Here is a 43,411-nt window from a genome sequence, read left to right as displayed (position 1 = left end):
CTCGATCAGGCCAGACGCGCCTTGCTCCTGGTCTGGGCCACTTCTCGCGGGTTGTTTCTGGGCCTGGTGCTGGCGACCCTGATCGCGGGTGTACTCCCGGCATTGGCTGCCTGGCTTGGCCAGCGCATTGTCGATGCCGTGGTTTTCGCCATGCAATTGCATGCACAAGAGGGCAGTGCGCCGTTGTGGCCGGTGGTGCGTTACGTGCTGTTCGAAGCCGGTGTGCTCGCGTTGCTGTCCGGGACTCAACGAGCGCTGTCGGTTCAGCAATCGCTGTTGCGAGTGCAGTTGGGGCAGAAGGTCAACACGATGATTCTGGAGAAGGCCCAGACGTTGTCGCTGGTGCAATTCGAGAATTCCGAGTTCTACGACAAGCTGGTGCGAGTGCGGCGCGAAGCGTCGACCCGGCCACTGGCGCTGGTGATGAAGTCGCTGGGGCTGATCCAGAACCTGATCGTGCTGATCAGTTTCGGTGTGTTGCTGGTGCATTTTTCGCCGTGGGCGCTGGTGCTGTTGGTGGTCGGCGCACTACCGGTATTTTTTGCCGAAGCGCATTTTTCCGGGGATGCGTTCAGGCTGTTCACCCGTCGTGCACCGGAGAGTCGGCAGCAGAATTACATCGAGACGCTGCTGTCCCACGAGGGCTACATCAAAGAGGTCAAACTGTTCGGCTTCGCGCCGCTGCTGCTGAAGCGTTATCGCGACACGTTCGCGCGTCTTTACGCTGAAGACCGTCGGCTGACCTTGCGCCGCGATGGCTGGGGCTTTGTGCTGGGATTGCTGGGCACGGGGGCGTTTTATCTGGCCTATGCGTGGGTGGTGGTCGACACCGTCCACGGCAGCATCACCCTCGGCCAGATGACCATGTACCTGGTGCTGTTCAAGCAGGGGCAGACGGCTGTGAGCAGCAGCTTGAGCGCCATCAGTGGTCTTTACGAAGACGGGCTATATCTGTCGAGCCTCTACGAATACCTGGCCGAGCCCGTGGCGGCCGACACGGGCAGCCTGAAAGTGGGGGCGCTGCCCGGCGATGGTCTGCGGTTCGAGAACGTCGGGTTCCGCTATCCGGGTGCGAGTCGCGCGGCGCTGGAAGGTATCGATCTGCATCTCGTGCCGGGACACAGCGTGGCGCTGGTGGGGGAGAACGGTTCGGGCAAGACCACCCTGATCAAGTTGCTGACCCGTCTGTACCGTCCCGATCAGGGCCGCATCCTGCTGGACGGCAGCGATTTGCAGACGTGGGAAGAAGATGCGCTGCGCCGGCGCATCGGCGTGATTTTCCAGGACTATATTCGCTACCAGTTCTCCGTGGGCGAGAACATCGGCGTCGGTGACACCCTGGCGTTCAACGATGAACAGCGTTGGCAGGCGGCCGCCGCCGAGGGCATGGCCGGGCCTTTCATCGAGCGTCTGGATCGCGGCTATGCAACGCAGTTGGGTCGCTGGTTCGCCGGCGGGCAGGAACTGTCCGGCGGTCAATGGCAGAAGATCGCCTTGTCCCGCGCTTACATGCGCCGTGATGCCGATATCCTGATTCTGGATGAGCCGACCTCAGCCCTCGACCCGGCGGCGGAAGCGGCGGTGTTCGAGCATTTCAGCGAGCAGACCGAAGGCCGCATGACGCTGCTGATTTCCCACCGTTTTTCCAGCGTGCGCAATGCCGACCACATCATCGTGCTGGATCAGGGCGCGATCCTTGAGCGCGGTGATCACGCCAGTCTGGTGGCCGCGGGCGGGCGTTATGCACAATTGTTCAACTTGCAGGCGCAAGGTTATCGCTAATTGTCAGGAGTCCTGAGAACCGCGAGACAGCGCCTGCCCGGCCATTTGTGGCGGTTTTACTTTCATCAGACCTTCAAGTGCCTGCCGATACTGGGTGCCGCCAAGGCTCATGCTGTTGTTGTGCGTGCCACCCGGCACCAACAACAGGTGCTTGGGTTCGCTGGCGGCGTTGAACAATTGCTGGCTGAATCGCGAGGGCATGAATGTATCGGCCAGGCCATGCACCACCAGCAACGGCATGTCGATGTCGACGATCTTGTCGATGGAATCGAATTTCTGCGACAGCAGCCAGCGTACCGGCAGCCATTTCACCGGCAGGTTGCTTTCGGCCACTTGCGCCACGGCATCACCCAGTGACGTGAACGTGGATTCGATCACCAGGCCGCGCACGGGGACGGGAACATGGTCCTTTTTCGCCTGTGCGGCCAAGTCTGCTGCGAGGTCGATGGCTACCGCACCTCCGAGGGAATGGCCATAGATCAGGCGCTTGCTGGCGTCCGGTTGCATCGTTGTGAAGCGTTCCCAGGCGGCTCGCGCGTCTTCATACACGCTGGCTTCCGACGGCAGATCGCCTTTGCTCTGGCCAAACCCGCGGTAGTCGATGGCCAATACGGAATAGCCCATGGCACGCAATTGTTCGATGCGAAACGCCTGGCCGGTGAGGTTCCAGCGCACACCGTGCAGATAGAGAATCGACGGCGCATCCCGGCGTACGGCCGGCCACCACCAGGCGTGCAGGTTCTGCCCGCCTTTGAAGTTGACGGGCTTGATGTCGAACTCTTGAACGTCCTTCGGCAAACCGCGATACCAGCCCGCCGTGCCCGGTTCGATACGGAACAGCAGCTCGCGCTCGGTGTGCTCAAGTACGCCGCAACTCACCGGCAGGCCGATAATCAGCGCGACCATGCACAGCAAGGGCAGCCAGCGTCGGCGCAGGCGTGTGAGCAGGGAGGAGGGCATCGGGTGATCCACCGGTAAAAACTGAAGTTCGGTTTTTAACAGAAGCGAGTTGGCGCCGGGAAACAATTCGACAGTCGTTCACCAAATCCCCCTGTATGAGCAAGCTTGCTCCTACAGGGGGCGGTGTTGCTCCAATTGCAGATCAATCCACCCGCAACACAATTTTTCCAATGTGCTCGCCACCCTCCATCCGCGCATGAGCCTGTGCCGCCTCGGCCAATGGATACACCTTGTCGATCATCGGCAGACAGCGCCCGGCGGCGAGCACAGGCCAGACATACTCGCGTAGCTGCTCGGCGATCGAGGCTTTTTCTTCCACGGTCCGTGGGCGCAGCAACGAGCCTGTCACGATGGCGCGTTTACTCATGATTGCCATCAGATCGACGTCCTTGGCGTGGGCGCCGCCAAGAAAGCCCAACATCACCAGTCGACCTTCCATGCCCAGCGCCGCGATGTTCGAATTCAGGTACGAGCCGCCCATGATGTCGAGAATGACATTGACGCCTTTGCCGGCGGTTTTCTCCTGGATGACCTGGGCGAAATCCTGATCGCGATAGTTGATCGCTTCGGCGCCCAACGTGCGGATCGCCGCGCACTTCTCCTCGCTGCCTGCCGTGGCGAAGGCCTTGACGCCGAATTCGCGACACAGCATCAAGGCGGTCGTACCGATGCCGCTGGTGCCGCCGTGAATCAATGCGCGCTGACCTTTGCTGGCGCCGCCCATGTCAAACAGGTTGGCCCACACCGTGAAGAAGGTTTCCGGGACCGCCGCCGCGTGTACCCAATCCATGCCTTGAGGAATCGGCAGCGTCTGGCTGGCCGGCGCGACGCAGTATTGTGCGTAACCGCCGCCGTTAGTCAGCGCGCAGACGTTGTCGCCGACGATAAATTCGCTGACACCTTTACCGACCGCCACCACTTCGCCGGCCACTTCCAGACCCGGGATCGGGCTCATGCCGAGTTTCATCGGGTACTTGCCGGCCCGTTGAATCACGTCGGGGCGATTGACCCCGGCGGCGTGCACGCGAATCAGCACCTCGCCCGGCCCCGGGGTTGGTACGGGTTCCTGACGTGGCTTTAACACCTCCGGGCCGCCGGGTTCGGTGATTTCGATCAGGGTCATGGTTTGGGGCAGATTCATCTGAGTGTCCTGTCTGGGAATGTTCAGTAAGTGGGACCGCGTCAAGCCGTCGGCGACTCAGCTCAATACAGGTTGCAGTCGGTTGCGACGATTGAGCAAGCGCATACCCTGTTCCAACAGCAGGGCGACGACAATGGCCCCCGCCGCGATGATGAATAACAGAGCGTGATGCCCGCCGCTGGAATTGAACAGCGCCGAATAGGCAAACCCGGCAATCGCCTGGAACGTGGCGAACGACACGGTGGCGCGACTCCAGGCAATCTGCTGCTGATGATGGTTCGGGATCAGCTCGTGAACCCGGGCCAGCGCCAGTGGCACGATGCCTGGAGGGAACGAGCCGAGGATCACCGCCAGCAAGGCCAGCGCGGTGAAGGAACTGGAAATCGACAGCAAACCGACCGCCACTGCCTGCACTGCCAGCACCAGACGAATGCTCAACCGTGCGCCCAGTTTGTCGGCCAGAAAACCGTAACTCACCGGCCCGATAATCGCGCCAAGGCCGTACATCACCCAGATGAGCGCGCCAATATGCGCGCCTGCCCCGAGCCCACGGGCGACGTAATCCACCAGAAACACCATGGCGGGTACGAGCCCGGCAGCCATGAACGCGTATTGGGCGAACAACAGGTAAACGTTCGGATCAGTCGGCATCGTCGATGGTACGGCGGACGGTGCAGCGATGGCCGCTGGCGTGGCTGACGGCCAACCGAACCAACTGGCGGCCGTCAGCACCCATGCCAGTGCGCCGAGACCGAACCAGGTGTTCTGCAAGCCCAGGCTCAACAGTGGCGGCACAATGGTTCCCGATCCGGCGATGCCCAAACCGATGCCCAGAAAAATCGCACCACTGGCCAGCCCGCGGCGCGATGCTGGCACGTGCGGCAACACGGTCGCGGCCACCAACACCATGATCGCGCCGCCGGCGACGCCCGACAGCAGGCGCCAGCCGAAGAACCAGCTTACCGATAACGGAAAGCCGCACGCGAAAAACGACAGCGTCACCGCCACCATCATCAGGCGCAGGGCGCTTTTGTTGGAGGTTCGGCGGGCCAGCGGATGGCCAATCAACGCGCCAATCAGGTAACCCACCAGGTTGGCGGCGCCGAGGTACACCACGTCGCTGGCGGAAAACCAGTGCGCCTGAATCAACGAGGGAATCAGCGGCGTGTAGGCGAACCGCGCCAGGCCGATGCTGACCAGGCTGGCGCAGAGGCCGGCGAAAATCGGCAGCCAGATCGCGCTGCGTGAGGGGGGTGAGGTGCTGAGCATGGGAGCCATCCTGTAGGTTTATCTATGGTGCCCAGCTTATCCAGATTCATTGATGCAATAACGCAGCGATTATGCGTTATCGTGATGCGTATATGCAGCAGTGGAGGATCGTATGAACTGGGATGACACCAGGGTGTTTTTGGCCGTATGCCGGGAGTCGACGTTGCGCGGCGCGGCGCGGGTGCTGGGGGTCGATCAGGCCACCGTCGGTCGACGGATCACGGCGCTGGAAAAGTCCCTGAGTGCGACGCTGTTTCTGCGCACCTCGGAGGGTTACGCGCTGACAGCCGTCGGTGAAGCGGCGTTGAAAGCCGCGGAAAAAATGGAGCATTCCGCTCTGGAGTTGCAGCGCCAGATTCAGGGGCTCGATGATCGACTGACCGGTATCGTTCGGGTCAGTACCACGGACTCCATGGCCATCGATTTCCTGATTCCGGCGATTGCCCGCTTGCATGCACAGCACCCCGATGTGCGAGTGCAACTGGACGCCTCGACGCAGATTCTGAGCCTGTCGAAACGCGAAGCCGACATCGCCGTGCGCAACACCCGGCCGGATAACCCTGACCTGATCGCCCGACGCATCGCGCGTTGGCCGGTGGGCCTGTTCGCGTCCCGTGACTATGTGGAGGCCCATGGCGTACCGGCGCCGGGTTCAGCGTTCGAGGGGCATGATCTGGTGGTGTATCAGCCGTATTTGCAGGGCAACAAGGACATTACGCTGGTCTCGGAACCGCTGGGGCGCGGGCGCATCGTCTCGAGCCTGAGTTCGGGGCTGCTGGTGCGCCGGGCGATTGCGGCGGGGATCGGGCTGGGGGAGATTCCGGTGTACATGGGCGAGCGCGACGGGCTGGTCAGGCTGTGGCCGGAGCGCACGCGACCGGTGCCGTATGACGTGTGGCTGGTGACACACGCGGACTTGCGACATACCGCGAGGGTGCGGGTAGTAATCGATGAGATTGTTGCGGGGTTTGCGGGGACTGGCGAGTAACGGCTCAAAGATCACCGCCTCGCTTCGCTCGACAGCACCTGCAAGGATTTGCGTGGGCCTGTAGACACTGTCGAGCGAAGCGAGGTGGCGATTTCTTCACACAAGATTACGGCATTTCCGGCAGTTCCTGAGGCCTCAGGTCAAACACCAGCACTTCGGCCTCCGCGCCATTGTTCAAGGTCAGCAACTGTTCATCGCGAACCCGCACGCCATCGCCTTCCTGCAATTGCAGGCCGTTGAGTTCGACGCTGCCGCGTGCCACATGCACGTAGGCATAACGATTGGCGGCCAGTTCCAGCGTGGCGCTTTCCTTGCCGTCGATCAGGCCGGCATACACCCGTACATCCTGACGCACCTTCAGCGAACCGTTTTTCCCCTCGGGGGAGATGATCAGTTGCAGACGCCCGCGTTTTTTCTGCGGGCTGAAATGCTCTTGCTGATAGCGCGGTTTGGCGCCGCTGACATCCGGCACGATCCAGATTTGCAGGAAGTGCACGCCACGGGTCGCCGAGTGGTTGTACTCGCTGTGTGCCACGCCGCTACCGGCACTCATCAGTTGCACGTCACCGGGGCGAATCACCGAACCGGTGCCCAGGGTGTCCTTGTGTTCCAGGGCACCTTCGAGCACGTAGGAGAAAATCTCCATGTCGCGGTGCGGGTGTTGGCCAAAGCCTTTACCGGCCGCGACGCGGTCATCGTTGATCACCAGCAGGTCGGAAAAACCCTGCTCTTTGGGGTTGCGGTAGTTGGCGAAGGAAAAGGTATGGAACGACTTCAACCAACCGTGATTGGCCGCGCCGCGATCGGAAGCTTTGCGAAGGGTCAGCATGATGAAATCTCCTGTGGGGACGTTGATTCGTCCGAGTGAGGAGAAGGTTAATGTTTATCCTTTTGTGCAATAAGTAGATGGAAATTGAAATACTGTCCCTTTCAGGTTGACAATAATAGGCAGGCTGTTAGCGCCGCATTTGGCCATAATGCAAAGCACAGACTTCATGCCGTGCACATAAACTTGTAGGAGCCGGCAAGCCGGCTTCTACAGGGTTATGTGTATGGCCAGTATTCTTTTTTGATTTCAGTGATTTTGAACCCATGAAAACCGTGGCAATGGTGCTGTTCCCTGACTTTCTCCTGCTCGACATGGCCGGGCCCATGGAGGTGTTTTCCATCGCCAATCGTTATCTCGACCCGGCCGAGCGTTACGAGTTGTCGACCATCGGCACCGAGCACAGCGCGCTGCGTGCCTCCAACGGTGTCAGCGTGCAGGCCGATGTGCACATCGATCAGGCGGACCAGGCGTATGACCTGTTGCTGGTGCCGGGTGGACCGGGGGCCTACAACGAAAAACACCCGCCGTTGCTCGGCTGGCTCAAAGGTGCGGTGAAACGGGCCGAACGTTATGGCTCGATCTGCACCGGCGCCTTCGTGCTCGGGCATGCCGGCCTGATTGACGGCTACCGTGTCACCACCCACTGGCACTACACCGAACGGCTGATCAAGGGCTTCCCGAAGGCGACAGTGGAGACCGATCAGATTTACGTCCAGGACCGCAACCTCATCACCTCCGGAGGCGTCACCGCCGGCATCGACCTGGCACTCGCGGTGGTTGCCGAAGACCATGGCAAGAAAGTCGCCCAGGACGTGGCCAAAGTGTTGCTGGTGGTGATGAAGCGTCAGGGCGGGCAAGCGCAATTCAGCCCGTTGATGGCGACTGTAGAACCCCACGAAACGCCGGTGACGCGCGTGCAGAATTATGTGCTTGAGCATCTCGACGAGGCCTTCAACATTGAACGCATGGCCGGCCTGGCCACCATGAGTCCACGTCATTTCGCCAGGGTGTTCGCCCGGGAAGTGAACATGACACCGATGGAGTTTCTCCAGAGCGCACGCATCGACTGTGCGAGAAACCTTTTGGAAACCAGTGACTTGCCGCTCAAGACAGTGGCCTTCAAAAGTGGCTTTGGCAGTGTGCGGCACATGCGGTTTCTGTTCAGTGAAAAACTCGGGTTGACCCCGTCCCAGTACCGCGAACAGTTCAGCTAGAGCCTTTTTGTCCGTTGTGCGCACCGTGATGGCCGTGACGCTCCCTCCGTGGCAGTTGTTCTGTTACCGAGGCCTGCGAAGATACCCGTGAACTCTTTGCAATGGAGGTGCGCGAGTCTGGCGCGCAATGGAAATGACAATCCGTTGAGCGGCCCCGGGTTTGCGCACGTGGACGTGTATGAACAGCGTCAGAGATTTGAACAGCGAAGCGGTGCTGCGATTCGGCCCTTACGCGTTCCACCTGCGGCAACGGCTGATCCTCGACGGGGATCAGCCATTGCGCATGGGCGGGCGGGCCCTGGATATTCTGCAGGTGCTGGTCCAGCGCGCGGGCAACGTGGTCAGCAAGGACGAGCTCATCGCCCTCGTCTGGCCGACGTCGGTGGTCGAGGAAATCAACCTGCGCGTGCACATCGCCGCGCTGCGTCGCGCCTTGGGCGACGGGCAGAACGGACAGCGCTACATCGTCAACATTCCCCAGCGCGGTTACAGCTTTATCGCGGCTGTGCAGCGGGTACCGGCGAGTACGCTGGCCTCGATTGAAACCGTTCAGAAAACTCAGCACAACCTGCCCGCACGACTGACGCCGGTGACCGGACGCGACTCAATGGTCGGCAGTCTGGTTCGCCAGTTGCCGGTTCGGCGCCTCATGACCCTGACCGGCCCCGGCGGCATCGGCAAGACCACCGTGGCCTTGCGCGTGGCCGAATTGCTCTTGCAGCATTATCAGGATGGCGTCTGGCTGGTGGATCTGGCGATGATCGATGACCCCGCGCAGGTGGTCGATCATCTGACCCGCAAGCTTGAACTGGACGTCGGAACCAACCTGGAAACATGGGCGCAACGTCATGCGTTGTTGGTGCTCGACAATTGCGAGCACCTGCTCGAACGTTGCCGGACACTGGTCGAGGACTTGCTGATGGCGGCGCCACGCCTGTCGATCCTGGTGACCAGTCGCGAACCGCTCCAGGCGCAGGGGGAAACGGTCCAGCGTTTGCCGCCACTGGCGGTGCCACCGGCGTCGGCGCTGAACAGTGTGGCCGAAGCCATGGGTTATTCGGCGGTGCAGTTGTTCGTCAGCCGAGCCCGTGCTCGTCAGCAAGGGTTTGTGCTGCGCGAACACGACCTCAAGGTTGTGCGCGAAATCTGTCGCCGGCTCGATGGTTTGCCCCTGGCCATCGAACTGGCGGCGGCACAGATTGATGCGTTGGCGCTGGTGGGCGTGCAAGCTCAATTGAATAACTGTTTTCAGCTGCTGACTCAGGGCCGGCGCACCGCCGTGCCCCGGCATCAAACCTTGAAAGCGGCGCTGGACTGGAGCTATGAACAGTTGAGTCCGCTGGAGCAAACCGTGTTGCAGCGCCTGTCGGTGTTCAAGATGGCTTTTACGCTGGACGCCGCGATCGGGGTGATCAGTTGCGCGGCGTTGCTGCCTGCCCGGCTGATTGAAGGGGTGGAAAGTCTGGCGCTCAAATCATTGCTGTCGCTGGAGCAGGGCAGCGGCCTGGCCCGCTACCGTTTCCTCAACACCACCCGCACCTACGCTCTGGAGAAACTCGAGGGCAGTGGTGAATTGCGCACTGTTGAAATGCGTTACGCCCGCTACATCAGCCGGGCGCGCTGGGTATCAAGCGGGCAGGTGACGCTGCAGCTCGTCGAGTAACCGGCGGACTTTCGTCAGGTCCGGCGTGGCAAACCCTTCGGTGAACCGGTTATAGATCGGCGCGAGCAGCGTATGGGCTTGCCGGTGCCGGCCCTGACGTTGCCAAAGCTGTGCCAGCGAAGTGGCGCTGCGCAGTTCCCAGGCGAGGGCGCCCTGATGGTTGGCCACGTTCAACGCCCTGATCAACACGGCCTCGGCCGCCTCGGTGTTCAAAGGGCACTCTTGCGCCAGCAGCGTTTCAGCCCTGGCTCGCAGAATTTCCGCCGTGCTCCAGCCAGCCGTGCCGGTGTCCGCCCGCAGCAGCAAGGCGTCATCGACGAAACCGGTGTCCAGCGTCACCATGATGTCTTTGATCAACCCGACGCCCGGCAGCAGGGACGAGCGCACCTCGGTGTGGTCGATCACCTGTGCATAGTGCATGGCCCAGGTGTAGAACAGCAGCACCGAGTGTTTTTGCGCTTGTTCCAGCAGCAGGTGCAGGAGTTTGCGCGCGGTGCGGGTGTCGCCGTTGTAGTGGGCGATCAGGCAACCGGCCAGCGCCAGGGTGTAGCAGATGGACGTGCCGTGGTTGATCTGAATCGCGATGTCCAGCGCCTGCCGGGCGGTGCGCCATGCTTGTTCCGGCCGGCCCTGCAGCCAGAGGATGCGCGCCAGAATGGTCAGGGCGGCGACGCTCTGGTCGTACTGCACGCCAAAACCGTGGGTGAAGCGGTTGAGGTGTCCACTCTGGGCCATGCGCTGGAGCACCTCTTCGGCATTCACCCGTGCCTGGCCCTGATCCCCGGCAAAGTGCAGCGCCAGTACTCGTAAGCGGTGCGTGCTGAGGGACAACACCGCGTCGCCGTGCAGCCCCAACCGGTCGAACTGATGGCTCTGCTCCAGGGCCATTTGATAGTTGGCGCAACTGAGGTTGACCGCCATGTGCCCGGAAACCGCCCGCAACTGACCGGCCAGGTCGTTGCACTGTCTGGCCAGCGTTCTGGCGCTGACGAAGGCCTCGACCGTTTCCGCCGTGCCGCCCTGGGTGTGGTAGCAGGAGCTTCCGAGGGCCAGTTTGAGGGCCATTTTCAGCCGAGGGCAGGGCTCGGGTGCGGCGTCCAGCAGGGCCAGTGCTTTGCGCACATACACGCCGTGCTCCTTGAGCAGCGACATTTCCTGCCAGAGCGGTGTCGACGTCGCAACCAGGCGGATCGCCAATGCCTGCGGCCCTTGAGCGTTCAAGCCCCAATCGAGGGCCGCGCGAAGATCTTCGAGGCTGCGTGCATAACGCTCGATCCACGTCGCCGTCGCGATCAGCTCCCAGTCCTGCTGGGCCTGATGCATCAAGGCCAGGCAACGCTCGGCGTGGCGTTCGCGGGTGCCCGGCAGGTCTGCGGCCTGGTCGAGTTTTTCCAGGGCATAGCTGCGGGTGGTGTCGAGCAGACGGTAGAACACTTCTTCGTCGCCGACCTCGACATTCAGCAGCGACTTGGCCACCAATTGTGTGATCGAGCCAAACACCTCACAAGGTTCGATATGTTCGCCGACGATCACTGCCGCTGCTGACTCCAGGGTGAAGCCACCCCTGAACACGCCCAGTCGACGCAGGCAGGTTTGCTCGCAGGGGCTCAGCAGTTCGAAGCTCCAATCCAGCGTGGCGCGCAAGGTTTGATGGCGACCCAAGGTGGTCTGACAGCCCTGGGTGAGCAGGCGAAAACTGCCTTGCAGTTGCGTGAGCAATCCGCTCACGCCGAGGCCGCCGACTTGCGCCGCCGCCAATTCAATCGCCAGCGGAATACCGTCCAGGCGCCGGCAGATTTCAATCACCAGCGGCAGCTCGTCATCGCTCAATTCAAAACTGTCGTGGCTGGCCATCGCCCGTTCGACAAACAACTGCAAGGCGGAAAAGCTCAGGGCCTGCGCGCGGTCGAGCACGGCGATGGGCGGCGGGCAGTCCAGTGACTCGAGACGCTGAACAAATTCGCCCTCGGCCCGCAAGCTCTCGCGGCTGGTGGCCAGAATGTGCACGTCGGGCGCGGCACGCAGGATGTTTTCGCTCAACTGGGCAATGGCGTCGAGCAGGTGTTCGCAGTTGTCGATCACCAGCAGCATCTGCCGGTCGCGCAAAAAAGTGGCGAGGTCGTTCATCGGATCGGCGTCGTGCAGCGACAGTTCGAGCAGCGTCGCCAGATGCGCGGCGACCATCAATGGATCGTTGATCGGCGCCAGGTCCAGCAGACGTATGCCATCGCGGTAGCGCCCGATCAGTTGTTCGGCGACTCGCAGGGCCACGGTGGTTTTGCCGATGCCGCCGGAGCCGACCAGCGTGATGAAACGCTGGCGTGACAACTGGAGCACCAGGCTGTCGATGAGGGGCTGGCGACCGATCATGCGTGTGCGACGCACCGGCAGGTTGTGGCCGCTGGGCGTGGGGGCTTCATTCGCTGGAAGTTGCTCGATGTGCTCCAACGAATACGGCGCTACAAAACTGTAGCCGCGTTGGGCCACGGTGACGATGTATCGCTGGCCGGCCTGGCCGTCGCCGAGGGCTTTGCGCAATGCCGCCATGTGCACCCGCAGATTGATGTCTTCGACTACGCTTTTGGGCCAGACCCCGGCGATCAGTTCCTGTTTGCTGACCACATTTCCGGCGTGTTCCAGAAGGATCAACAGAATGTCCATGGCCCGACGACCCAGGCGCAGGGGCTGGTCGGCCTCCATCACCAGGCGTTGTCCGGGATAGATCCGGTAGGGGCCGAAATGGATGGCCTGTACGGGGGAAAGGGTCAACGGGTCACTCCTGCTTGCAGCCGTCTGGAACGCGGTTTCCGAGCATATTCGTCAGGTTTGTTCGTCAGTGCAATGCGTGGCGCGGTGACTTTCGGGTGTTGGCCTGGACTGGCGGTTTCCCGAGAGAGGTCATGAGTTGCGTATTTATTGGGTACGACGCTCTCAAAGACGTTGCCGGGGCATTTGGTGCACCAGGGAAAATTAACAACGTTTAACTCGTCCTGCGTCCGGTCTACGCCCAAAACTCTGACACTGCAACTCCCAAAAGTGTGAGTGTTGAAAAGGGATTTATGTGTCATGAGGACGCCGCAATGAGCAACGTGGTGGTGGTCTATCACAGTGGCTACGGGCACACCCGGGTCATGGCTGAAGCCGTGGCTAAAGGTGTGGAACGGCACCTGGGCAGTACTTGCCAGCTGATTTCGGTTGAGGACGTGGATCAGCACTGGGACCGATTGCACGATGCCGACGCGATCATCTTCGGCGCTCCGACCTACATGGGCAGTGCCTCGGCATCGTTCAAAGGCTTCATGGAAGCCACCGCAGCGTTTTACCTGGCCCAGCCCTGGCGCGACAAACTGGCGGCAGGCTTCACCAATTCCGGTTGTCTGTGTGGCGACAAACTCAACACGTTGCTGCAAATGGCGGTGTTCGCCGCGCAGCACTCAATGATCTGGGTCGGCCTCGACCTGCTGCCGGCACGTTCCGGCACCGGCGTGTTCGACGGGCAACTCAACCGCCTCGGCAGTTCGCTGGGCGCCATGGCGCAGTCGAATGTCGAACAGTCCCCCGAATTCGCACCGCCCGCCGAAGACCGCTGCACCGCCGCGCACCTGGGCGAACGCGTGGCGCGGCTGGCTGAACGCCTGAGCCACTCACCGGTTTGAATCACCCCAACCCTCGCTAAGGAGACATCGCATGAGCACGTTCACTACCCGAGACGGCACCGAGATCTACTACAAAGACTGGGGCACCGGTCAGCCCATCGTTTTCAGCCACGGTTGGCCGCTGAACGCCGACAGTTGGGAATCGCAGATGATCTTCCTCGCCTCCAAAGGCTACCGGGTGATCGCTCACGACCGTCGTGGCCACGGCCGCTCCAGTCAGCCGTGGACCGGCAACGACATGGACACCTACGCCGATGACCTGGCGCAATTGATCGAGTTGCTGGACCTGAAAGACGCCGTGCTGTTCGGTTTCTCCACCGGTGGTGGCGAAGTGGCGCGCTACATCGGTCGTCACGGCACTGGCCGGGTGGCCAAGGCCGGGCTGATTTCCTCGGTGCCGCCCCTGATGCTCAAGACCGAAGCCAATCCCGGTGGCCTGCCGATCGAAGTGTTCGACGGTATTCGTCAGGCGTCCCTGGTCGACCGTTCGCAGCTGTACATCGACCTCGCCAGCGGTCCGTTCTTCGGCTTCAACAAACCTGACGCGAAACCGTCACAAGGCATGATCGACTGGTTCTGGATGCAAGGCATGACCTCCGGCCACAAGAACGCTTATGACTGCATCAAGGCGTTCTCCGAAACCGACTTCACTGAAGACCTGAAGAAGTTCGACATTCCCACGTTGGTAGTGCACGGCGATGCGGACCAGGTGGTGCCGATCGAGGCCGCTGGCATTGCTTCGGCAAAACTGGTGAAAGGTTCTACGCTGAAGGTCTACCCCGGCGCGCCCCATGGTTTGACTGACACCCACAAGGATCAGCTCAACGCTGACCTGCTGGCGTTCCTCAAGGGTTGATGTGCCCTCGGCGCGGGCGCAGATCCGCGCCGTTTTTGCTCCTGATGAGCCGAATTCTTCGAGAACATGACCATGAAAAAGCTGACCAACGCCACCGGGGCACCGGTGGTCGACAACCTCAATATCCAAACCGCCGGCCCTCGTGGGCCGGCGCTTTTACAAGACATCTGGTTGCTGGAAAAACTCGCGCACTTTGACCGCGAACTGATCCCGGAACGGCGCATGCACGCCAAAGGTGCGGGCGCCTATGGCACCTTCACGGTCACCCATGACATCACTCGTTATACAAAAGCCAGCATCTTCAGCTCGGTGGGCAAGGAAACGCCGCTGTTCGTGCGTTTTTCCTCGGTGGCCGGCGAACGCGGTGCGGCGGATGCCGAGCGTGATATCCGTGGCTTCGCGGTGAAGTTCTATACCGATGAAGGCAACTGGGACATTGTCGGCAACAACACGCCGGTGTTTTTCTTCCGCGACCCCCTGCGTTTCTCCGACCTCAACCACGTGGTCAAACGTGACCCACGCACTGGCCTGCGCAACGCCACCAGCAACTGGGATTTCTGGACCCTGCTGCCCGAGGCGCTGCACCAGGTGACCATCGTGATGAGCGATCGCGGGATCCCCACCAGTTTCCGCCACATGCACGGCTTCGGCAGTCACACCTTCAGCCTGATCGACCGCGATAACAAACGGGTGTGGGTGAAGTTTCATTTTGTCTGCCAGCAAGGCATCGAAAACCTCTCGGACGCCGAAGCCGAAGCGGTGGTCGGCAAGGACCGCGAAAGCAATCTGCGCGATCTTTACGAAGTCATCGAGCAGGGCAATTTCCCGCGCTGGAAATTGTGCATTCAGGTGATGGAAGAAGCGCAGGCGCTGAACTATCGGCACAACCCGTTCGACTTGACCAAGGTCTGGCCGCACGGCGAGTTTCCACTGATTGAAGTGGGCATCATGGAGCTCAATCGCAACGCCGAAAACCACTTCGCCGAAATCGAACAGGCAGCGTTTTCGCCGGCCAATGTGGTGCCGGGCGTGAGCTTCTCGCCGGACCGCATGCTCCAGGCGCGGCTGTTTTCCTACGGCGATGCCCAGCGCTATCGCCTTGGTGTGAACTTCAATCACATCCCGGTCAATGCGCCGCGCTGCCCGGCACACAGCTACCACCGCGACGGCGCCATGCGCACCGACGGCAACCTTGGCGGCACCGCCAGTTACTTCCCTAACAGCGTCGGTGAATGGCAGGACTCGCCGGAACTGGCCGAGCCGCCGCTGCCGCTGGAAGGCTTTGCACAGCACTATGATCATCGGTTGGAAGAGGATCATTACGAACAGCCGGGCAACCTGTTCCGCTTGCTCGACCCGGTGCGCAAGCAGTTGCTGTTCGACAACACCGCACGCGCCATGAACGGCGTGCCGCAGGCGATCCGCCAGCGCCATATCGACAACTGCACCAAGGCCGATCCGGCGTACGGGTTTGGCGTGGCCGAAGCGTTGGAGCGGTTGGTGCCGCTAAGGTAAAAAAGGCGGCTGGCTTGCCAGCGATGGCGTCCGAGAAATCGCCATCGCCGGCAAGCCGGGCTCCTGCAGGTTTTGTGTCAATTCACTATTCCGAACACCCCACAACCCTGTGGGAGCGGGCTTGCCAGCGATGGCGCCCGAGAAATCGCCATCGCCGGCAAACCGGGCTCCTACAGGGTTGTGCGTGGAAGAGCGCGCACGGCGCGGCAGCGCCAGGCGAACGGGTTGATGCCTTCGCTGCGGGTGAAGATGTGGCAGAAGTGCGCCTGATCGCAGAAGCCGCATTCGAGGCTGATCTGCGTGAGGCTCAGGTCGGTGCTCCGGATCAGTTGCTTGGCCCGGACGATGCGCTGGTGGCGAATCCAGTCCTGGGGCGAGAGGCCGGTGCTGCACTTGAACGCGCGTGAAAAATGACTTCGCGAGAGCGCGCAGGCGCGGGCCAGTTCGGTCACTTCTATGGTTTCACCAAGATGCTCGAGGATCAGTTGCTTGGCCAGGCTTTCGCGCCACGGGGTCAGGCCACCCGTGATTTTTTTTGGCGTTTCAGTGACGGTCGCGCAGGCGACGTTTTGCTGAGAATGTGCCATGACAAATGTCCGTGTCGGTGAACGTCATTCTTGGGCGCGAGCGCTCTGGCAGGCGAGTTAAACGTTGTTAATTTCCTCTGCGCGCAGTTAAGGACAACCGTGCCAACTCAGCACATTGCTGCAATTTTCAGGACGGGGGGCCGTGCATGATTGATGTCAATTGGCGGATCTGTGCAGGGCCGCTTTTGCGATTCGATCAAGGGTGAAGGCATGAAACATTCTCTGGTTTGCGCGTTGGGCCTCGCGATGGCGCTGGCGTCCGGCAGTTCCTCGGCTCAGGCACCGGCACAAGTTGGCTCGCAAGTGCCCGGCTACTTTCGATTGGCCGTAGGCGATTTTGAGGTGACCGCACTGTTCGATGGTTACAACGACCTGTCGCCCAAACTGCTCAAGGGCCTGACCCAAAGCCAGATTCGCGCGCTGCTGGCCCGTCGTTCGATTGAAACGCCGGGGGTGCAGACTGCGTTCAACGCTTTTCTGATCAACACCGGCAAACAACTGATTCTGGTGGACACCGGCGCCGGCCAGTGCATCGGGGCGACGGCGGGCATGCTCTCGGACAACATGAAAGCCGCCGGGTACGAACCTTCGCAAGTCGACACGATTCTGTTGACCCACCTGCACCTGGACCATGTATGCGGGCTGGTCGACGGCCAGCAGAAACCGGTGTTCGCCAACGCCACGGTCTACGCCGCGAAGGCCGAAGCCGATTACTGGCTCGATCCTCAGGCCCTCGCCAAGGCTCCCGAGGGTGCCAAACCGTATTTCAAAATCGCCCAGGACTCCACGGCGCCGTACGTCGCGGCAGGTCGCTTTAAAACGTTCGACGCCGGTCAGTCGCCTGTACCGGGCGTCGAAGCCACGCTGGAAGCTGGACACACACCGGGCAGCACCACGTACCGTTTTACTTCGCAGGGGCAGAGCATCCTGTTCATGGGCGATCTGGTGCATAACCTCGCGGTGCAGTTCTTGCACCCGGAAGTCTCGATCGGCTTTGACGTCAACAGCCAGCAAGCAATCAAGAGCCGCGCCAAGGTGTTCAGCGATGCAGCCGTCAGCAAAACCTGGGTGACGGCGGCGCACTTGCCGTTTCCGGGCATCGGCCACATCGCCGCAGAGGGTAAGCATTTCCAATGGGTGCCGGTCGAATACGGTCCCTATAAACGTGCGGCGAAAGTGCCGCTGATCGAGTAAAGTCCGACGCATTCACAAGGGGAACCGAGCCTATGAACCGTAACGATCTGCGCCGCGTCGACATGAACCTGTTGGTTATTTTCGAGGCCTTGATGTTCGAGAAGAACCTGACCCGGGTGGCTGAGAAATTGTTCATGGGCCAACCGGCGGTGAGTGCGGCGTTGGGTCGGTTACGGGATCTGTTTGACGATCCGTTGCTGTTGCGTAATGGCCGCGGCATGGAGCCGACCGGGCGGGCGCTGGCGATTCTCAAAGAGCTGCAGCCGGCGATGGATGTGATTTCCGGAGCGGTCAGCCGAGCTAAAGAATTCGATCCGACGACCAGCTGCGATGTGTTTCGCATCGGGCTGTCCGACGATGCCGAGTTCGGCTTGTTTCCACCGTTATTGCGGCAACTGCAAGAGGAGGCGCCGGGGATCGTGGTGGTGGTGCGCCGGGCCAACTATCTGCTGATGCCGGCATTGCTGGCCTCGGGAGAGATCTCTGTGGGGGTGAGTTACACCACGGATCTGCCGGCGAATGCCAAGTGCAAGAAGTTGCGCGACATTCCCTGCAAGGTGCTGCGCGGGGATAAGCGCCCGGGATTGCTGACGCTGGATGAATACTGCGAGCGTCCCCATGCGATGGTGTCGTTTTCCGGCGACTTGAGCGGCAATATCGATCTGGATCTGGCCAAGGTCGGCCGCAGCCGTCGTGTGGTATTGGGTGTGCCGCAGTTCAGCGGTTTGCGCGCGTTGCTCGCCGGCACTGAGATGATTGCGACGGTGCCGGATTATGCGGCATGTGCCCTGGTTGAGGGGTGTGCGTTGCGGGCGGAGGATCCGCCGTTTCCCATCGATGCCGCGCAGCTTTCGATGGCGTGGAGCGGGGTGCATGATAATGATCCGGCCGAGCGGTGGTTGCGGTCGCGAATCAGTGAGTTCATGTCGAGGCCTTTGCCTATCTCGGCTTGAACGTGGCGGCCTTGGGGCCGAACACATTTTATTTGATGTTCTCGATCGCCTTGTAATACCTTGGATGTTTGGGCTGGACGCTCGAAAAAACTGCACGCTGAGAACGAGAAAGCCGCGATATTCGCGGCTTTTTTGTGAGTCAACGTGGCCTGCTCAAACCCCGTTCCTGGTGTTTTGCGGTCCGCGTGGCTGTTGAGTTGCATCCGCCACTTCCGCGGTCTTTTCCTGAGTCTCATGCACCGCCTGGATGATGACCTTGGCCACGTCGGCCGGACGTGACTGCTGCGGCACGTGGCTGGCTTCGACTTCGGTGACCTGCGCTTTCAACTTCTTGGCAAACGCACGCTGCAGATCGGGTTGGATCATGCGGTCTTCGCGGGCGACGACGTACCAGGTCGGTTTGCCCTTCCAGGCAGCGACGCTGGTTTTGTCATCGAATGCCGAGGCGCGAATCGGTCCCTGCGTGGCGGCCATGACGGCGGTCTGCGCGGCGGGAAGATCCTGAGCGAAACCGGTAGCCATGCCTTGGGGGGTCATGTAGAGAAAACCGTTTTTATCAGCGGCGATGTCTTTCACGCCGGGCGGTGCCGGGTAGTCTTTACCCAGATCCTTACTCGCCTGACCCGCATCCGGGGCAAACGCGGCGACGTAGACCAGGGCGCGAACTTTCTGGTCTGTACCGACCTGACTGATGACTGTACCGCCCCAGGAGTGTCCGACCAGCACGACGCCGTTGTCCTGGTTGTTCAACACGCGTTGCGTAGCCGCTACGTCATCGGCGAGGGAAGTCAGCGGGTTTTGCACCACGGTAACCTTGATACCTTCGGCCTGCAGAAGTGGAACAACCTTGCCCCAGTCGGAGCCGTCAGCGAAAGCACCGTGTACGATCACCACCGACGGTTGCGGGGCGGCGGCCTGGCTGCCGACGGCGAACAGTGAAGAGGTCAGGGCGAGTGCGAGGGCGATAGCCTTGGGTTTGAACATGGTTGGAACTCCTGTGGTTGGTGTGACGCAGTTTCAGGAATACGGGGACGGTCCGGTATCGGTCGTTTATCCGAGGCAGGCAAAAAAATCAGCGAAGAAAGGGGAGTGTCATGCGCGAGAGTGACGGCATCGAGCTGGAGAGTGCGATCCTGGCGTTGTCCATGGTCGGGGACCTGAGCATGGGCCAGCCCTTCGATCAGTCGCGCCGTACGGCTCGCCTGGTGCAGTTGCTCGCACAGTCCTGCCACGGTGCCGGCGAACACACCGAAGTCGCACGACAAGTGGCCTTGCTGCGCTGGTCGGGGTGTACGGCCAATGCCGAGGGTTTTACCCGTTTGCTGGGCGATGACGTCGAGGGCCGCAACGCCATGCTGAGCCAGACACTGGGTGCGGCAGGCCTGCGCGCGATGCGCAAATCGGCGCCGTTGGCCGTGGTGCATTGCGAGGTCTCGGGCGATATCGCGCACACGCTTGGCCTGAGCACGCCGGTCGAACACGGGTTGCGACATGTGTTCGAGCAGTTCGACGGTGAAGGCAAACCTTTTGGCTTGCGCCATCCCGAGGTGCCTGAGGTTGTCTATCAAGTACTGCTGGCCGGTGATCTGGAAATCCTCTCCCGGGTTCACGGATTGGATGCAGCACTGGAATGGATCGCGACCAAGGGTGATCGTCGCTATCCGGCGTCGCTGGCTGCAAAACTTGCGCTCAATGCCAAAGACTGGCTGGAATCGTTGCGCGTGCCGCAAGACGATCCTTCGCAACCGCAGGGAAGCAAGGGGCAGGTTGCGCTGACGCTGGTCGGGGATGTGATCGACCTCAAGCTGCCTTGGCTGGCGGGCTACTCACGCCGGTCGGCCGAACTTGTCCGGGAGGCCGCGAGGTTGTGGGGCTTGTCGGAACAGTCGGCTGACCAGGCCGCGAAAGCCGCGTTGATTCATGGCATCGGCCGGGCGGCGGTGCCCAACCGAATCTGGAACACGACGGGCGCTTTGCTGGACGGTGATCTCGAACAGGTTCGGCTGGTGCCTTACTGGACGTCGCGCGCCTGCGGCCAGATCCCAGAACTGTCGGCGCCGGGTCGACTGGCGGCGAATGCTTATGAACGACTGGATGGCAGTGGCTACTTCCGTGGCCTGGAGGGCGATGCCTTGCCCGCCGAGCAGCGTTTGCTGGCGGCCACGCTGGTCTGGCAGGCATTGCGTTGCGACCGGCCGTGGCGTCCGGCCTTCAGTGACAGTGACGCCGAGCGTCTCTTGCTCCACGAAGCCGCGCTGGGGCGTTTCGACCCTCAGGCCTGTCAGGCGGTCATCGCGGCGGCTCGCGGCGAGAGCGCCGTCGCGCCCAGGGGAAACGCCAGCCCGCTGAGCGACCGCGAGACGCAAATCCTGCAGCGCATCAGCATGGGCGGCAGCAACAAAGAGGTGGCGCGCCAGCTCGGCATCAGCCCGAGCACGGTGCGCACCCATGTCGAGAGTGTGTTCCGCAAACTGCAATGCACGACCCGTGCGGCGGCGACGCTGAAGGCGCTAACGCTCGGATTGATATAACCCTCAAATGGGGATGTGGGTGGTCGACAACACCTGGCGCAACCCCATGAATGAACGAATCTGGCGAACCCCCGGCAGGTAAAGCAACTGCTCCGCGTGCAGGCGGTTGAAGCTGTTGCTGTCCTTGGTGCGTATCAACATGAAGTAGTCGAATTCCCCCGTCACCACATGGCACTCCATGCAGCCGGACACTTTCTGTGCCGCGGCCTCGAAAGCGGCGAAGGATTCCGGCGTCGAGCGGTCCAGCACCACGCCGATCAACACCACCATGCCCGCGTCCAGCGCGTCGTTGTCCAGCAGCGCGACAATGCCCTTGATCAGGCCCGCCTGTTTGAGGCGTTCGACGCGCCGCAGACAGGCCGGCGCGCTCAGTTTTACCTTCTCGGCAAGCGCCACATTGGAGATGGAGGCGTCTCGCTGCAGGGTCTTGAGAATGGCGCGATCGGTCCGGTCCAGCGTGAGCGGCTCCGCACCGGGAGTGCCGGGTTTCTTATGGTTATTTGTTGCGCTCATAGTTAATTCTGCACAATAAAAGTATGTTTTAAGTAATAGCTGTTGATTTATGTTTCTTTAACTGATTGAAACTTGCAACACATATTTTTGGCTTTGTTCTTAATATTGAACTCATCGAAGCCCCTCTGAAAGAACCTGAAATGCAGCCTGTTGGCCTTTCGGTCTGGCGCTTGGATATCCAATAATCAAGGAGCAAAGCCATGAACCTGAATCGTTTTAAACGTTATCCGTTGACCTTCGGCCCTTCACCCATCACGCCCTTGAAACGCCTCAGCGAACATCTGGGCGGCAAGGTCGAGCTGTATGCCAAACGTGAAGACTGCAACAGTGGTCTGGCCTTCGGTGGCAACAAGACGCGCAAGCTCGAATACCTGATTCCCGAAGCCATCGAACAGGGCTGCGACACCCTGGTGTCCATCGGCGGGATCCAGTCGAACCAGACCCGCCAGGTCGCTGCCGTCGCCGCCCACCTCGGCATGAAGTGTGTGCTGGTTCAAGAAAACTGGGTGAACTACTCCGATGCCGTGTATGACCGCGTCGGCAATATCGAGATGTCTCGCATCATGGGCGCAGACGTGCGACTCGACGCCGCCGGGTTCGACATCGGCATCCGGCCGAGCTGGGAGAAGGCCATGAATGATGTGGTGGAGCGGGGCGGCAAACCGTTTCCGATCCCGGCGGGGTGTTCCGAGCATCCGTATGGAGGCCTCGGTTTCGTCGGTTTCGCCGAGGAAGTCCGCCAGCAGGAAAAAGAGCTCGGCTTCAAGTTTGATTACATCGTGGTCTGCTCGGTGACCGGCAGCACCCAGGCGGGCATGGTGGTCGGGTTTGCCGCCGACGGTCGTTCGAAAAACGTCATCGGTATCGACGCTTCGGCCAAACCGGAAAAAACCAAGGCGCAGATCCTGCGTATCGCCCGGCACACCGCTGAACTGGTGGAGCTGGGGCGCGAAATCACCGAGGAGGACGTGGTGCTCGACACACGGTTCGCCTATCCGGAATACGGGTTGCCCAACGACGGCACGCTGGAGGCCATTCGTCTATGCGGCAGCCTTGAAGGCGTGCTGACCGACCCGGTGTACGAAGGCAAATCCATGCACGGGATGATCGAGATGGTTCGCCGTGGCGAGTTCCCCGACGGCTCGAAAGTGCTTTACGCACACCTCGGCGGGGTGCCTGCGTTGAATGCCTACAGCTTCCTGTTCCGTAACGGCTGATCCAGAGCCGAACACCTGTAGGAGCCGGCTTGCTGGCGATAGCGTCAGTGCCTTCAGCAGCGATGTTGCCTGACCCACCGCTATCGTCGGAACACCGCCAGCGACAAGCCGGCGCCTACAGGGATGGGGGCAACAGCGCCGGATCGTTCAAATTACCGGGAGTAGCGCCATGCATGCGATATCGCAATCCGCCGTCTGGATCAAGGAACCCTCGGCGGATGCCGGAGTGGTCATCGTGACCAGTGCCGCGTTGCCCAAATACATGATCGACAAGCTGCACGTGGCCATCGATGACTGGGATCAGGTGGCTTACCTGGCCGTCAAGCAATCCAGGGCGTTGATGCTCGATTGGTTGCGGGTCGGGTCCGACCCTGAGCAATCGTGTGATGCCCGCCAATTGCTGCGCTCAGTCTGCAAAAGCAGTTTTTTACTGGACGTCGAAGTCGGCACCGTGCCCGGCCTGACCTGGCTGGGATCCGTCTGCGGTCACCCGTTGCGCGTCGTCGACCTGGGAACGGTCGCGTCATCCAGCATGGCGATGGATCGACAGGTGGAAGCCGTTTTATCGGCGACCCGGAGTCTGGCGAAAAGCGTGCTGCAGGAGCGTTACGTCATTTAGCGGATGTCTACGCCCGCTCAATCAAACACACCCAGTAAGAAAGGCAACGCCTATGAGCCGATCTGCCGACCGTCGTAATAACGCCAGGAAATGGATGCGCGAGCCCTCAAGTTGCACGCGCATTGTTGTGATCACTGCTGGACTGGGAAGTGAACATATAGCGTTGATTCACCACAGTTTCAGTTGCTTTGAAAACATTGCGCTGATGCAGGTTGATGTTGCGCCGATGACGGCCGGTATCTTTGACGCGCCGGTATCCACCTGTGATTACTGCCTCGTAGTGGCTGGCAAACTGGATAAGCGCTTTTTACGCGATTTGCCCAAGCGCAGAATCAGTATTTACCCGATAGCCCAGGATGCCCGGACCGAGCGTTCCGTCATCGAAGCGGTCGAGCAGGTCAAAAGCCTGGCCCGAGCGAATCCGCCACCGCGCATTGATACCGAATCAGTCCCTTGCAGGAGATGCCCATGAACCCGTCCGATCTTCATACCCGGTTACCCGGCCAGAACACGGAAGATGCCCAGGAAATCGCTGAATGGCGGGACGCCCTGCTATCGGTCATCGCCCATGGCGGTGCCGGGCAAGCCAGGCAGATCATGGACATGCTGGTGACGCTGGCCAGCACTGCCGAAATGGGCTGGCGGCCGCGCCACGGCACGCCCTACATCAACACCATCAGCGTTGAGCAGCAGCCGGTGTTTCCCGGGGATCTGGCGCTCGAAGAACGCCTGGCCTCGATCATGCGCTGGAACGCGTTGGTCATGGTGGCGAGAGCCAACCAGGCCTACGGAGAACTCGGCGGCCACATCGCCAGTTACGCGAGCGCCGCCGATTTGTTTGAAGTGGGCTTCAACCACTTCTTCAGGGCGCGCACTGAAACCAGTGGCGGTGATCTGGTGTTCTACCAGCCCCACTCGGCGCCCGGCGTCTATGCACGGGCTTTTCTGGAGGGCCGCCTCGAGGAGAAGGATCTGCAGCATTACCGGCAAGAGATCGGCGCGCGCGCCAATGGCGCCCGTGGCCTGTCGAGTTATCCTCACCCGTGGTTGATGCCGGACTTCTGGCAGTTCCCGACCGGCTCGATGGGCATCGGTCCGATCAGCTCGATCTACCAGGCGCGGTTCATGCGTTACCTGGAACACCGCGGCTTGCAAGACACCGCCGGGCGCACGGTTTGGGGGGTGTTCGGCGACGGTGAAATGGATGAGCCGGAAAGCATGTCGGCCCTGACGCTGGCGGCGCGCGAAGGGCTGGATAATCTGGTGTGGGTGGTCAACTGCAACCTTCAGCGACTGGACGGTCCGGTGCGGGGCAACGGTCGCATCATCGACGAGCTGGAGGCGCTGTTCGGTGGCGCGGGCTGGAACGTCATCAAACTGGTCTGGGGCTCCGACTGGGACGGACTGTTTGCGCGGGATCACGACGGCGCGCTGGTCAAGGCCCTGTCCACCACGGTCGATGGCCAGTTCCAGACCTTTGCCGCCAAGGACGGTCGTTTCAACCGCGAACAGTTCTTTGGCCAGAACGAAGCACTGGCTCACCTGGCCCAGGGCCTGACCGATGAACAGATCGACCGCCTCAAACGCGGTGGCCACGACGTGGTGAAGATTTTTGCCGCGTACCACAGCGCGATGCGCGAGGGCAGAAAACCCACGGTGATTTTGGCGCAGACCAAAAAAGGTTTCGGCATGGGCGATGCCGGGCAGGGAAAAATGACTGTCCATCAGCAGAAGAAACTCGACAATGACGCCTTGATCGCCTTCCGCAACCGCTTCAATTTGCCGCTGACCGATGAACAGGCGACCTCGCTGAGCTTCTTCAAACCTGCCGACGACAGCGCAGAAATGCGTTACCTGCACGAACGTCGCCGGGCATTGGGCGGCTACATGCCCTCGCGACCTGCCACGTCGACGTCGTTGGCCGTGCCAGATGTCAACAGCTACGCCGGGTTCGCCATTGCCGCCGAAGGCAAGGAAATGTCCACTACCATGGCCTTCGTGCGGATGCTCAGCGGTTTACTCCGGGACAAACAACTGGGCCCGCGCATCGTGCCGATCGTGGCGGATGAGGCGCGTACGTTCGGCATGGCCAGCCTGTTCAAGCAGATCGGTATCTATTCCAGCGTGGGCCAGCGTTATGAACCGGAGGACATCGGTTCGATCCTCAGTTATCGGGAGGCGCTCGATGGGCAGATTCTCGAAGAAGGCATCAGCGAGGCCGGGGCGATCAGTTCCTGGGTAGCGGCCGCGACCAGTTATTCGGTGCATGGCCTGCCGATGTTGCCGTTCTATATCTACTACTCGATGTTCGGCTTCCAGCGCATCGGCGACCTGATCTGGGCGGCGGCGGACCAGCGCGCGCGTGGGTTCCTGCTCGGCGCCACGGCGGGTCGCACGACGTTGGGCGGCGAGGGTTTGCAGCACCAGGACGGCAACAGCCACCTGATGGCGGCGATGGTGCCCAACTGCCGGGCCTACGATCCGGCGTTCGCCGGCGAGTTCGCGGTCATTCTGGATCACGGCATGCGCCAGATGCTGGAGCGTCAGGTCGACGAGTTTTACTACGTCACCTTGATGAACGAGAACTACCCACAGCCCAACCTGCCCGAGGGTGTCGAACAGGCCATTGTCAAAGGCATGTACTTGTTCGCCCGACATGAAATCGAGGATGCCCGCGGCAGCGTTCAGTTGTTGGGTTCCGGTGCGATCCTGCTTGAAGTGATCGCCGCGGCGGAGTTGCTGGCCAGCGACTGGAACATCGACAGCGAAGTCTGGAGCGTCACCAGCTTCACCGAACTGGCCCGCGAGGCCCGTGAAGTGGAGCGCTGGAATCGCCTGCATCCCGGACAACCGACGCGGCGCAGCCACGTTCAGGAATCGCTCAACGACGCAGCGCCGATCATCGCCTGTACCGATTACGTGCGCGCCTTGCCCCAACTGATCGCCAGTTACGTGCCGGCGCGGTACACGGCGCTTGGCACCGACGGATTTGGCCGCAGTGATACCCGTGGCAGGTTGCGCTCGTTTTTTGAAGTGGACCGCCATCAGATCGTCTTGAGCGCCCTGACGTCACTGGTTCAGGAAGGACGCCTCGATGTCGGCGTGTGCGCCGAAGCGATTGCGCGCTACGCGATTGATGTGGACGCCATCGCGCCTTGGGAAGCTTGAAGCCGGGCTTCAGGTCGAGTCGAATTTTCAGGAAATGGTCATGAAGAATGTGCATGAAGTGCGAATGCCCGACATCGGCGATGCCAAGGATGTCGGTGTCATAGAAATACCGGTCAAGGTGGGCGATGCGGTGGTCGAAGGGCAGACCCTGATCATCGTCGAGACCGACAAGGCGTCCATGGAAATTCCATCGCCGCAGACGGGCGTGTTGCAATCGTTGGTGGTCAGGCTGGATGACAAAGTCAGCGAGGGATCGCCGATTGCCTTTATCGAAAATGAAGAGCGATTGGCGACGTCTGCGCCCAGCATAGAGCCCGTTGCAACGGTCGCGGCGCCTCTGTCGGTGGCTGAGCCAGCGTTGCTCATCGAAGCGTTTAATCCACCAATGGACTTGCCGCTGGCATCGCCGTCGGTTCGCAAGTTCTCTCGTGAGCTGGGTGTTTCGCTCAAGGCCATTCAGGGCACGGGTCTACGTCGCCGCATCACCAAAGCCGACGTGTTGGCCCATGTGAAAGGCGTACTGACGGTAACTGAAACCGGTGTTCAGCCATTGGGCGGATTGCTGCCCTGGCCGGTGGTGGATTTTGCCAAATACGGGCCGGTGGAAACCCGGACACTGTCGAGAATCCGCAAAATCAGCGGGGCGAACCTGCATCGCAATTGGCTCATGATTCCCCACGTGACCAATCATGACGACGCCGATATCACGCAGCTCGAACAATTCCGCGTGCAGGTCAACAAGGAAAAGGCCGGCAGCGGGGTCAAGTTGACGTTGCTGGCGTTGTTGATGAAAGCCTGTGCCGGCGCGTTGAAAAAATTCCCGGAGTTCAATGCCAGTCTCAATGGCGACGACCTGGTGTTAAAGCGCTATTGCCACATCGGTTTCGCCGCCGATACGCCCGAAGGGTTGGTCGTCCCCGTCATCAAGGACGTCGATCAGAAAGGCGTGCTGGCGATTGCCCGGGAAATGTCGGCGCTGGCTGAAAAGGCGCGGGGGGGCAAATTGAGCGTTGCCGAGATGAGTGGCGGCTGCTTTTCGATCTCGTCGTTGGGCGGTATTGGCGGGACGTATTTCACGCCGATCATCAATGCGCCGGAAGTCGCCATTCTCGGGGTGGGCAAAAGCACGGAACGACTCGTGCTGGAGGGCGGGCAGGTTGTCGCGCGCAATATTCTGCCGTTGAGCCTGAGTTGGGACCATCGCGTGATCGATGGCGCGACGGCGGGGCGTTTCAACGCGTATCTGAGCAGTGTGCTGGCGGATTACCGCCGGTTGGTTCTGTGACCCGGTTGCCGGTTTACCGGGTTCGTTCAATCACTGAACTGACAACTTCCCCGGTCGAGGACACAATTCAGATACATAAGTGCGGTTTCATGGGACCGTCCAACACCACAAAGAGGCTTTTGCCATGTTCCGCAAACTGCAGCTTGCCGCCAGGTTTCTCAGCCAGAGCACGCGCCTGATGGTGGGCGTTCCGGATTACGACAACTACGTCGCACAGATGAAGCGCAATCATCCGGACGAACCGGTCATGAGCTATTCGGCGTTTTTTCGTGAACGTCAGGAAGCACGCTACGGCAAACGCGGTTGCACGACGCGGTGCTGCTGAACGCCGGTTGATCGACGGTCACCGAAAGGCCTCGTCCTCTCCGAGAGGGCGAGGCTTTTTGCGTTTCATGGTTAGCAAACTGTCCGCATGCAGCCACTTTAATTCGGAGCCTTCAATCAGTAATGTGTCACACCGACATTTGGATGGAGCCGAATCATGCCCCTCACTCACCGCCCTGTACGCGCTGAAGATGTTCTGGCGATCTGCAATTTCCCGCAAACCCCTGAAGAACTGTTTTTCATGTTTCCGAAGGGACAGTACCCCCTGACGGACGCCCAATTACTCGCATCGATTGCCCAGCGTTCTGACTCAACGGTGGTTGAAGAGAACGGCTGTGTGATTGGTTTTGCGAACTTTTACCGGTTTGAGCGAGAAGGCGTGTGCGCGATCGGCAATGTGATCGTGGCACCCAGGGCCCGGGGAAAGGGCGTGGCGAAATTTCTGGTGGAGACGATGGTGGGGCTGGCGATCGATCGTCACCAGGCCAGTGAAGTGCAGATTTCATGCTTCAACGAAAACACGGCGGGACTGCTGCTGTATCCGCAGCTCGGTTTTGTACCGTTCGGTATTGAGGAACGGCTCTCGCCGGATGGTCGTCGGGTCGCACTGTTGAACATGCGGTTGCTGACCCACGCCTGACCCTCGGACATCCCCTTACAAACGCAAACAATCCCGCCCCGTCCTCATCCAGCAGCGTGACTAGACTAACCAAGGTTATCGAACGACAGGGGCGACAACCGTGGCGCTACTCCTATGGACTCATTGATCACCGCCGCAGCGCGGGCACTGGCGGCGGGCGACCCGCTCGGAGCGCTGGACCGGGTGGCGTTGCGTGACGATGCGCCCGCGCTCGCGTTGCGCGGTATCGCCATGGCGCAGCTCGGCGATCTGGTTCGGGCGAAAGCGCTGATGAAAAGCGCCGCGCGCGCATTCGGCCCGAAAGAGGCGTTGGCGCGGGCGCGGTGCGTGGTGGCTGAGGCCGAAATTGCGCTGGCTTCGCGCGACCTGGGCTGGCCAGTGAAGGCGCTCGAAGCTGCACGGGTGACGCTGGAGGCGCACGGGGATCGAGTGAACGCCGCTCACGCGCGGTATCTGCAGATTCGGCGATTGTTACTGATCGGGCGCCTCGACGAGGCTGACGTTCTGCTCGCTGCGCTGGACCCTGCAACGCTGCCACCGGTTTTGCGCGCCGCCCATGAATTGGTGGCGGCGGGTATTGCGATCCGCCGCCTGCAATCGCAAACAGCCCGACATGCCCTGACGAGGGCCGAGCATGCCGCGCGCGAGGCGGGTATCCCGGCGCTCACTGCCGAGGTCGAAAACGCCTTTCTCGTCCTGAACTCCCCGACAGCGCGTCTGATCGCCCATGGCGAAGAGCGACCGTTGTTACTGGATGAAGTTGAAGCCGTGCTCGGGTCGACCGCGCTGGTGGTGGACGCCTGCCGTTATGCCGTGCGCGGCGCCGGCATGTCGGTTTCCCTGTCCAGGCGCCCGGTGCTGTTCGCCCTCGTGCGGGCGTTGGCCGAAATCTGGCCGGCGGACGTATCGAGGGAGACACTGATTCGCCGGGCGTTTCGCCTGAAGCTATCGGACGAGTCCCATCGAGCGCGCTTGCGTGTTGAAGTCGGGCGCCTGCGCGCGGCGCTGAAACCCTTGGCGGGTGTCGTCGCCACTCAACACGGGTTTGCGCTGGTGGCGCTGGTTTCATCCGACGTGGTGGTGCTGGCGCAACCGGTGGAAGAACGATACGCGGCGCTGTTTGCCTTGCTCGCCGACGGCGAATCCTGGTCAAGTTCAGCGCTGGCGTTGGCCCTCGGCACCAGTCAACGCACGGTGCAGCGCGCACTCGACGCGCTGGCGGCGGCCGGCAAAGTGCAGCCATTCGGGCGTGGCCGGGCCCGGCGCTGGATGACCCCGCCGGTGCCGGGTTTCGCGACGACCTTGTTACTCCCGGCGCCTCTGCCGAGTGACTAGGATGAACGCCACGAACCCCTGAAGAGGCAATCGAGATGAAACACTCAAGCGCAGAAATCCTCCGTGAATATGGCCCGTTCACCGGCGTCGACAGCGTGCATGGCGTGACGTGGGACGGTGAACGTGTCTGGTTTGCCAGTGGCGAACAGCTCATCGCGCTCGACCCGGCCAGCGGCAAGACCTTGCGTTCAATCGAGGTTATCGCCGACGCGGGCACGGCGTTTGACGGCCAGCACCTGTTCCAGCTCGCCGCCGACCGCATCCAGAAAATCGACCCGCACACCGGCCAGGTGCTCAGCACCATCCCGGCACCGGGTGGCGGCAATGATTCCGGGCTGACGTGGGCTGAAGGTACGTTGTGGGTCGGCCGTTATCGCGACCGGAAAATTCACCAGATCGACCCCGAGACCGGCGCGATTTTGCGCACGATCGAGTCCAACCGCTTCGTTACCGGAGTGACCTGGGTTGATGGGCAGCTTTGGCATGGAACGTGGGAAGGGGAGGAAAGCGAGTTGCGCCGCGTGGATTCCGAAACCGGGGAAGTGCTGCATAGCGTCAAGATGCCGACCGGAGTCGGCGTGTCGGGACTTGAGTCCGATGGCGGCGATCAGTTCTTTTGCGGCGGCGGTGGCAGCGGGAAGGTGAGGGCGGTGCGCCGGCCTGCGTGACGCCTCATGATATTTGCTGCGTTCCCGGCCTCAAGGCGCTCCAAACAACATCGTCCAGTAAACCCCTTCGTCACTGCGCGAGTCCGTCGCGTAGGCGGCTCCCACTTGGGTGAACATCGGGCTCATCAGGTTGGCACAGTGTCCGGGACTGGCGAGCCAGCCTGCCATTGCCTTGCTCGGTGAGCCTTGGCCCGCGGCGATGTTTTCTCCGATCTGGCGGCCACGGAATCCGGCAGCTCTCGCACGGTCGGCCGGCGTATCACCGTCGGGATCACGGTGTGCGAAGTAATTTCCGTAGGCCATCGCCTTGCTGTGGCCCTGTGCTGCGGCCCCGAGGCTGGCATTCCAGGCGAGTGGTCGGGCGGCGGCGAAGCGCTGGCGCCCGCAGAGGCGCGGTTTTGCTCGCGCGGCGTTGACCTGGGCGAGCAAGGACCGGTTGACGGCTCGGGTGTCGTCCATTTGGCTGTCCAGTACCGGCCGCGCCAGCACCACTTGCCATTCGCTGCGGCTGCGACTGACGCCGATATCGGCGTATTGGTTATCCAGCAATGCCATACAGTAGTCGCTCTGCAGCAGGTCGAAGGCCTCTTCGGCATCTTGCGCGCCGACCACGCGCAGGGTACGCACGGTCACTGCCTGATAACCGGACGCTTTCAACCGGTCCCGTAAGCCGCCACCGTAGCCGATCGGCAAAGCCAGATTGGATTTCAGCGTCAGCGGTGACAAACGTTGGGCAGGACGTCGTTCGCAGCGCTGCGGGTGGGCACGATAATCGTTGATGGCTTCCACCAGTTGCCGTTCCGCGCCTGCGTGGGCGGGGCTGGTGGTAAAAGCAAGCAGGGTAAACAGGCACAGCGAAGTCAAGCGCAAGGCGTGGGCGGTTTGGCGCATGGAAGGACAGCTCTGAAGAGATGACAACGGTTAGGGGAGGAATTGGCGCCGCTGTAAGACTGGGGAGCTGAAACAAGGTTCACGGCGCAGGAGGGCATATTTAACGGCGCCGCCGCGCGTCCGACGGACGTACCGTACGGTGCTGTTTTGCCGATAAGCAACATCCACACATCTCCCCCGCCATTTACACCCCCCATCCCTCCCGCACCGCGGTGCGAATCCCCTCCCGCAACATCGTAAACGCCGGGTTGTCATTGTTCTCGCGCCAGATCAAATGCAACTCGCTCTGCACACCTTCCCCCAGATCGATATCGCGAAACACCACGTTCTTGAACACCACGCTGCTGGCGCACCGTGGCACTAGCGCCAGACCCATGCCGGCGTTGACCAGCGCCAGGATGGTCAGCGACGAGCCGAGCCATTGCACGTATTCCGGGGCGACGCGGGCCGAGCGCAGCATGCCGGTCAGCAGTTCGTTGAACGGCGGATAGGCCGCGTGGGAGTACATCAGAAACGGTTGCGCATCGAGGTCTTTGACCGACACGGTTGCGGCGCTGGCCAATCGATGATGGCTGGGTACAGCCAGGACAAACGGCTCGCGCACCAGGCACTCGGTGGCGTAACCCGGTTCCAGCAACGGCGCGCGGACGATGCCCAGATCGATACGGCGGGCGCGCAGGGCTTCGTGCTGCTGGTAGGTGTTCATTTCCGCCAGGTCGATTTTCACGTGCGGTTGCTTGAGCCGGGCTTCGGCAATCACCTTGGGCAGGAATTCATACACCGCACTGCCGACAAAACTGATGTTGACCGTGCCGATATCGCCCTCGGCAAAACGCCGGGCGGTGGTGGCGGCTTGCTGTGCGCGTTCAAGCAGGTTTTGCGCTTCGATGAAAAATGCCCGGCCGGCAGCAGTCAGGGCGACGCTGCGGGTGGTGCGGGTAAACAGCTCGACGCCCAGGTGATGTTCCAGCAGCTGAATCTGTCGGCTGAGCGGCGGCTGGGTCATGTTCAATCGCTCGGCAGCACGCCGGAAGTTCAGTTCGGTGGCCACCGTGGTGAAGCAGCGGAGTTGGGTCAGTTCGAACATTGATCTAATCCGGGTATCAATCGAATGCCAAGTTAGATTAGACGGGATCAATGTCGGCGTCCATGATCGGCCTCGTCCCTAAAAAAACAATGAACGGGAGTCGCCCCTTGAATACCCTCCAGAGTCCGCCCGATCCGACTGTGCTCGCCCGCGCAGCGGCCAAGGTGAAGCGCCATGTGCTGCCGCTGTTCGTGGTGATGTTCATCGTCAATTACATCGATCGGGTCAACATCGGCTTCGTGCGCAGCCACCTGGAAACCGACCTTGGCATTGGCGCCGCTGCCTATGGCCTCGGTGCCGGGCTGTTCTTCATCGGTTACGCGATCTTCGAAGTCCCCTCCAACCTGCTGCTGCAACGCTACGGCGCCCGCGCCTGGCTGACGCGCATCATGTTCACCTGGGGCGCAGCGGCCATGGCCATGGCGTTCGTGCGCGGCGAAACCAGTTTCTATGTACTGCGCTTCATTCTCGGTGCGGCTGAAGCGGGGTTCTTCCCCGGCATCATTTATTACTTCACCCAATGGTTGCCGTCGACTGAACGCGGCAAGGCCATGGCGATCTTCCTCAGCGGCTCGGCCATTGCCTCGGTGATTTCCGGCCCGGTGTCCGGTGCGCTGTTGAACGTCAGCGGTTTCAGCCTGCACGGCTGGCAGTGGATGTTCCTGATCGAAGGCTTTGCCTCGATCGTGCTCTGCGGGTTTGTCTGGTTCTGGTTGCAGTCTCATCCGCGTCAGGCGAACTGGCTGAGCGCGGAAGAAAAGGACGCGCTGGTTGACGCCATCGCCCTGGAACAGCGGGCCCGCGAGGCCACGCAGACGGTCAAGCCGTCGATGTTCAAATTGCTCGCCGACAAGCAGATCGCACTGTTCTGTTTCATCTACTTTTCCATTGCCCTGACCATCTACGGCGCGACGTTCTGGCTGCCGAGCATGATCAAGAAAATGGGCAACCTCGGCGACTTTCAGGTCGGCCTGTTCAACTCGATCCCATGGCTGATTTCCATCGTCGCGATGTATGGCTTCGCCGCCATGGCCAGCAAATGGAAACACCAGCAGGCCTGGGTTGCCTTGACCCTGGTGATTGCCGCGTTCGGCATGTTCATGTCCACCACTGGCGGGCCGATTTTCGCCTTCGTCGCCATCTGTTTTGCCGCGATTGGTTTCAAGGCCGCCTCAGCGTTGTTCTGGCCCATTCCGCAAGGCTATCTGGATGCCCGAGTCGCCGCGGCAGTGATCGCTTTGATCAACTCCATTGGCAACCTCGGCGGCTTCGTCGCCCCGACAGCGTTTGGTTTCCTCGAACAAAAAACCGGCTCCATCGAAGGCGGTCTCTACGGGTTGGCGGCCACCTCGCTGGTGGCGGCGGTGGTGATCTTTTTTGCCCGCACGGCCCCGCGTGGCGATCCCGTTCGCGCGTCGACCGGCCAACCTGCCGATGTCGCCGCGCCAGAAAGATCAGTCAGTCATCAAGCCTTGAGCTCAGGTCCAAAGGGAGCAGCCTCTTGAAAATCAAACGAGTCACCGTCACCCCCATCGCGTTCCGTGATCCGCCGCTGCTCAATGCCAGCGGGATTCACGAGCCGTTCGCGCTGCGCTCGATCATCGAGATCGAGAGCGACAATGGCTACATCGGTCTCGGTGAAAGTTACGGCGATGCGCCAGCGCTGTTGATCCAGCAGCAACTTCAAGCGCAATTGATCGGTCTCGATCCGTTCAACCTCAATCAACTGCGGCGCATCGTCCAGGCCACCGTGGCGGCGCACAAACCGGCGAGCATTGCCGGCGCGGAACTGGCACCGGGCTCGCACGCCAGCAAAGCGGTGAGCAACGCGTATTCGGCGTTCGAAGTGGCGTTCCTGGATTTGCAGGCACATTCGTTGAACGTACCGTTGGTGGACTTGCTGGGCGGCGCGATCCGCGACGAGATTCCGTTCAGCGCCTACCTGTTTTTCAAGTACGCGCAGCATGTCGATTCGCCGTACAAACCGGACAATTGGGGCGAGGCGCTGAATGAAGAGCAGATCGTTGCCCAAGCGCGACGGATGATCGAGGCCTACGGTTTCAAGAGCATCAAACTCAAGGCCGGCACGCTGCCGCCGGAGCACGAAGTGTCGTGCATCAAGGCGCTGAAAAAGGCCTTCCCCGGTTACCCGTTGCGCATCGACCCGAATGGCAATTGGTCATTGGACACCTCGATTCGCATGGCTGAGTTGCTGGGCGATGACCTGCAATATTACGAAGACCCCACGCCGGGCCTCGACGGCATGGCCGAGCTGCACAAACGCACCGGGCTGCCGCTGGCGACCAACATGGTGGTCACCGATTTCGACGAGTTCCGGCGTAGCGTGGCGTTGAACAGCGTGCAGATCGTCCTCGCCGATCACCATTACTGGGGCGGGCTGCGCGACACGCAGGCGCTGGCGAAAATGTGCGACACCTTCGGTCTTGGCGTGTCGATGCATTCCAACTCGCACCTGGGCATCAGCCTGATGGCGATGGCGCATGTCGCCGCTGCGGTGCCCAATCTGGATTACGCCTGCGACACGCATTACCCGTGGCAGGAACCGGATGAAGAAGTGATCAAGGGCGGCAAGCTGCCGATCATCGATGGCTGCGTGAAAATCACGCGCGCGCCCGGGCTCGGTCTGGAACTGGATCACGATCAACTGGGCAAGCTGCATGATCAATACCTGACCTGCGGCATTCGTCAGCGCGATGACGTGAAGCAGATGCAACGTTACAAACCGGACTGGAAGGCAGTCAAACCGCGGTTTTGAGCTCGGTCAGCAAGCGTTCTATCTGCGCCAGCTCCCAGGTGCTGAGCAGGCTCACCGGGTCAGTGCCGTAACGTTGCCAACTGTCGAACAGGCCCTCGCGGCCGTCCGGGCTCTGGCAGCGTTGGCAGTGACGCAGGTGTTTTTCGTCGACATCAAGGGTTAGCTGCCAACCCTCGATGTCGACCTGCATCAGGCCGGATACGGACGGTTCGCCCGCTAAACGCAGAGGCCGAACCTCCAGGGCGGCGTCGCGCAATAGCTGGGAAATCTCGCGGGCGGTCAGCGCTGGCACAGGTGTCTCCGGTGGGCATGTCGGGATGTGTGAGGAGTCCGGGATGACATAAACCTTGTGGGAGCCGGCTTATGGGGAAATGATCCCGTGGTCGATGGCGTATTTGACCAGCGCCGCCGGTTTGTCGATGTTGAGTTTGCGGCGGATGCTCAGTCGATGGGTTTCAACCGTGCGCACGCTGATGTCGAGGTCACGGGCCATTTCCTTGTTGTTCATCCCTTGAGCCATTTTGTACAAGACCTGACTTTCACGCGGTGTCAGCTCATTGTCGGTACTTTTATCGGCGATGAGCCGCTGAGCGATTTCCGCGCTGTAGAACGTCCCGCCGCTGGCGATGGCTTCAATGGCGGCGATGATTTCCCGTGACGGCGCGTTCTTCAGCACATAGCCACTGGCACCCGAACGCACGGATTCGCTCACGTATTCATAATTGTCGTACATGCTCAGCACCAGCACTTTGAGCGAGGGGTACTGACTGCGCAGCAATCGCGTCAGCTCCAGACCGTTCATGTCCTTGAGGCTGATATCGACCAGCAACAGATCCGGCTGACAGCGACCCACCATCTCGATGGCGTCTGCGCCATTCTCGGCTTCGCCGACTACTTCCAGCGGCGCCATGACAGACAGCAGCGCCTTGATCCCGTCGCGAACCAGGGAGTGATCGTCGACCAGGGCGACGCGGATCGGGGAGGGCAGGTTTATCACGGGCATTCACTCTTTTTGTCTGATCAGCGCTTTGCGCCGGGCAATTTCATGGGCAGCAGCACGTCCAGCTCACTTCGTCCCGGCACCGATATCAGCTCGAACCGGCCGCCAAAATGCTCGACACGCTCACGGATATTACGCAGGCCGATGCCGGCGTGCCCACGTTCGACCTGGGCGACGTTGAAGCCGATACCGTCATCGATCACCGTCAACCGGATCGAATCTTCAGAGCCGTGCAGGTTGATGGAAACGTGTTTCGCCTGTGCGTGGCGTTCAATGTTGGTCAGGCCTTCCTGCACAATGCGAAACAACGAAACCGCCGCGCCATCGACCAGATGGCAGTCGAATTCATTGTCGTTGTAGGTCACGGTGAGGCCGCTGCGCTGCTCGAATTCCTCGGCAAGTTGACCGATGGCCGCCGACAACCCCAGGGTGTCGAGCAAGGATGAGCGCAGGTCGTGGGAGAGGCTGCGAACCTCGCCAATGGCGTCTCCCAGCCGCTCCGTGGCCTCTCTTAAAATGCTCAAACCCTTGTCTTGTCCATTCTCCAGCACATGGCTGGCCAGTTCGAACTGGAACTTGATCGAGACCAGGACCTGACTGATGCCGTCGTGTAGTTCACGGGAAACCCGAGAGCGTTCTTCTTCCTGCAAGCTGACGATACGCTGGGTCAGGCGCTGAAGTTTTTTGTCGGCCAGACGGTGCTCGCTGACGTTCAGTGTCATGCCGCTGGCAAACACGAACAGCACCGCCACGAGGGCCACGGCGGCAATCGCCAGCATGGTCTTGCGGATGCCCATCGCCACTTCGTCACGCGCCTGTTGGGTCGCGCGTTCGACGTCCTCAAGGTAAATGCCGGTGCCAAGCATCCAGCCCCAGCGATCCAGCATCACGACATAGGCCAGCTTGTCGGTGACCTGGCCGGAAGACGGCTTGTTCCAGGCGTAGCGTTGAAAGCCTTCGCCAGATTGTGCACTTTCGAGCAAGGCCTGAATCACCGGCAGGCCGTGCGGATCCTTCATGTCCCACAGGTATTGGCCGACCAGTTCCGACTGCCGCGCGTGCATCAGGCTGCGACCTTCGCGGTCGTAGACGAAGAAGTAGCCATTGATGCCAAAGCTGAGTTTGCGCAGTTCTTCCAGCACTTTTTGCTGGGCGTGTTCGTCGCCGTGGCCGTCGTCGTACAGCGGCGCGATCAGGCTTTGCGCCATTTCCACGTAGTTTTTCAGTTCGGCGCGCTTGCTCGCCAGGATGCTGTCTTCGATCAGTTGCGCCTGTTGATCACCCACCTGGCGGTTCAGGGAAATCACCAGCCCACAGATGACAGCGATCGCCAACACCAGCGGCAGAATCCCGAGCGCGACGATTTTGTGTTTGAGCTGCATCAGGGCTCCTGTCCGGACCGGGGGAAGGCGAAGGCGGGCATCATATGCCAAAGATACGTGCGTCCAGTAGCGCTGCTGGACGGAATGACCTGTGGTTGGGATGTCAGTCAGTTGAAATACAAACCCTTGTGGGAGCCAGCTTGCTGGCGATGGCGGTGGCACAGTCAACATCAATGGTGAGTGTCAGTCCGTCATCGCCAGAAGGCTGGCTCCCACAGGGGGGTTGCATTTCAGCTGCGAGATCGGCGGTTTCTACGTAGAACTACGTAGAGATCGCGTACGTAGTAACGCGGATTTATTTGTGGACGGCATGCGCGGATATTGGGCCAGCTCCGCACAGCGGACACAATTATAAAAATTACCGCCGCAGTCACAGGCTGTCGGCAGGAGACATGCTATGCCCCGTCTGGCTAAACACCTCGCCTGGTTTGCCGTGGCTGTTCTGGGAGCGTTTGCGCTGAGTGTCGTGGCCCTGCGCCGCGGCGAAGCGATCAACGCCCTCTGGATCGTAGTCGCAGCCGTCGCTATCTACCTTGTTGCATACCGCTACTACAGCCTGTTCATCGCCAACAAGGTGATGCAACTTGACCCCAATCGAGCCACGCCCGCCGTACTTAACAACGACGGTCTGGACTACGTACCCACCAACAAGCACGTACTCTTCGGTCACCACTTCGCGGCGATTGCCGGCGCAGGTCCGCTGGTCGGTCCGGTGTTGGCGGCGCAGATGGGCTACTTGCCCGGCACGCTGTGGCTGATTGCCGGCGTGGTGCTGGCCGGTGCGGTTCAGGACTTCATGGTCCTGTTCATGTCAACTCGCCGCAACGGTCGCTCCCTGGGCGACATGGTCCGTGAAGAAATGGGCCGCATCCCCGGCACCATCGCGCTGTTCGGCTGCTTCCTGATCATGATCATCATCCTCGCGGTGCTGGCGCTGATCGTGGTCAAAGCCCTGGCCGAGAGCCCGTGGGGCATTTTCACGGTGATGGCGACCATCCCGATCGCGATGTTCATGGGCATCTACATGCGCTACATCCGCCCGGGCCGCATCGGTGAGATCTCCATCGTCGGCGTGTTGCTGCTGCTCGGTTCGATCTGGCTCGGCGGGCTGATTGCCGCGGACCCGGTCTGGGCCAAGGCCTTCACCTTCACCGGCATTCAAATCACCTGGATGCTGATCGGCTACGGTTTCGTGGCTGCGGTATTGCCGGTGTGGCTGATTCTGGCGCCGCGAGACTACCTCTCCACGTTCCTGAAAATCGGCACCATCGTGGCATTGGCGATTGGCATCCTGATCACCATGCCCGACTTGAAAATGCCGGCATTGACCCAGTTCATCGACGGCACCGGGCCGGTGTGGAAGGGGGGGCTGTTCCCGTTCCTGTTCATCACCATTGCTTGTGGCGCGGTCTCGGGTTTCCACGCGCTGATCGCGTCCGGCACTACGCCGAAGTTGCTGGCCAGTGAAGGTCATGCCCGTTACATCGGTTACGGCGGCATGCTGATGGAATCGTTCGTGGCCATCATGGCGATGGTTGCCGCTTCGGTGATCGAGCCGGGTGTGTATTTCGCCATGAACAGTCCGGCGGCGATTGTCGGCGCGGATGCTGTTTCGGTGGCACAAACCGTCAGCAGCTGGGGCTTTGCAATTACCCCTGAAGCCCTGCAAGCGGTGGCCAAGGACATCGGTGAAACCACCATTCTGGCCCGTGCCGGCGGTGCGCCAACCCTGGCGGTCGGTATCGCGCAGATCCTGCACCACGTCCTGCCGGGTGAAAACACCATGGCGTTCTGGTACCACTTTGCGATCCTGTTCGAAGCGCTGTTCATCCTGACGGCGGTTGACGCCGGTACCCGTGCCGGTCGGTTCATGCTTCAGGATTTGCTCGGCTCTTTCGTGCCGGCGCTGAAACGCACTGACTCCTGGACCGCCAACCTGATCGCCACTGCCGGTTGTGTGGCGATGTGGGGTTACTTGCTCTATCAAGGCGTGATCGATCCGCTGGGTGGCATCAACACCTTGTGGCCGCTGTTCGGTATTTCCAACCAGATGCTGGCCGGTATTGCGCTGATGCTGGCGACGGTTGTGCTGATCAAAATGAAACGCCAGCGCTACGTTTGGGTCACGATGCTGCCAGCAGTCTGGCTGCTGATCTGCACCACCACCGCCGGTTTCATCAAGTTGTTCGACGCCAACCCGGCGATCGGTTTCCTCGCGCTGGCCAAGAAGTACAGCGATGCCTTGGCCAATGGTCAGGTACTCGCACCGGCCAAGAGCATCGATCAGATGCAGCACGTGATCTACAACGCCTACACCAATGCGACGTTGACCGCGCTGTTCCTGTTGGTGGTGTTCAGCATCCTGTTCTTTGCCCTCAAGGTTGGCATCGCCGCCTGGGGAACCAAAGAGCGCACGGATAAAGAAGCGCCATTTCAGGCGCTGCCGGATGCTTGATCGAGGAGTGCAGCATGTTCAATGACCTGAGTCGCCTCGGTAAATACCTCGGGCAGGCTGCACGCCTGATGGTCGGCATGCCCGACTACGACAACTACGTCGAGCATATGCAGAGCAAACACCCGGACAAACCGGTGATGAGTTACGAGGTGTTCTTTCGGGAACGCCAGGAAGCGCGTTACGGAAGCAAGGCCGGGCCGAAGTGCTGTTGACCCGGTTGTCGGGTTAACAGCAATCTCTGTGGGCGCTAGCAGGCTAGCGCCCACATTTGTTTTGTACGGCACCCTTCAGGGTTTACGTTCAACAAGCGTTCGCCCGGGCTCATTGCGACAAACCAATTGATCCCGGTAATCGTCACAAATCGTTTTCAATACATCACTCGCGCAAGCCCCGCTGATCCGCCGATCAATCGCAAAAACCGCCACGTCCCCCTTCAGTTGAATACCCACCCCCGACACCGTTTCCAGTCGCTGCTTGATCTCCCCAAGGGTCCACGGCTTTGAACTGAATACAAGGCTGTCGGCCGGGTATTGGCGATCCAGGTACCAATAGATACCGCCCACCAGCGCAAAGCTAGTCGCCAGGCAAAGGAGGGGAGGCGGCAACTTTAAATGGATGTTGTCGTAGAGGATTTCCGCCAGTGTCTGCCAGAGCTTCAATCGAAAGGACAAGCCAAGGCCCAAGACCAGCAGAATCGCCGCGAAGCCCATGGCCGCAAACAAAGCCACCCGCTCAAGGTCCGACAGTTCTTCCAGGCAGGTGAAGTTCATGGGGCTTCACCTCTGTGCTGGCGAGAAGTAAAGAATGCGCAGTTGAATATCCTTTCTGTAATTGATCTGGACATAACCGCGACCCAGTTCAACGTCGCTCTCGGCGTCCCGCTTGAGCGTGTGCGGTTCTTTTTTGCCAAGGAAAATCGCTTCCAGTTCGCCGCTGTATTGGTGTGCCACCTCCTGAATCAAGGCATCCAGTTGCTTGATCGGTGCTTCGGCTATTTGCACGGCTGTGCGGAACAGGCTGGCGCGGGCCATGGCAGGCAAACTGCGCTCTATGAATGCGCGGTCGCTGAGTTGCGTGATGTTGCCCGTTTTTACGAACTCGAGATAACGACTGAAAATGTCCGGGGCGATGTCTAGCTGGGCCTGCAGCGTGTTGGTGCCCAGCATCGGGTTAACAAGCACATCGGGATTGGCACCGATACCGGCGAAAGAGATCTCGCAGACACTGGCCTTCGCGTACATGAACACACCACAGGCACCACTCGTGCCGTAGGCCTGATAGTCGTGGCTACTGAACTCGCATTCGCAGGTTTTACCTTGCGCTTGAGCGTTGCCGGCAGCAAGCACAAGCAGCAGAAGTCCGCCCGGGACGGTGGGTAACCTCAGAGACAAAGGCATGATGACTACCTTTATAGAGGAGGATGCGCTGTATGGAGCGTAGCGTCAGGTTCCACGCTCTGCCCGCTTTATGGCAGTTCCTCCCAGGTAACGTGGGTCAAACCGGACTGTTCAGCATGCGCGCGCACCCGCAGGTGATTTCGCTGATCATGGTGTTCGCCATACAACAGGCCGACGCCAGAGTGCAGGCACGCGTAGTACCAGGCATCTTCATCACTCATGTGCAAGTCCGGCTGGACAAACACCTGCCGTCTTTTTTTGAAGCAATAGTTGATTTGGAAATGCCGAGCGCGGGTCATCTGATTCTCCAGGTCATGCCGCTACGACATTGATGGCGTAGTGCCAGTTCCCTTTTTTCGGATGTCTCTCTTAGATAGCCGGTGTTTAGCGCCTTCCTGAGGGACAACGGCGTCTGAATGCCCAACCTGGCGGAACATTGAACTGTGCAAATTGCCGAGCGTCCAAGCCATGAAGCCGGTTTGAGTGTTTCAGTGTTTCTGGAGGCGGGTGATGTCGAGGCGGGCGTTGATTGTGTTTTTTGCTTTTTATCTGTCCGCTTTCCTGGTGTTCGGGCTGGGCGTGGCCCAAGCGTCTCCCTGGATTGCCTCTCACATTCTTCTGAAGTGGATGCTATAACCCGGCATTCGCTTCGAAGCCTACGGATAGACACATGATTGAAGAGGGACTTTCGCTACTGATCGATTACGGCATTTATCTGCTTCCCGGTTTTAGCCTCCGTGCCCTCTGGTTCTGGCTGACCCCGAAAACACAGCCCGGATTGCAGATTGTGATCCTGCTGCTGACCTTCGTCCTGATGCGCGATGTGATGACCCCCCCCCTGCGCTTATGGTCCCTGAGTGGCGATGTGCAGATCGGTTTTGTTTCGAGCCCGTTTGTCCTGGCTGTGCTGGGCGCGCTGTCGCTGGGGATCATCTGCCGGTAGCCAGACGTATCCAGTCACGCGCCATGGACTTGCGGTGCACTGGTTAAGGGGCGCTCTGAGCGTCGGCAAACGTTTTGGTTCTCACGCGCAGGCGAGATTCAAAAATCCAGGCATCTCCTTGCCGGGAGTGACGTAGCCTCTACCGATCGAAATTGGAGAAAAAGAGGTGTTGACAGCAGCGAGTAACGCTGTAGAATTCGCCTCCCGCTAACGAGAGGTGACTCCCGTTGTCGTGGGTTCGATCCCCATCGTCCACCCCATATTTCGAAAGGCGCCAGATTAACAGTCTGGCGCCTTTGCTTTAAAGGCTACACGCGGATGTGGTGGAATTGGTAGACACACTGGATTTAGGTTCCAGCGCCGCGAGGCGTAAGAGTTCGAGTCTCTTCATCCGCACCAAATAAAGCTTCATTCAGGCCTCTGGCTTGGCTGGGGCTCGACGAGGAAGTTGTTTGGCTTCTTTGTTACGCAATATGGTGGGCGTAGCTCAGTTGGTAGAGCACGGGATTGTGACTCCCGTTGTCGTGGGTTCGATCCCCATCGTCCACCCCATATTTCGAAAGGCGCCAGATT

General features: G+C 60.6%; 39 protein-coding genes, 2 tRNA genes and 1 pseudogene. 26 read left to right on the top strand and 16 right to left on the bottom strand.

The features are described from left to right. Nucleotides 1–1,782, top strand: a 1,782-nt coding sequence (locus tag Q7W83_RS16035) for an ABC transporter ATP-binding protein (protein WP_473656335.1), incomplete at its 5' end; no start/stop codon positions are given. Between the two features lie 3 nt (nucleotides 1,783–1,785). Here Q7W83_RS16035 and Q7W83_RS16030 read toward each other — a convergent pair. The 3 genes from Q7W83_RS16030 to Q7W83_RS16020 form a co-directional block, all read right to left on the bottom strand. Beyond that, the gene (locus Q7W83_RS16030) at nucleotides 1,786–2,742 is read right to left on the bottom strand and encodes an alpha/beta hydrolase (RefSeq protein WP_473656334.1); all 957 of its coding nucleotides are present in this window, start codon (nucleotides 2,740–2,742) and stop codon (nucleotides 1,786–1,788) included. A gap of 142 nt (nucleotides 2,743–2,884) precedes the next feature. Beyond that, nucleotides 2,885–3,883 (bottom strand): NAD(P)H-quinone oxidoreductase, encoded by a 999-nt coding sequence (locus Q7W83_RS16025; protein WP_458377260.1) that lies wholly within the window; start codon nucleotides 3,881–3,883, stop codon nucleotides 2,885–2,887. A 57-nt stretch (nucleotides 3,884–3,940) separates the two neighbouring features. After that, the gene (locus Q7W83_RS16020) at nucleotides 3,941–5,152 is read right to left on the bottom strand and encodes a YbfB/YjiJ family MFS transporter (RefSeq protein ID WP_473656333.1); all 1,212 of its coding nucleotides are present in this window, start codon (nucleotides 5,150–5,152) and stop codon (nucleotides 3,941–3,943) included. 112 nt (nucleotides 5,153–5,264) lie between these two features. Here Q7W83_RS16020 and Q7W83_RS16015 point away from each other — a divergent pair, with 112 nt between their 5' ends. Then, nucleotides 5,265–6,140: a LysR family transcriptional regulator gene (locus Q7W83_RS16015; RefSeq protein WP_458377262.1), complete on the top strand. Its 876-nt coding sequence runs from the start codon at nucleotides 5,265–5,267 to the stop codon at nucleotides 6,138–6,140. Between the two features lie 106 nt (nucleotides 6,141–6,246). Here the strand turns inward: Q7W83_RS16015 and Q7W83_RS16010 are convergent, their stop codons facing one another. Next, a complete protein-coding gene (locus Q7W83_RS16010; RefSeq protein ID WP_150634185.1) occupies nucleotides 6,247–6,969 on the bottom strand; it encodes a pirin family protein in 723 nt (240 codons plus the stop codon). Nucleotides 6,970–7,232: 263 nt separating this feature from the next. On the opposite strand from Q7W83_RS16010, the gene Q7W83_RS16005 reads away from it, so the two are divergent. Both Q7W83_RS16005 and Q7W83_RS16000 read left to right on the top strand, forming a co-directional pair. Next, a complete protein-coding gene (locus tag Q7W83_RS16005) occupies nucleotides 7,233–8,183 on the top strand; it encodes a GlxA family transcriptional regulator (protein ID WP_150634184.1) in 951 nt (316 codons plus the stop codon). A 178-nt stretch (nucleotides 8,184–8,361) separates the two neighbouring features. Beyond that, nucleotides 8,362–9,846, top strand: a complete 1,485-nt coding sequence (locus Q7W83_RS16000) for an ATP-binding protein (protein WP_150637173.1) — start codon at nucleotides 8,362–8,364, stop codon at nucleotides 9,844–9,846. On the opposite strand, the gene Q7W83_RS15995 is transcribed toward Q7W83_RS16000, so the two are convergent. Beyond that, a complete protein-coding gene (locus Q7W83_RS15995; protein ID WP_150654694.1) occupies nucleotides 9,811–12,615 on the bottom strand; it encodes an ATP-binding protein in 2,805 nt (934 codons plus the stop codon). The two genes, Q7W83_RS16000 and Q7W83_RS15995, sit on opposite strands and share 36 nt — an antisense overlap. Before the next feature lie 311 nt (nucleotides 12,616–12,926). On the opposite strand from Q7W83_RS15995, the gene Q7W83_RS15990 reads away from it, so the two are divergent. The 3 genes from Q7W83_RS15990 (at nucleotide 12,927) to Q7W83_RS15980 (ending at nucleotide 15,873) form a co-directional block, all read left to right on the top strand. Beyond that, nucleotides 12,927–13,502: a flavodoxin family protein gene (locus tag Q7W83_RS15990; protein ID WP_150634181.1), complete on the top strand. Its 576-nt coding sequence runs from the start codon at nucleotides 12,927–12,929 to the stop codon at nucleotides 13,500–13,502. Between the two features lie 31 nt (nucleotides 13,503–13,533). Then, nucleotides 13,534–14,358 (top strand): alpha/beta fold hydrolase, encoded by an 825-nt coding sequence (locus Q7W83_RS15985; RefSeq protein ID WP_150634180.1) that lies wholly within the window; start codon nucleotides 13,534–13,536, stop codon nucleotides 14,356–14,358. 72 nt (nucleotides 14,359–14,430) lie between these two features. Continuing rightward, the gene (locus Q7W83_RS15980; RefSeq protein WP_318182900.1) at nucleotides 14,431–15,873 is read left to right on the top strand and encodes a catalase; all 1,443 of its coding nucleotides are present in this window, start codon (nucleotides 14,431–14,433) and stop codon (nucleotides 15,871–15,873) included. A gap of 170 nt (nucleotides 15,874–16,043) precedes the next feature. Here the strand turns inward: Q7W83_RS15980 and Q7W83_RS15975 are convergent, their stop codons facing one another. Continuing rightward, a complete protein-coding gene (locus Q7W83_RS15975) occupies nucleotides 16,044–16,460 on the bottom strand; it encodes a helix-turn-helix domain-containing protein (RefSeq protein ID WP_150634178.1) in 417 nt (138 codons plus the stop codon). A 210-nt stretch (nucleotides 16,461–16,670) separates the two neighbouring features. Between Q7W83_RS15975 and Q7W83_RS15970 the strand changes: the two genes are divergently transcribed. Then, the gene (locus tag Q7W83_RS15970; RefSeq protein WP_473656332.1) at nucleotides 16,671–17,654 is read left to right on the top strand and encodes an MBL fold metallo-hydrolase; all 984 of its coding nucleotides are present in this window, start codon (nucleotides 16,671–16,673) and stop codon (nucleotides 17,652–17,654) included. Between the two features lie 32 nt (nucleotides 17,655–17,686). Beyond that, nucleotides 17,687–18,607: a LysR family transcriptional regulator gene (locus tag Q7W83_RS15965; RefSeq protein ID WP_150634176.1), complete on the top strand. Its 921-nt coding sequence runs from the start codon at nucleotides 17,687–17,689 to the stop codon at nucleotides 18,605–18,607. 153 nt (nucleotides 18,608–18,760) lie between these two features. On the opposite strand, the gene Q7W83_RS15960 is transcribed toward Q7W83_RS15965, so the two are convergent. Then, nucleotides 18,761–19,591, bottom strand: coding sequence for an alpha/beta hydrolase (locus Q7W83_RS15960; RefSeq protein WP_150634175.1), 831 nt, complete (start codon nucleotides 19,589–19,591; stop codon nucleotides 18,761–18,763). Nucleotides 19,592–19,701: 110 nt separating this feature from the next. Here Q7W83_RS15960 and Q7W83_RS15955 point away from each other — a divergent pair, with 110 nt between their 5' ends. Continuing rightward, nucleotides 19,702–21,138, top strand: a complete 1,437-nt coding sequence (locus Q7W83_RS15955) for an HD domain-containing phosphohydrolase (protein ID WP_473656331.1) — start codon at nucleotides 19,702–19,704, stop codon at nucleotides 21,136–21,138. 3 nt (nucleotides 21,139–21,141) lie between these two features. On the opposite strand, the gene Q7W83_RS15950 is transcribed toward Q7W83_RS15955, so the two are convergent. Beyond that, on the bottom strand, nucleotides 21,142–21,651 hold the full coding sequence (locus tag Q7W83_RS15950; RefSeq protein WP_017339281.1) for an Lrp/AsnC family transcriptional regulator: 510 nt from the start codon (nucleotides 21,649–21,651) through the stop codon (nucleotides 21,142–21,144). Nucleotides 21,652–21,851: 200 nt separating this feature from the next. Here Q7W83_RS15950 and Q7W83_RS15945 point away from each other — a divergent pair, with 200 nt between their 5' ends. From Q7W83_RS15945 to Q7W83_RS15905, 9 genes are all read left to right on the top strand, one after another. Continuing rightward, the gene (locus tag Q7W83_RS15945) at nucleotides 21,852–22,868 is read left to right on the top strand and encodes a 1-aminocyclopropane-1-carboxylate deaminase (protein ID WP_150637162.1); all 1,017 of its coding nucleotides are present in this window, start codon (nucleotides 21,852–21,854) and stop codon (nucleotides 22,866–22,868) included. 169 nt (nucleotides 22,869–23,037) lie between these two features. Then, entirely contained in the window at nucleotides 23,038–23,487 is a 450-nt protein-coding gene (locus Q7W83_RS15940) for a transketolase (protein WP_150637160.1), read from the top strand. A 52-nt stretch (nucleotides 23,488–23,539) separates the two neighbouring features. Continuing rightward, complete coding sequence (locus Q7W83_RS15935) at nucleotides 23,540–23,959, top strand: hypothetical protein (protein WP_473656330.1); 420 nt, start codon at nucleotides 23,540–23,542, stop codon at nucleotides 23,957–23,959. Next, nucleotides 23,956–26,655, top strand: a complete 2,700-nt coding sequence (mdeB, locus tag Q7W83_RS15930; RefSeq protein ID WP_473656329.1) for an alpha-ketoglutarate dehydrogenase — start codon at nucleotides 23,956–23,958, stop codon at nucleotides 26,653–26,655. The genes Q7W83_RS15935 and mdeB overlap by 4 nt, the downstream gene beginning before the upstream one ends. Before the next feature lie 40 nt (nucleotides 26,656–26,695). Continuing rightward, the gene (locus Q7W83_RS15925; RefSeq protein WP_473656328.1) at nucleotides 26,696–27,940 is read left to right on the top strand and encodes a dihydrolipoyllysine-residue acetyltransferase; all 1,245 of its coding nucleotides are present in this window, start codon (nucleotides 26,696–26,698) and stop codon (nucleotides 27,938–27,940) included. A gap of 124 nt (nucleotides 27,941–28,064) precedes the next feature. After that, complete coding sequence (locus tag Q7W83_RS15920) at nucleotides 28,065–28,265, top strand: YbdD/YjiX family protein (protein WP_150634167.1); 201 nt, start codon at nucleotides 28,065–28,067, stop codon at nucleotides 28,263–28,265. Between the two features lie 156 nt (nucleotides 28,266–28,421). Next, nucleotides 28,422–28,904 carry a GNAT family N-acetyltransferase gene (locus Q7W83_RS15915; RefSeq protein ID WP_150634166.1) on the top strand — a complete coding sequence of 161 codons (483 nt, stop codon included), beginning with the start codon at nucleotides 28,422–28,424 and terminating at the stop codon, nucleotides 28,902–28,904. Between the two features lie 114 nt (nucleotides 28,905–29,018). Continuing rightward, nucleotides 29,019–30,239: a helix-turn-helix domain-containing protein gene (locus Q7W83_RS15910; protein ID WP_473656327.1), complete on the top strand. Its 1,221-nt coding sequence runs from the start codon at nucleotides 29,019–29,021 to the stop codon at nucleotides 30,237–30,239. Between the two features lie 35 nt (nucleotides 30,240–30,274). Next, nucleotides 30,275–30,907, top strand: a complete 633-nt coding sequence (locus Q7W83_RS15905; RefSeq protein WP_473656326.1) for a Vgb family protein — start codon at nucleotides 30,275–30,277, stop codon at nucleotides 30,905–30,907. A gap of 30 nt (nucleotides 30,908–30,937) precedes the next feature. Here the strand turns inward: Q7W83_RS15905 and Q7W83_RS15900 are convergent, their stop codons facing one another. Both Q7W83_RS15900 and Q7W83_RS15895 read right to left on the bottom strand, forming a co-directional pair. Then, nucleotides 30,938–31,798 (bottom strand): CAP domain-containing protein, encoded by an 861-nt coding sequence (locus Q7W83_RS15900; RefSeq protein ID WP_150637147.1) that lies wholly within the window; start codon nucleotides 31,796–31,798, stop codon nucleotides 30,938–30,940. A 184-nt stretch (nucleotides 31,799–31,982) separates the two neighbouring features. Next, nucleotides 31,983–32,885: a LysR family transcriptional regulator gene (locus tag Q7W83_RS15895; protein WP_473656325.1), complete on the bottom strand. Its 903-nt coding sequence runs from the start codon at nucleotides 32,883–32,885 to the stop codon at nucleotides 31,983–31,985. A gap of 107 nt (nucleotides 32,886–32,992) precedes the next feature. On the opposite strand from Q7W83_RS15895, the gene Q7W83_RS15890 reads away from it, so the two are divergent. Together Q7W83_RS15890 and Q7W83_RS15885 are read left to right on the top strand one after the other, a co-directional pair. Continuing rightward, nucleotides 32,993–34,390 carry an MFS transporter gene (locus Q7W83_RS15890; RefSeq protein WP_150637143.1) on the top strand — a complete coding sequence of 466 codons (1,398 nt, stop codon included), beginning with the start codon at nucleotides 32,993–32,995 and terminating at the stop codon, nucleotides 34,388–34,390. After that, complete coding sequence (locus tag Q7W83_RS15885; RefSeq protein WP_150634762.1) at nucleotides 34,387–35,661, top strand: glucarate dehydratase family protein; 1,275 nt, start codon at nucleotides 34,387–34,389, stop codon at nucleotides 35,659–35,661. The genes Q7W83_RS15890 and Q7W83_RS15885 overlap by 4 nt, the downstream gene beginning before the upstream one ends. Here Q7W83_RS15885 and Q7W83_RS15880 read toward each other — a convergent pair. The 3 genes from Q7W83_RS15880 to Q7W83_RS15870 form a co-directional block, all read right to left on the bottom strand. Continuing rightward, nucleotides 35,645–35,953, bottom strand: coding sequence for a DUF7693 family protein (locus Q7W83_RS15880; protein ID WP_150634761.1), 309 nt, complete (start codon nucleotides 35,951–35,953; stop codon nucleotides 35,645–35,647). The two genes, Q7W83_RS15885 and Q7W83_RS15880, sit on opposite strands and share 17 nt — an antisense overlap. Before the next feature lie 69 nt (nucleotides 35,954–36,022). Next, nucleotides 36,023–36,655 (bottom strand): response regulator, encoded by a 633-nt coding sequence (locus tag Q7W83_RS15875; RefSeq protein ID WP_017339266.1) that lies wholly within the window; start codon nucleotides 36,653–36,655, stop codon nucleotides 36,023–36,025. 26 nt (nucleotides 36,656–36,681) lie between these two features. Further along, nucleotides 36,682–38,043, bottom strand: coding sequence for a cache domain-containing protein (locus Q7W83_RS15870; protein WP_150634760.1), 1,362 nt, complete (start codon nucleotides 38,041–38,043; stop codon nucleotides 36,682–36,684). 397 nt (nucleotides 38,044–38,440) lie between these two features. On the opposite strand from Q7W83_RS15870, the gene Q7W83_RS15865 reads away from it, so the two are divergent. Both Q7W83_RS15865 and Q7W83_RS15860 read left to right on the top strand, forming a co-directional pair. Next, nucleotides 38,441–40,498 carry a carbon starvation CstA family protein gene (locus Q7W83_RS15865; protein ID WP_150637139.1) on the top strand — a complete coding sequence of 686 codons (2,058 nt, stop codon included), beginning with the start codon at nucleotides 38,441–38,443 and terminating at the stop codon, nucleotides 40,496–40,498. A gap of 14 nt (nucleotides 40,499–40,512) precedes the next feature. Next, on the top strand, nucleotides 40,513–40,710 hold the full coding sequence (locus Q7W83_RS15860) for a YbdD/YjiX family protein (RefSeq protein WP_017339263.1): 198 nt from the start codon (nucleotides 40,513–40,515) through the stop codon (nucleotides 40,708–40,710). Between the two features lie 75 nt (nucleotides 40,711–40,785). Here the strand turns inward: Q7W83_RS15860 and Q7W83_RS15855 are convergent, their stop codons facing one another. The 3 genes from Q7W83_RS15855 to Q7W83_RS15845 form a co-directional block, all read right to left on the bottom strand. Next, a complete protein-coding gene (locus Q7W83_RS15855; protein ID WP_473656324.1) occupies nucleotides 40,786–41,268 on the bottom strand; it encodes a hypothetical protein in 483 nt (160 codons plus the stop codon). 6 nt (nucleotides 41,269–41,274) lie between these two features. Continuing rightward, the gene (locus Q7W83_RS15850; protein ID WP_150634799.1) at nucleotides 41,275–41,895 is read right to left on the bottom strand and encodes a hypothetical protein; all 621 of its coding nucleotides are present in this window, start codon (nucleotides 41,893–41,895) and stop codon (nucleotides 41,275–41,277) included. Nucleotides 41,896–41,963: 68 nt separating this feature from the next. Beyond that, nucleotides 41,964–42,194: a DUF6555 family protein gene (locus Q7W83_RS15845; RefSeq protein WP_150637137.1), complete on the bottom strand. Its 231-nt coding sequence runs from the start codon at nucleotides 42,192–42,194 to the stop codon at nucleotides 41,964–41,966. Between the two features lie 371 nt (nucleotides 42,195–42,565). Here Q7W83_RS15845 and Q7W83_RS15840 point away from each other — a divergent pair. The 3 genes and pseudogenes from Q7W83_RS15840 to Q7W83_RS15830 all read left to right on the top strand — a co-directional run. Then, nucleotides 42,566–42,829 (top strand): annotated as a pseudogene (locus Q7W83_RS15840) (CPBP family intramembrane glutamate endopeptidase); the annotation flags it as partial. A gap of 323 nt (nucleotides 42,830–43,152) precedes the next feature. Next, nucleotides 43,153–43,237: transfer RNA gene (locus tag Q7W83_RS15835), tRNA-Leu, on the top strand. Nucleotides 43,238–43,314: 77 nt separating this feature from the next. Then, nucleotides 43,315–43,390 (top strand) — tRNA-His (locus Q7W83_RS15830). Nucleotides 43,391–43,411: the final 21 nt, after the last annotated feature.

The organism is Pseudomonas sp. 300 (assembly GCF_055803035.1).
This window is presented reverse-complemented; position numbering and strand designations above follow the sequence as displayed.

Bases quoted from the DNA above. Each gene is read 5' to 3' on its own strand.
- Q7W83_RS15980 (WP_318182900.1), top strand. From the start codon at position 14,431: ATGAAAAAGCTGACCAACGCCACCGGGGCACCGGTGGTCGACAACCTC.
- Q7W83_RS15905 (WP_473656326.1), top strand. From the start codon at position 30,275: ATGAAACACTCAAGCGCAGAAATCCTCCGTGAATATGGCCCGTTCACC.
- Q7W83_RS15950 (WP_017339281.1), bottom strand. From the start codon at position 21,651: ATGAGCGCAACAAATAACCATAAGAAACCCGGCACTCCCGGTGCGGAG.
- Q7W83_RS15860 (WP_017339263.1), top strand. From the start codon at position 40,513: ATGTTCAATGACCTGAGTCGCCTCGGTAAATACCTCGGGCAGGCTGCA.
- Q7W83_RS15850 (WP_150634799.1), bottom strand. From the start codon at position 41,895: ATGCCTTTGTCTCTGAGGTTACCCACCGTCCCGGGCGGACTTCTGCTG.
- Q7W83_RS15985 (WP_150634180.1), top strand. From the start codon at position 13,534: ATGAGCACGTTCACTACCCGAGACGGCACCGAGATCTACTACAAAGAC.
- Q7W83_RS15900 (WP_150637147.1), bottom strand. From the start codon at position 31,798: ATGCGCCAAACCGCCCACGCCTTGCGCTTGACTTCGCTGTGCCTGTTT.
- Q7W83_RS15960 (WP_150634175.1), bottom strand. From the start codon at position 19,591: ATGTTCAAACCCAAGGCTATCGCCCTCGCACTCGCCCTGACCTCTTCA.
- Q7W83_RS15915 (WP_150634166.1), top strand. From the start codon at position 28,422: ATGCCCCTCACTCACCGCCCTGTACGCGCTGAAGATGTTCTGGCGATC.
- Q7W83_RS16030 (WP_473656334.1), bottom strand. From the start codon at position 2,742: ATGCCCTCCTCCCTGCTCACACGCCTGCGCCGACGCTGGCTGCCCTTG.
- mdeB (WP_473656329.1), top strand. From the start codon at position 23,956: ATGAACCCGTCCGATCTTCATACCCGGTTACCCGGCCAGAACACGGAA.
- Q7W83_RS15925 (WP_473656328.1), top strand. From the start codon at position 26,696: ATGAAGAATGTGCATGAAGTGCGAATGCCCGACATCGGCGATGCCAAG.
- Q7W83_RS15955 (WP_473656331.1), top strand. From the start codon at position 19,702: ATGCGCGAGAGTGACGGCATCGAGCTGGAGAGTGCGATCCTGGCGTTG.
- Q7W83_RS15865 (WP_150637139.1), top strand. From the start codon at position 38,441: ATGCCCCGTCTGGCTAAACACCTCGCCTGGTTTGCCGTGGCTGTTCTG.
- Q7W83_RS16010 (WP_150634185.1), bottom strand. From the start codon at position 6,969: ATGCTGACCCTTCGCAAAGCTTCCGATCGCGGCGCGGCCAATCACGGT.
- Q7W83_RS16005 (WP_150634184.1), top strand. From the start codon at position 7,233: ATGAAAACCGTGGCAATGGTGCTGTTCCCTGACTTTCTCCTGCTCGAC.
- Q7W83_RS16000 (WP_150637173.1), top strand. From the start codon at position 8,362: ATGAACAGCGTCAGAGATTTGAACAGCGAAGCGGTGCTGCGATTCGGC.
- Q7W83_RS15845 (WP_150637137.1), bottom strand. From the start codon at position 42,194: ATGACCCGCGCTCGGCATTTCCAAATCAACTATTGCTTCAAAAAAAGA.
- Q7W83_RS15990 (WP_150634181.1), top strand. From the start codon at position 12,927: ATGAGCAACGTGGTGGTGGTCTATCACAGTGGCTACGGGCACACCCGG.
- Q7W83_RS16020 (WP_473656333.1), bottom strand. From the start codon at position 5,152: ATGCTCAGCACCTCACCCCCCTCACGCAGCGCGATCTGGCTGCCGATT.
- Q7W83_RS15910 (WP_473656327.1), top strand. From the start codon at position 29,019: ATGGACTCATTGATCACCGCCGCAGCGCGGGCACTGGCGGCGGGCGAC.
- Q7W83_RS15895 (WP_473656325.1), bottom strand. From the start codon at position 32,885: ATGTTCGAACTGACCCAACTCCGCTGCTTCACCACGGTGGCCACCGAA.
- Q7W83_RS15975 (WP_150634178.1), bottom strand. From the start codon at position 16,460: ATGGCACATTCTCAGCAAAACGTCGCCTGCGCGACCGTCACTGAAACG.
- Q7W83_RS15935 (WP_473656330.1), top strand. From the start codon at position 23,540: ATGAGCCGATCTGCCGACCGTCGTAATAACGCCAGGAAATGGATGCGC.
- Q7W83_RS15965 (WP_150634176.1), top strand. From the start codon at position 17,687: ATGAACCGTAACGATCTGCGCCGCGTCGACATGAACCTGTTGGTTATT.
- Q7W83_RS16025 (WP_458377260.1), bottom strand. From the start codon at position 3,883: ATGAATCTGCCCCAAACCATGACCCTGATCGAAATCACCGAACCCGGC.
- Q7W83_RS15870 (WP_150634760.1), bottom strand. From the start codon at position 38,043: ATGCAGCTCAAACACAAAATCGTCGCGCTCGGGATTCTGCCGCTGGTG.
- Q7W83_RS16015 (WP_458377262.1), top strand. From the start codon at position 5,265: ATGAACTGGGATGACACCAGGGTGTTTTTGGCCGTATGCCGGGAGTCG.
- Q7W83_RS15940 (WP_150637160.1), top strand. From the start codon at position 23,038: ATGCATGCGATATCGCAATCCGCCGTCTGGATCAAGGAACCCTCGGCG.
- Q7W83_RS15945 (WP_150637162.1), top strand. From the start codon at position 21,852: ATGAACCTGAATCGTTTTAAACGTTATCCGTTGACCTTCGGCCCTTCA.
- Q7W83_RS15970 (WP_473656332.1), top strand. From the start codon at position 16,671: ATGAAACATTCTCTGGTTTGCGCGTTGGGCCTCGCGATGGCGCTGGCG.
- Q7W83_RS15920 (WP_150634167.1), top strand. From the start codon at position 28,065: ATGTTCCGCAAACTGCAGCTTGCCGCCAGGTTTCTCAGCCAGAGCACG.
- Q7W83_RS15855 (WP_473656324.1), bottom strand. From the start codon at position 41,268: ATGAACTTCACCTGCCTGGAAGAACTGTCGGACCTTGAGCGGGTGGCT.